The organism is Streptacidiphilus sp. MAP12-33, assembly GCF_041261265.1.
Lineage (GTDB): Bacteria > Actinomycetota > Actinomycetes > Streptomycetales > Streptomycetaceae > Streptacidiphilus.
The window spans coordinates 1-55,729 of sequence record NZ_JBGCCA010000003.1 but is presented as its reverse complement, the minus strand read 5'-3'; the positions used below and the strand labels follow the sequence as shown (position 1 = coordinate 55,729).

Below are 55,729 nucleotides of genomic sequence, written 5' to 3'. Positions count from 1 at the left end.
CCGGGATCTTGCCGGCAATGGTCATGCCGTCCCCGACCAGCTTCTGCTTGACCTGGTCGATCACCGGCGCCAGGTCGATCACCACGGAGTTCTGCGTCAGCTGGACCGCTCCGCCGCCCTGACCGGTCAGCGCCTTGTCGACGACGGTGTGGATGCGGCGGTTGGCGTTCGTCCAGAACGTCTGGAACCACGCGCTGGAGACCACCGACTTGGTCTCCTTCTGCACGAAGCTGGTGATCGCGTTGTCGATCGGGCCGCTGAGCTTGCCCAGCGACTTGTCCAGCAGCGGCCGGTCCGTCGGCGCGACCTGTTGCAGCAGGCTGTTGATGTCCAGGTGCTGCGAGACGGCCTGCGCGGTGCGGGACGCGATCGCGTCCTGGACGTGGGAGTTGGCGGTCAGCGGGGCGACCATGGCGACGTAGCGGTTGGTGTCGCCGATGATGCTCGACGCCCAGGACGCCACGATGGACAACGGCGCGAGGATGCAGGCGATGGTGATCAGCAGGCCGGACAGCGCGGACTTCCAGCGCTGCTTCGGCGCCTGGAGCTCGGCCACCTGGGCGCGCAGCCGCCGGAGCTCGGCCGCGTCCGGCGCGCCCTCGCCGGGCTCGCCCTCGTCCGACACGCCTGCGTCCGACACGCCTGCCCCTTCCCGACGACCCGACCGGCCCGGCCCACGAGCGGCCGGTCCGACCAGTCAACGGCAGGCGATCACCGTCCGCGAACGGAAGGCCCCCCGTTCGGCGGAACCACTTCGCGGACCTGGGAGAATCAAGGCATGGTCGACCGCATCATTGCCGCCTGTGACGGCGCCGCCAAAGGCAACCCCGGCCCCGCCGGCTGGGCCTATGTCATCGCCGACTCCACCGGCACCCCGCAGCGCTGGCGCGCGGGCGCACTCGGACACAGCACCAACAACATCGGCGAGCTGACCGCGTTGGAGCAGCTCCTGGAGGCGACGGACCCCGCCGCCCCGCTGGAGGTCAGGCTGGACTCCACCTACACCCGCGACGCGGTGACGAAGTGGCTGGCCAACTGGAAGCGCAACGGATGGCGCACGGCGGGCGGCAAGCCCGTCGCCAACCAGGAACTGATCCAGCACATCGACGCGCTGCTGAGCGACCGCGACGTCACCTTCGTCTACGTCGCCGCGCACCAGGTGGACGGCGATCCCCTGAACGCCATCGCGGACAAGGCCGCCAGCGACGCGGCCCGGCTCCAGCAGGACGCCTCCGGCTCGGCCGCGGACCTCCCCGTCCCGGACCCGGTCACCCCGGCCGGGCGAGCGAAGGCCGCCAAGCCGGCCCGAGCGAGTGGCAGCACCTCCCGCCCGAGCGGCGGCCCCGGCCGCACCCTCGCCGCCCGCTACGCGGGCACCTGCCCCTGCTCGCGCCCGTACGCCAAGGGCGACAAGATCACCAAGGTGGGCAGCAGCTGGGGCCACCCGGAGTGTGCGGCCGCGTTCTGACGGCGGGACCCGCCGGAGGCGAACTCCGGCGGGTCCCCTCACGTCGAGTCAGGGCCTCGGCCAGTGGCTCCAGGACGGCCGGGGTGTAGGGCGGCGTGAGGTAGACGATGGCCAGGTCCGCCCCCTCTTCGGCGAAGGCCCGTGCCGTGGCGGCGGTTTCGGCCGGGTCGCCGGTGTGGCGCAGTTGGCAGGAGAGCCGGATAGTGGCCGGGTCCCGCCCGATGTCCGCGCAGTGGGCGTGCAGCACGTCCCGGGCGCGACGGAAGCCCTCGATCGGGCCCAGGTCGTAGTTCCAGTGCTGGGCGTAGCGCGCCGCCGTACGCAACGTGCGCTTCTCGCCGTTGCCGCCCACGCAGAGCGGCGGGTGCGGGCGTTGGAGCGGCTTCGGCTCGCAGCGCGCGTCGGTGAGCCGGTAGTGCGCTCCCTCGAACGTCGTGGTCGGCTGCGGCGAGAGCAGCGCGGTGAGGACCCGGCAGGCCTCCTCGAAGCGGTCGCTGCGCTCCCCTGGCGTGCCCAGGCGTATGCCGTAGGCGTCGGACTCCTCCGCGTTCCAGCCCGCGCCGACGCCGAGTTCGAGACGGCCGCCGGAGAGGACGTCCACGGTGGCCGCCATGTTGGCCAGCACCGCCGGGTGCCGGTAGTGGACGCCCGTGACCAGCGTGCCGAGCCGCAGCCGGCTCGTCGCCTGGGCCAGAGCCGCCAGTGCGGTCCAGCACTCCAGACGGGGCGTCGCCGGGTCGGCGCCGTGGGTGGCGTGGAAGTGGTCGGAGAGCCACCCCGATTCGAAGACCTCGATCGCGTCGGCGGCCCGCCACAGGGCGAGGAGGTCGGGCCAGCTGGTGCTCTGGGGTGAGGTCTTGAAGGCGAAGCGCATGCCACCCCACCTACCCACCCTCACCCGTCACCTCACCCGTCACCCAGCGTGTGACGTCCCGGGCGTCAGCCGATGAGCAGGGCCAGGGACCCGTCGCGCTCCACCAGCGGGCGGACCTGGGAGAGGTCGGCGATCATCACGTCGGCCTTCAACTCCTCCGGCGCGTGGCTGGTGGCGAGGGCGAGCGTGTGCATCCCGGCCGCGCGGCCCGCCTCGAGACCCGCCGGGGTGTCCTCGACCACCAGGCAGCGCGCGGGGGTGACTTTGAGGCGTTCCGCGGCCGTGAGGAACGCCTCCGGGTCCGGGTGGCCGCGGCGGACGTCCTCGGCGCCGACCAGCATCGGCACCGTCAGGCCGAGCGTGGAGAAGCGTCGCAGGGCCAGAGCCCTGGAGGTCGCGGTGACGACCGCCCAGCGGTCGCGGGGCAGCGCGGAGAGCAGGTCCTCGGCGCCGGGGAGCAGCCTGCTGTTGACCGCGTCGGCCAGCTCCAGCTGCTGGACCCGGGCGGCGGCCTCGGCCACCTCGCGTTCGGGGAGGAGTTCGCCGATCACTTCGTGGACACGGCGGCCCAGGTAGCCCACCTTGTCGAGCTGCTCCGGAGGCAGCCCGACCTCCTGTGCCCACTGGGCCCAGGAACGGCGCACCGAGCCCACCGAGTCGATCAGTGTGCCGTCGTTGTCGAAGAGGACGGCGTCGACGGTGAGCACGGCGGGTGCGAAGGAGTGTGCGGCCACGGAAGGGGGACGTCCTTCCTCTCGGGGAACGGCCCTGTTCCATCGCAGAGCCTCGTACCCCTCCAGCCTCCCCGGCCGCACCGCTACATCCAAGAGGCAAAGGTCCCGCAAGGGCCAAAGGTCCCCTTGATCCCCGGAGCGCACGCCAGCCCGGGGGCGGCGCGGACCCGGCGTGTCAGCCGTGGCCGTACATCAGCGAGCCGGGGGTGGTGAGCACCTCGCCCGTCTCCAGCCAGGTCTTGAGACCCGAAAGTATCATCGGCCAGCCGCCGTACAGCTGCTCGTTGGCACCCTCGCGCAGTTGGTCGTGGGTGACGGTGAGCCGGCAGGAATCCCCGACGGGCTCGATCTGCCAGGTGACCCGGGACGTGCCCTCGGCCTTGGCCTCATCGCTCCACAGCGCCGTCATGCTCTGCACCAAACGGCGCGGCGGATCGACCTCCAGGGTGACGCCCTCCCCCAGCGGAGCGGGCGCGCCAGGCGCGGACATCGTGAAGGGTGCGCCGGGCTCGAGCTCCCCGATCATGCCCGCCCCGAAGTTGTACTTGGCGCGGATCGCGGGATCGATGATCGCCTGCCAGAGCCGCTCCGGGGTGGTGCGGATGTAGATCTCGAAGATCTTCTCCATGGTGGACTCCAGATCGCGTTTGAGCCCGGTGAGCGCTGCCGCCCAGGGCTCGGCGTACTTGCTGACCCAGCGGTCGTGGACCAACCGGATCGGGACGGGGTTCAGAAAGTGCAGCTTCTCCCGGCCCTGTCGTCGGGTGACGACCAGGCCCGCCTCTTCCAACTGCTTGAGGTGCTTCATCACGGCGAAGCGACTCGTCTCGAACCTTGACTCCAACGCACTCAGCGTCTGGCCGTCCTGCTCGTACAGCGCGTCGAGAAGAGCACGCCGGGTCGGGTCGGCCAGAGCCTTGAAGACCTCGTCCACGCGACCAAAAATAGGTGACCCTTTGGTCACATGTCAAGCTGTCCCTTAATTTCACGCCAGAGCACCTTGTGACCAGCGGCGATATCAGGGCAGCATGTGCCCAACCTCCCCTTTCGCCCTGCGAGGTCGCCCTGATCCCCGCCCCGCACTCCGCAGAGGAGGACGTCCTCGACGTCGCTCCTCCCGCCGCCCCCTCCCAGGGGGCGGAAGCCGCGGCTCCGCGACGCCGCCCCACCGTCGCCGCCGTGGCCTGGCTGGTCGCCCTCGCCCTGGCCGGCGCCACCGGCGCGGCCTCCCCCTCCCAGGATCTCGGCACCTCCAGAACCGCCCCCGCCGACCGGGGCGACGACCGCGTCGGCGCGATCTTCAGCGGTGGGCTGAGCGGGACGCACTACTGCTCCGCCAGCGTGATCGACAGTCCGCGCGGCAACATGATCGTCACCGCCGCGCACTGCCTGAGCGGCGACGACGGGGACAAGGTCTTCGTCCCCGGCTACCGCGACGGCACGGCGCCGCACGGCGTCTGGCAGATCACCCGCACCGTCGAGGACCCCGCGTGGACCGCCGGCGGCGACCCCGACGTCGACGTCGCCTTCGCCCTGGTCGCCCCGCTCGGCGGCCGCAGCCTGCAGCAGACGCTGGGCGCGAACCGGCTCGCCGTCGACGAGGGCTTCGACCACGTCGTCACGATCACCGGCTACCCGGGCGCGACGGAACTCCCGATCACCTGCTCGGACCTGGTGGACCGATTCAGTTCGACGCAGATGCGGATCGACTGCACGGGATACAGCGACGGCACCAGCGGCAGCCCGTGGCTGATCCCCGGCCAGGGCGGTCCGACCCACGACGAGGGCACGGTCATCGGCGTCATCGGCGGCTTCGAGACCGGCGGGTACACCGACGACGTCTCCTACAGCAGCTACTTCGGCGACCGCGTCGGCGACCTCTACCGCGCGGCGGTGGCCCAGGACGCGATGCGCTGAGAGCTTGGGGGCGGTGCAGCCGCCCGAAGGGGCGCGAGGCTCAGCTGATCAGCGGCTCCGCCGCGGGGCGCGAGAGACCACTGACGAGCGGATCGCCCAGCACGTTCGGGGCTCCATCTCCTTGGGTGGCTTGTCGCGCCCACGCAGGGGGCACCTCGGGGGCACGTCCCGGCCGAAGACCGGGGGAGGAGCCGCACAACGGCTGAGTCCCGCGCCCCTGGACCGTGCAACGTCCCGAGGAGCCGGGCCGGACCGCTCGAGTCGCCGGTCCGCCGGGGGGCCAGCAGGATGGTGCGGGAACCGGGAGCTCCCAGGAGGCCACGTGTCCGAGACCGCCGATCAGGCCGCCGCGCTCGCGCGGACCTCACCGAACGGGTCGGTGACAGGGACGGGACCCTGGGCACAGGCGCGCTCCGTGCGGCGGATGGAGCCGACCGCGCAGGCCCAGCTGGGGCCGCTCGGACTGGCCGGCTTCATCGTGGTGACGTTCATCGCCACCGGGATCGACGCGGGCGTGCTGCCCGAACGCGCGGCGCCGGTCCTCGCGCCGGTGGGCTTCTTCATCGGCGGGCTTGCCCAGCTCCTCGCCGGACTGTTCCAGACACAGCGCGGCGACACCTGGCACGCGACGGTGTTCGGCTCCTTCGGGCTGTTCTGGTGCGCGAAGGCCGTGATGCTGAAGTGGGTGCTGCCCGGCATGGACCCGTCCGCGCGCGGAGCCGCGTCGGGGGTGTTCACCCTGCCGTGGGTCTTCGTCGTCTTCGTGCTGTGGCTGGCCAGCTGGCGCATCCACGTCGCCCTGCTCGGGACCTTCAGCTGCGTGCTCGTCGTCTTCGTGGCGATGGCCGTCGCCGGCTTCACGGACAGCACGACATGGAACCGTGTGGCCGGCTGGAGCGGCCTGCTCGCCGCCGCCGGGGCGCTGTACCTGCTGGCCGGTCAGGTGATGGCGAGTACGTGGGGGCGCCCGGTCCTGCCGATGGGGCAGCTGCGCCCGCCGGATCCTGCGGACTGACTCAGGGCCGGCTCAGGGCCGACACAGGGCCGACACAGGACTGAGCCGGCCTCAACCGCCGCTGCCGGGATACCACGCGAGCGCGTGTGCCTCGGCGAGCGTGTCACGGACCTGGTTGCGGTAGCGGACCGCCTGCTGGGGATCGGTTTCGGCCAGGGCCGCCGCCGCGAGCGCCGCCGCGGAGGTGGACCAGGCCAGCAGTCTGACCGCGTCCTGCGCCGACGCGTCGAGCAGCCGATCGTCGGGCAGTTCCGCCGCGTGCCTGGCCAGCAGGGTCGAGAGCACCCGCAGATGGGTACGCGTCACGGCCGGAGGCGGAAGGGGTTCGTTCGCATGACGTCCCACGTCGGCGACTCCAGGAAGAGGCGAGGGTTCGTAGACCCATCATGGCGCAATTGCCACTGACATGTACTCGCATTCCTTCAAGAAATCCGCACACCTTCCGCATCGCTTGATCACTTGTGCCCCAGGCGACGCACCGCGCGGCACGACGCGAGCACCGTCGACACCAACCCACCACTCCCCTAGGCTCCGAACCGTCAAACCCGTCGTGAACAGGGAGCCCTCGCCCATGTCCGTCGAGCTCGATCCGGGTCTCTCCCACCGTCGCGGCGCGGCCGAACCGCCGCTGCCCGAGGTGACCGTCTCCGCCGACCTCGCGCGCACCGCACGCGCCTTCCCCGAGCACGACGCGCTGGTCGAACGCGCCACCGGCCGCCGCTGGAGCTACGCGGCGTTCGACGCCGCCGTCGACGATCTGGCGCGCGGACTGCTCGCCGCCGGCGTGGAGGTCGGGGACCGGGTCGGCATCTGGTCGCCCAACTGCGCGGAGTGGGTGCTGACGCAGTACGCGGCGGCACGCGCCGGGGCGATCCTGGTCAACCTCAACCCCGCCTACCGGCAGCACGAGATCGCCTATGCGCTCCAGCAGTCCGGCACCAGGCTGCTGGTGTCGGCCGCCCGCGTGAAGACCAGCGACTACGTCGCCCTCGTGCAGGCCGTACGCGAGGACTGCCCCGCGTTGGAGCGCGTGGTCTTCATCGGCACCCCCGACTGGGACGCACTGGTCGAGGGCGGCTCGGCCGTTCCGCTCGGCGCGCTGCGGGAGCGGGAGGCGGGCCTTCGCCCCGACGACGCGGCCAACATCCAGTACACCTCCGGCACCACCGGTCGTCCCAAGGGCGCGACGCTGTCGCACCGCAACATCCTGGGCAACGGGTTCCAGGTCGCCGAGGTGCAGGGCTGGACCGAGCACGACCGGGTCTGCGTGCCCGTCCCCTTCTACCACTGCTTCGGCATGGTGATGGCCAACCTCGGGGCCACCTCGCACGGATCGTGCATCGTCGTGCCGGGCGCCTTGTTCGACCCGGTCGAGGCGCTGGATGCCGTCGTCGCCGAGCGCTGCACGGTGCTCTACGGGGTGCCGACGATGTTCATCGCCGAACTCGCCCAGCTGGAGGCGCATCCGGGCCGCTGGGATCTGGCCACGCTGCGCACCGGCGTGATGGCGGGCTCCCCCTGCCCGGTGGAGGTGATGAAGCGGGTGATGGCCGAGATGGGCATGGCCGAGGTGACGATCGCCTACGGCATGACCGAGACCTCGCCCGTCTCCACCCAGACCCGCCCCGACGACTCGCTGGCGCACCGCGTGGCGACCGTCGGCCGGGTCCACCCGCACGTCGAGGTCAAGGTCGCCGACCCGGAGTCCGGCGCCACCGTACCGGTCGGCACCCCCGGCGAGCTGTGCACCCGCGGCTACTCGGTGATGATCGGTTACTGGAACGAGCCGGAGCGCACGGCGGAGGCCGTGGACGCGGACGGCTGGATGCACACCGGCGACCTGGCCGAGATGGCCGCCGACGGATACGTCTCGATCGTCGGCCGGATCAAGGACATGGTGATCCGCGGCGGCGAGAACGTCTACCCGCGCGAGGTCGAGGAGTTCCTCTACACCCACCCGGACGTCGAGGACGTCCAGGTCGTCGGGGTTCCCGACGAGCGCTACGGCGAGGAGCTGATGGCCTGGGTCAAGCTTCGCCCGGGCGCGCCCGAGCTGACCATGGAACAGCTGCGCGCGTTCTGCGCGGGCCAGTTGGCGCACTACAAGGTCCCCCGCTACCTGCACCTGGTCGACGCGTTCCCGATGACCGTCACCGGCAAGGTGCGCAAGGTGGAGATGCGGGAGGAAAGCCGCAAGCTGCTGGGGCTCTAGCTGACCGGGTCCGGTGCAGCGCCGCGTTAATCCCTGCGGGATCCACGCGGTGCTGCACTAGTGTTCGGGGCCATGACCTCGAAGACGAACGATCATCCCGACTGGGTCGCGCCCTACCTGGCCAAGCTCGGTGTCGACGCCCCGGAGTCCCTCGGTGCTCCGTCGCTCGACACCCTGCGCAGGCTGCACCGCGCACACGTCGAGACCATCGCCTTCGAGAACGTCGACATCCAGCTCGGACGCCCGCAGGGCATCGGGCCGGCCGAGTCCATCGCCCGCATCGTGGCCGGCCGGGGCGGCTACTGCTTCAACCTGAACAACGCCTTCAGCGAGCTGCTGACCGTCCTCGGGTACGACGTCACGATGCATCGCGGCCAGATCAACGGCTCGGCCGCGACCGCCAAGGCGACCGCCGACGAATACGTCACGCACATGGCCCTCACCGTCGTCATCGACGGCGAACGCTGGTCGGTCGACGTCGGTCTGGCCAACTCGCACCACGAGCCCATCCCGCTCCAGGAGGGTGTCCACGTCCAGGGTCCGTTCCGTTTCGAACTGCGGCCGCTGCCGGAGATCGGCCCGGACGCCTGGCGGTTCCTCACCGATCCGGAGCAGACGACCTTCCACAGCATGGACTTCACCCTGGCGCCGGCCACGTGGGAGGACTTCCGCAGTTGCCACGAGGATTTCGCGACGTCGCCGAAGTCCCCCTACGTCATGTGGTTCGAGCTCTTCCGCCGCGACGCGGAGTGCGCCGAGTTCGTGCTGGACGACGAGTACACGCGCGACGAGGGAGCCGGACGGCGCACGACACGCATCGTCGACTCCGCCGAGGAGCTGTTCAAGCTCGCAACGGACGTGTTCCACCTGGACCTGTCGGCCATCGACGACGCCGACCGCGCTGCCCTGTGGGACCGTATCCAGCGCGCGGGGGCGGAGTGGCGGGCCAAGCAGCAGTCGGCCGAGAAGTAGCCTGCCCCGGCCGGGATCGAGGTGCGCCGCACTAGCGTGCGCGCTGGACCAGGGCCGCGCCGAGGAGCACGATCACCGCGCCCACCAGGGTGTTCCAGTGCAGCGCCTCGCCCAGCAGCGTGACACCCGCGACGGTGGCGACCAACGGGGTGAGGTAGGTGACGGTCTGCGCGGTGGTCGGGCCGACCTCGGCCACCAGGCCGTACTGGAGCAGGAACGCCAGACCCGTCCCGAGCACCCCCAGGGCGAGCACGGAGAGCGTCGGCGCGAGCGCGAAACCGGCCGGGAGGTGTGTGGCGAACACCGTGACGATGCCCAGCTGGGCGGTGCCCAGGAGGAGTTGTCCGGTGGTCAGGGTCAGGTGCGACTCGGGCCGGCCGGCCAGCGTGCGGCGGACCCAGATCCAGCCCACCGGGTAGCTGAGGGAGGCGGCCAGCGCCAGTACCGCGCCCAGCGGGTCGACCCCGTGGAACCCCTGCCAGGCACCCAGCACCGTCAGCACGCCGAGGAATCCGAGACCGAGCCCGGCGACCCGCCGTCGGCTCGGCCGGTCCTCGGACAGCGCCACGACCGAGAGCAGCATCCCCCACAGCGGCGAGGTCGCGTTGCAGATGCCCGCCAACTGCGAGGGGATGCGCTGCTCGGAGTAGGCGAACAGGGCGAAGGGCAACGCGTTCAGCAGGAACGCCGCGACGGCCAGCCGCACCCACAGGCCCACCCCGCGCGGCAGCGGCTGGCGGCGGGCGACCAGCACCACCAGCAGCACCGCCGAACCCGCCGCCAGCCGCCCGAACGTGACCTGCAGGGGCGCGAAACCCCGGTTTCCGACCTTCATGAACAGGAAGCTGAAGCCCCAGATCAGCGAGAGCGCCGCGAACTTGACCCGCCAGTCGACACCCCGGCGGCGCGGCGCCGCGGCGGAGGCGCGCGGGTCGGTGTCGTGAGTCGTGCGAGCGCGGGCAGGAGCGGAAGCGGGCGTGGCAGGCATGGATCCACCCTCGCTCACCAGCACGGCTAAGCACAATCGAGATTTCTTTCCAGCTACCGCGTAGTGTTGCTTATATGTTGAACCTGGAGCGTCTACGCGTCCTCGACGCCGTGGCCCGGCACGGCTCGATCACCGGCGCCGCCGAGGGTCTGCACATCACCACCTCGGCGATCTCCCAGCAGCTGGCCAAACTGGAGCGGGAGGCCGGCCAGCCCCTGCTGGCCAAGCACGGGCGCGGCATCCAGCTGACCGACGCCGGGCGGCTGCTCGCCGAGCACGCCGCCGGGATCCTGTCGCAGGTCGAACGCGCCCGCTCCGATCTGGAGGCCCAGCGCGGCGAGGTCGTCGGCGAGCTGCGCATCGGCGCCTTCCCGACCGCCGTGCGCGGCCTGCTGCCCGAGGCCGTCACCTCCCTGCGCCGTGACCATCCGCAGCTGCGGGTGCGCGTACAGGAGAGCGAACCCGAGGGCTGCGTGCGCCGGCTCGTCCGCGGCGACCTGGATCTGGGCATCGTCGTCGACTGGTACAACAGGCCGTTCGCGCTCCCGCCCGGACTGCTGAAGGCCCCGCTGATGTCCGACACGGTCGACCTGGCCGTCCCCTCGGACCATCCGCTGGCCGACCGGACCGAGGTGGGGCTCGAGGACTTCGCCGCGGACGACTGGGTCAGCTGGCGCGAGGGCGAGTTCTGCTACGACTGGCTGGTCTTCACGATGCGCGCCAAGGGCATCGAGCCGCGCATGGTCCACCACGCGGAGGAGCACGAGACGCAACTGGCCCTGGTCTCCGCCGGTCTGGGTGTCGCTGTGCTCCCCCGGCTGGGCCGCGGGCCGGCCCCCGCGAACGTCCGGCTGCTGCCCGTCCGCCGATCGATCCAGCGGCACCTGTACGCCACCTGGCGTGCCGACGCGGACCGCCGACCGGCGATCCGCGCGGCCCTGACCGCGCTGACCTCGGCGGCGTCAGCGGTGTAGCGGGTCGCGCGGGACGGTCCACCGGGGAGGGGCCCTACCGCTGGTCGCCGACCACCTCCAGCAGGTGGGCGACCAGCGGGCTGCGGTCGTCCCGGCGCCACGCCACGGCCACGCGGGTGCGGGCGTCGGCGGGCGTGGTCCGGCGGTAGGCGACGCCGTCCAGTCGGATCCGGCGAATGCTCGCCGGGGCCAGCGTGACACCGAGCCCGGCCTGGACGAGCGCACACATCGTCTGCCACTCCACGGCACGCTGGGCGATCCGCGGCGTGAAGCCGGCCTCGGCGCACAGGCCGACGATCCGGTCGTGCAGCTGCGGCCCGACCTCGCGCGGCAGCAGCACGAAGGGCTCGTCCGCCAGCGCGGCCAGCGGGACCGTGCGCCCCGCCGCGAGCCGATGGCCGGCGGGCAGGACCGCGACGAACGGCTCGCGCAGGACAGTCAGGAAGCCCAGGTCCGTCGCGTCGTCCGGAGGCTCGCGCAGCAGGCCGATGTCGGTCACACCGTCGCGCAGGGCGGCCAGTTGCGGAGCGCTGGTCATCTCGCGGATGTCCAGTGCCACGTCCGGGAAGCGCTCGCGGTAGGTCCGCAGCAGGGCGGGCAGGACCGTCAGCGCGAGCGAGGCGGCGAAACCGATCCGCAGCACGCCCCGCTCCCCGGCCCCGACGCTGCGGGCCGCCCGCAGCCCCGCGTCGAGCCCCGCCAGCGCGCGCCGCGCGGCGGGCAGGAGTTCCCGCCCGACCGGCGTGAGCGCGACACCGCCCGGCCCTCGTTCGAACAGCGGGTGGCCGACCCGCTCCTCCAGTCGCCGGATCTGCTGGCTCAGCGGTGGCTGGGCGATGCCCAACCGGTCGGCCGCGCGGCCGAAGTGGAGCTCCTCGGCGAGCACGGTGAAGGCGTGCAGTTGCAGGAGCGGGAGTTCGGGGCGGGTCATACGCCCAGTGATATCACCCGATGACAGATCCGCTATTGGACGTATCAGACCAGCTCACCTAGCGTTCCGGCCATGACACAGCGATCGATCGAGCGGCGTGCGATCCTCAGCGGCTCGACCTTCGAGGAGCAGATCGGCTACGCCCGCGCCGTCGTCGACGGCGACCGGGTGCACGTCTCCGGGACGACCGGCTACGACTACGCCACCATGACCATCTCCGACGACGTGGTGGAGCAGGCGGAGCAGTGCCTGCGCAACATCGAGGCGGCGCTGACCGAGGCCGGCTGCACCTTCGCCGACGTCGTGCGCGTGCGCTACCTGCTCCCGGACCGCGCCGACTTCGAGCCCTGCTGGCCGACGCTTCGCCGACACTTCGGCACGGTGCGTCCGGCCGCCACCATGATGGTCTGCGGTCTGGCCGACGAGCGGATGCGGATCGAGATCGAGGTGGAGGCACGGCGGCGCTGACCGGTCAGCCGCCCTCGGCCACCGCCCGGTCGTACAGGGCGAGGACGTCGTCGTCGAAGTACGGGCTGTAGGAGATGTCGGGAGTGTCCCCGCCCTGCTGGTAGCCGCCGATCACGCCGATGACCGTGCCGGTGCGGGTGGTGCGGTCGAACGCGGTCAGCCACGGGCTGCCGCTGGTCCCGCCCGGGAACGAGGGGCAGGAGATCTTCATCTGGTACTGGCTCTGCTGCGTGGTGGAGTTGAAGCAGGCGATCGGCTCACCCGCGTTGGCCGGATAGCCCGTCAGCGCGACGGTCCGGCCGAACCCCAGGTTGACGCCGAGCTTGTTGCCGCCGAGCACCGACTGGATGGTCTTTCCGTTCACCGTGCCCAGCACCAGGAAGGCGACGTCCAGGTCGGGGTCGGTCGAGTCGATCCAGCGCTGGTCGACGACGATGCTGCGGATCGGCCATTCGCCCTGCGGCTCGGCGCCGTCACGGTAGCCGGGCACGAACACGATGTCGGTGTTGTAGCTCCCGCCCTTGCCGCCGTGGACGCAGTGGGCGGCGGTCACGACGACACTCTGCCCCTGGCTCTGCACGACGCTGCCGGTGCAGAAGTGGTCACCCTTGCCGCTGTGCGCGAAGATCGCGCCCACCCGGGCCGTGACCTGGTTGGACGGCGCGGTCCCGGTCTGGCCTCCGTGATCGGACACCGCCCGGCTCAGCCGCTCCTGCGCCCAGGCCGAGGGCGACGCGACGGAGCGGACGACGGTGTTGCCCACGCTCCCGCTCGCGCTCACCGTTGCGGCCCCGGCGGCGCCGGAGGCGGCGCCACTCGAACCCACCACGGACGGCGTTCCCGACGCGGCGGTGCTGCCGCTGCCGCAGGCCGCCATCAGCCCCGCGACGAGCGCGACCGCGGCAGCGCCCGTCCATCTGACCCTGGCCGCCGAGCGCCACCCCGGCATCCGTCCCTGCCGTCGTCCCTGCCCACCCATGCGCCGCGCCCCTCCGTCTGATCGCTCGGCCACCGCTCGGTTCGCCTCCGCTCCATCCTGGTGCGCGACCCAGGCACCCGCCCGGCGGCGCGCCGGTCACCGGCGCGCCGCCGGGCGGGGGTCAGCCCGCGGGGCGGCGGGTCGCGCGGCGGCGCGTGGGCGGGGGTCAGCCCGCCGGGCGGTGGGTCGCGCGGCGGCGCGTCGGGCGGGCGAGGGCGGCGATGGAGGCAGCCAGGACCGCCAGGCCGATGCAGGAGGGCAGCGGCAGCCGCTCTCCCAGGACCACCACCCCGAGGACCGCCGCGACGGCCGGCTCCGCCAGGGTCAGCGTCGTGGCCACCTGGGCACCGGTCCGCCGCAGCCCGCGGCCGAAGAGACGGTAGGCGAGGAAGGTGGTGACCACGCCCAGGTACAGCGCGACAGCCGCTCCACGCGGTGAGGCCACCCAGTGGACGCCGGTGGCCACGAGCACCGGCACGGCCAGTACCGCCGCCCCGCCGAACATCGCGCCGAGCACCGCGTCGGAACCGTGCCCGCGCGCGATGAGACTGCCGCCGACCAGCGCGTAGACGGCGTAGGAGAGACCGGCGACCAGCGCGAACCCGACGCCGAGCAGGTCGACCGGCACCGCGCCCGCGCCGAGGTCCGGACCGAGGACCAGCAGCGTGCAGCCCGCCACGGCCCCGGCCGTGGCCAGGCACCAGCGGACGGTCGGCCGCGCCTGCCCGGTCAGCCAGGCGAGCAGCCCCGTGAAGACGGGCGCGCTGCCCAGTGCGACGACCGTGGCCACCGCGACACCCGCCCGGGCGACGGCGGGATAGAAGGTGACGGGATACCCCACGACACCCAGCGCGCCGAGCAGGCACAACCATCGCTCGGAGCGGTCACAACGGCGGGGCAGGGTGGGGGCGTCGCGCCGGGTCAGCAGGAGCAGCAGCCCGCCGAGCACGAGCCCGGCCGCTCCGACGGAGATCGGGCGCGCGCCGGCCGGGGCGAACGAGGCGGTGGTGCCCGTGCTGCCCCACAGCACGGACGCGAGAAGGATCGGCGCGGGTCCGCTCAGCAGGCGCGGACCGGCGGGGGCCGGCGCCGAGAGGGACGGGGAGAGCGAGGTGGAGGTGCGGTTCGGCACAGTCGTGAACTTCCGTCGTCGAGAACCGTTTCAGGGAATCGGGTTCGCAACGGGCGCACGCCACAGGTCCCGGGCACGGCCCGGGACGCTGCTACGGGATCAGGCTGGTCGGACTGTCAGCGGGTGCGCCCGTTCAGGCGCACAGCGGGGGCAGGACGACGTGCCAGTAGGTGTTCACTCGTCCGAGCGTACCCGAGCGGATCCACTGGACGGCTAGGCCGGATAGCCGCGAGTCTGGGAAGCCTTCACGGCGGCCCAGACCTCGCTGCCCTCGTGGAGCCCGAGGTCGGCGACGGCGGCCGGGGTGAGGTCGGCCGTGAGGCGCAGCGGACCGACGAGGTCGAGACGGACCTGGTCGCCGTGGCGTTCCATGCCGTTGACGGTGACGGGCCACTGGTTGCGCGCGCTGGTGTCCGGGCGCGAGCGGTGGATGGTGACGGCGGAGGGCGGGAAGGCCGCGAAGGCAGGACCGTCGGTGGCGTCCGCCACGGTCAGGGTCAGGTCGCCCTCCAGGGTCACCTCGTGACCCCGGGCGCTGCCGCGGAAGAGGTTGAGGCCGACCAGGCGCGCGATGTAGTCGCTGCGCGGGTGGCGGGCGATGTCGGCGGGCGCGCCCTGCTGGACGGCGCGGCCGTGCTCCAGGACGACCAGACGGTCCGCCAGCACCATGGCGTCGAGCGGGTCGTGGGTGACCAGAACGGCGACGGCGTCGAACGCGGCCAGGTGACGACGGAGCGTGGTGCGCACCTCGAGACGGGTGCGGGCGTCCAGTGCGGCCATGGGTTCGTCGAGCAGCAGCAGGCGTGGCCGGGGCGCGAGGGCACGGGCGAGGGCGACGCGCTGCGCCTGCCCGCCGGAGAGGGCGCGGGGGCGCGAACGGGCCAGGTCGGCGAGGCCGACCCGGTCGAGCCACTCGTGGGCGTGCGCGCGGGCCTCCGTCTTGGACTGCCCGTGCGCGCGGAGACCGAAGGCCACGTTGTCGAGCGCGGACAGGTGCGGGAAGAGGAGGTAGTCCTGGAACACGACACCGACGGGACGCCGCTCGGCGGGCACCCGCACGCGCGCGGCGGGGTCCTCCAGGAGGGTGCCGTCCAGCCGCAGGTGACCACCGGTCAGGGGGGCGAGCCCGGCCAGCGCGCGCAGTGCGGTGGTCTTGCCTGCCCCGTTCGGCCCGAGCAGCGCGACGACCTCGCCGGACGCGACGCCGAGCGCCAGGTCCAGCGAGAAGGCGCCCCGGTCGACGACCAGCCGTGCGTCGAGCGCCGCGGCGTCACCGACGCCCGCGACGCCCCCGATGCCCCCGACGCCAGGAGCGGAGCCCTCCACGGGTAGGGAACCCGACGCGGGCACCCCCTCGCGCCCGGTCCCCTCCGACCCTCCCGGCCGGTCCGCCGCACGACCGGAAGCGCCGCCGGAAGTGCCGCCGGGCGCGCGGTCGGGGCTGTGCGGGTCGGGGCTGTGCGGGTCGGGCGCGGGGACCGGGTGTTGCGGGGTGGTCATGCCTGGGCTCCTGTCGTCCATCGGCCGCGCAGCGCGAGGAGGACCGCGAGGGAGACCGCGAGGAGGACCAGGCTGAGCGCGACGGCCGCGTCCGGGCTGTCCTGGAGGGAGAGGTACACGGCGAGCGGCAGCGTCTGCGTGGTGCCGGGGAAGTTGCCGGCAAAGGTGATCGTCGCGCCGAACTCGCCGAGCGCGCGGGCCCAGGCGAGGACCGCGCCCGCGCCCACCCCGGGCGCGATGAGCGGGAGGGTGACCCGGCGGAAGACCTGGAACCGCGAGGCTCCCAGGGTCAGTGCCGCCTCCTCGTAACGGGTGTCCGCGCCGCGCAGCGCGCCCTCGACGCTCAGGACGAGGAACGGCATGGCGACGAACGCCTCGGCGACCACCACGCCCGCCGTGGTGAACGGGAGGGTGACGCCGAACCAGTCGTCGAGCCAGCGGCCGACGATGCCGTTGCGGCCGAGCACCAGGAGCAGCGCGACACCGCCGACGACGGGCGGCATCACCAGCGGCAGGGTGACCAGGGTGCGGGCGAGCCGCCGGCCGGGGAACTCGGTCCGGGCCAGCAGCCAGGCGAGCGGGACGCCGAGCACGAGCGAGACGGCGGTCGCGGCCGTCGCGGTGGTGAGCGAGAGGCGCAGTGCGGGCCAGACCGTGTCGCCGCTGAGCAGTTGCGGCATCGCCCGCCAGGGCGCCCGCACGAGCAGGCCCACGAACGGCAGCACCAGGAAGACCAGGCCGACCACGGCCGGAGCGACCAGCGCCCACGGTCGACCGCCCACGCCCGCTCCGGGGCGGGCCCCACGGTTCCCGCGCCCCTGCCGCCCACCGCGTTCGCGGCGGGCGGGAGGGGGTGCCGTGACCGGCGCGGACGACTGCTCGTCCCCGCCGGTCACCGCGTCTCGCTCGTCCGTCACGGCGTCAGGGTGCCATGAAACCGGCAGCGGTGAGGACCTGCTCACCCTGCGGCGACGCCACGAACGCGGCGAAGGCCTGCGCGGCGGCGGCGTTGCTGCTGCCCTTGAGGGCGACCACCGGGTAGGTGGTGACGGCCTTGGCGGCCTCGGGGAAGTTGACACCGGTGACCTTGCCGGCGGCGCCCTGGACGTCCGTCTTGTAGACGAGCGCGGCGTCGACCTCGCCGAGCTCGACCTTGTTCAGCGCGGAGGTGACGTCCTGCTCCAGCGTGACCGGGGTGAGCTTCACGCCGGCGGCGGCGAGCGCCTTGACGGCCGCGGCGCCGCAGGGGACGGTCTTGGCGCAGAGCGCGACCTTGATGCCGGAGGCGGTCAGGCCGGAGAGGGTGGTCAGGTGCTTGGGGTTGCCGTTGGCGACGGCGATCTCGAGCTCGTTCTTGGCGAAGTCGACCGGCGTGCCGGCCGCGTCGCCCTTGCTCACCACGGTGTTCATCGTGGTCGTGCTGGCGGCGGCGAAGACGTCGGCGGGGGCGCCGGAGACGATGGACGCGGCGAGGGTGTCGCTGCCACCGAAGTTGAAGGTGACGGTGGTACCCGGGTGGGCGGCCTCGAACTCCTTGCCGAGCTCGGTGAAGGTCTTCTTCAGCGAGGCTGCGGCGAAGACCGTCACCTTGCCGCTGATGGCGGCGCCGGACGCCGCGCCGGAGGCGGCGGAGGACGAGGAGGCAGAGGCCGAGGCACCGGACGAGCCGGTGGAGGAGGACGAACTACAGGCGGCCAGGCCGAGCAGGGCCAGCGCGGCCGTGCCGGCGACGGCGGCGCGACGCAGGCGCGGCGCGATCGTGGTGTGCGAGGTGCTCATGTGGAAACCCCCAGTGGTCTCGGGTCGGGCGCGGTCCGCACGGGGCCTCCCGTGCGGGCCACGCGTCGGGGCGGTCGAACGGATCAGGTCCGTTCGACGACAACGTTGGTCGACTTGATCACAGCCACGGCCGGCACGCCGGGCTCCAGACCGAGCTCCTCCGCGGACTCCCGGCTGATCAGGGAGACCACGCGGAACGGGCCGGCCTGGATCTCCACCTGCGCGGCGACGTCACCGAGGATCACCTCGGTGACGATGCCGCGGAACCGGTTGCGCGCCGAGGACGGGATTCCCTCCTCGGCGTTGCCCGACCGGGCGAGTTCGCGGGCGAAGGCGGCGAGATCGGGGCCGGGCACGATGCGGTGGCCGTGCTCGTCCCGCTGGGCATGGAGCCTCCCCGCGTCGACCCAGCGGCGCATGGTGTCCGCGCTGACTCCGAGCAGAGCGGCCGCCTCGCCGATCCGATAGCTGTTCACGTGTCGATCATCCTGTCGCACCTGCTGCCCCTTCGTCACTCGTAGCATGGCACAAGCGACCCGTGGAGCGAACTTCCTCTCGCATGTGCGGGCATCCAGACGTCATCCACTGTTCACATGATGAAAGGGTCGGCCCGGACGGCGCCGCCATCGATAAGGTCTTGGTACGGACTTTCGACGCTGGGGGCGGCATGGCGGACGGCTGCAGAACGGACGACGACGCGAGCGAGGACCCGGCGGGCGCACCGCGCCTGCGACGGGCCCGGATCTCGGTCGCCGCCGTCTTCGCGATCCACGGCGCGGCGTCGGGCAGCTTCGCGACCCGGATCCCCTGGATCAAGGATCACCTGCACCTGTCCGCGGGCCAACTGGGTCTGGCCCTGGTCGCACCCGCGATCGGCTCCTTCCTGTCCATGCCGCTCGCCGGACGGATCCTGCACGCGCTCGGCCACCGGGCGGGCAACCGACTGCTGATCACCCTCTTCGCCGCCGCGCTCGCCCTGCCCGCCCTCGCACCGAACCTCCCCCTGCTGGTCCTGGCCCTGTTCGCCTACGGCGCCTGCGCCGGCGTCGCCGACGTGGCCATGAACGCGCAGGCGGTCGAGGTCGAGGCGCGACTGGGGCGCTCGGTCATGTCGGGGCTGCACGGCATGTGGAGCGTCGGCGGGCTGCTCGGCTCCGCGGTCGGCGTGGCCGCGACCGCGGCCGCCGTGCCCGGCCCGGCGCATCTGGCCGTGGTCGCGGCCGCCTTGGTGGTTCTGGCCCTGCCGGCCTGCCAGGGACTGCTGGACGTGCGGCCCGAGCCGGAGGAGGAGGCGCCGCCCCGGTTCACCCTGCCGCCGCGCTCGGCTCTGGCGATCGGCCTGGTCGGCTTCTGCGCCGTGTTCGCCGAGGGCGCGGGTGGCGACTGGAGCGGCGTCTACCTGCGCACGGTCGCGAACGCGGCGCCCGCCGTCGCCGCCGCGAGCTACACGGCCTTCGCCTGCACCATGGCGATCGCCCGACTGTCGGGGGACGCAGCCGTCCGGCGCTTCGGTGCCGTGCCCACCACCCGCGTCAGCGGCGCCCTGGCGGCGGCCGGGGGCGTGCTGGTGGTGACCGCGACCAGCGCCGTGCAGGCGATCGGGGGCTTCGCGCTGCTCGGCATCGGCATCGCGGTGGTCGTCCCGCTCTGCTTCGCGGCGGCCGGTCACAGCGGGGACAACCCGAGCCGGTCGATCGCGGGTGTCGCGACGATCACCTACACCTCGGGGCTGGTGGCTCCGGCCACGGTGGGCGCGATCGCCGAGGCGACGTCACTGCGCGTCAGCTTCGTCGTGGTCACGGCGCTGACCCTGGGCCTGATCGCCGGCGCACGACTGCTGGCTCCCCGACTCGGCCGGGCCGCACCGGTTGTCGCCACGCGGGAGTCGAGCCCCATTGAGTCGAATATCTGATCGATTTCGAATATGCCGCTTTCTGGCTCATCCGACAAATCCATGGCCGGAAAACGTCCGGGCCCGCAATCATAGGCGCATGAGTTCCATCGGACCCTCGCAGCCGAGCGACCGTCAGATCGTCATTCCCACCAAGGACGAGCGGACCGATCCGCCCTACCTGCAGGGCGAGCGGGCCATGCTGGAAAGCTTCCTCGACTTGCACCGGGAGACGCTGGCGGTCAAATGCGCGGGCCTCGACGCGGCGCAGTTGCGCCGGCGCTCGGTGCCGCCGTCGACGCTCTCGCTGCTCGGGCTGGTCCGCCACATGGCGGACGTGGAACGCTACTGGTTCCGGGTCGTCCTCGACGGCCAGGAGGCACCGGCGCACCACTGGACCGAGGCCTCGCCGGACGGCGACTTCGACGAGGTCGACGCGGCCGACCCGGAGGCCGCGGTGGCGCTGTGGCGTCAGGAGGTCGCACTGGCCAGGGAACTGGCCGCCCCGCGCGGTCTGAACGACGGCGGGACACGGCGTGGCGAGCAGGTTCCGCTGCGCTGGATCTACGTGCACATGATCGAGGAGTACGCGCGCCACAACGGTCACGCGGACCTCCTGCGCGAGCGGATCGACGGAACCACCGGAGAGTAGGCAACACCGGCACGACGGACGCGCGACCCGAACGAAGGACGCCGAGCCCGAAATGTGCCCCTCAGGGCGCACGCGAAACCCGGCACACCTCGAAGTCAGCAGATCCGGGGAACCATAAATCGTACTTCTGTTCGAGTGGAACCAGCTGAATCCGTATTACGTCCGAATGAATCGTCAGAACGGTTGACACGGACGGCGCGGCGAGGCGTCCGGACGGGTGCCTTGTCGGTGATCAATGCGATACTCGGACAGCATCGTGGGAAACCACGTCAGCAAGAACCCGCTCTCGTCCCGGTGGAACGCCGGCGGCGCGAGCATCACACGGGGCAGCAGGACGGATGGGGAGGTTGGGCATGGGAGCAGCACTGCGTGACGACTACCGCGGGTGGCTGTCGCCGTCGGGACGGTACCCGGTGGCGGTCCCGGACTACGAGGAGCCGTGGGACTCCCCGGAGCCCGACGCGGCACCGTTGTCCCCGCGCATCACCCAGGTGCGTCCGACCGGGTTCGACTCGGCGCGTGAGATCGGCGAGCACGTGCGCGTCGGCACCCCCGTCATCATGGACCTCACCCAGATGGCGGACCCGGACGCCAAGCGTCTGATCGACTTCGCCTCCGGCCTGGTCTTCGGCACCCGCGGCACGATGGAGCGGATCGCCCGCCGGGTCTTCCTGCTCGCGCCGCCGGAGATCGAGGTCATGGTCATCGACAACGCCTCGGACGACTCGGGCTTCTACAACCAGAGCTGATCCGGCGTCGGGTCCTCCTTGCCGGGGGCCCGACGCCACGCACCGCCGGCACCGTGCCCCCGTCGCGGCCCGGCGGTGCGGCGCATGACGGCCCTGCCGGGCCCCTACCCCGGGTCCCGCCCCGGCGCCGTTTCGGCTTCTGTCAGTGCGCCCGCTTAGGCTGCTGGTCGAAGGGGCGGAACGGCCGTCCCCGAGGTCGGGGAGCTGGTGAGGCCATGTTCGCGCTGCACGCGATCTGGCGCGCCGACCACCGCCTCGCGCTCTGGGCCGAGGACGCCGCGCGTCCGTCCGCACCGCCGGACGCGGAGGCCGGGCTGCATCCTTTCGCCTGCCCGCCGGCCGCGCTGCGAGCGCTGCTGTCCGCCGTGGGGCCCGGGCTCGCCTGGCTCACCGAGCAGGCCGCCGAGGACGACACCCGTCTGCTGCTGCCCACCGCCGAGGGCACGCCGCTGCCCTCGCCCGAGATCGCCTTCCCCTCCGCCCACGAGCGGCGCGGCGCGGCGCGTCTGACGCCGTGGCGGGTCCCGTCGCTGCTGTTCACGCGAGGGCAGGCGGCACAGCTGCTCGGTGCCCTGCACTCCCCCGAGCGCCAGGCCGTCCACCCCGACCTCCCGGGTCTCGGCCCGGTCGAGGCCGCCTACGGCTCCTCGCTGCGCTGGCTCACCGCCCTCCACGACCTCGCCTGGCGCCTCACCGCCCGCGGCCGCGTCCTTCCGGGGATCAGCCTTCCAGGGATCAGCCTTCCGGGTATCGGCCTTCCAGGTGTCAGCCTCCCGGACAGCAGCCTCCCGACCGACGCCCGCCCCGGCGATGGGGCGCGTCGGGATGCGCTGGCCGAGCGTGGGGCGGGGCCCGGGCGCGCGCAGGCGCGGTGGTGGGCGGCGCCGGGGGTGGCCGAGGGTGAGGAGCTGGCCGGGTTGGTGGCCGCGTGTCCGCCCGTGTGCCGGGCGGAGGCCGGGGCGCGGCGCTCGTCCGCCGCGCTGGCGGAGGAGCTGCTCGGGGTGCTCGTGGACGAGGAGGCGCGGGCACGGCTCGCCGGGGTGCCGTCGCCGGCCGCCTCGGAGCCGGTCGAGCCCGACGCGCTCCTCCTCGCCGCGCTCTGTGCCGAGGACGGCGCGCTGCCGGGCCCGTCGGAGCGCTGGCGCGGGCTCTCCGCGCGCCTGCGCGCCTGGCGCGCACCGAGCGAGGGGGCGTCAGCGGGGCGGCTGCGCCTGGGCTTCCGGCTGGTGGAGCCGCTCGGCCAGGCAGAGGAGGACGAGGATCGCTGGTGGCTGGAGCTGCTGCTCTCCGCCGCCGACGAACCCTCGCACGTGGTCACGGGCGAGGATCTGTGGGCCGGGCGGGCCGGGGCGGTCGTGCTCGCGGAGTCCGTACCGGCGCCGGAGGGCGCGTTCGTCCTGGAGGTGCGCCGCGCCGCGCGCACCCATCCCCTGCTGGCCGACCTCGCCGACGAGGCCCGCCCGCAGGGCCGCTGGCTGGACCGCGCCGAGGCACTGACGTTCCTGCGCGAGGCCGCGCCCCGGCTCGCCGGGGCCGGCTTCGAGGTGCTGCTGCCGTCGTGGTGGCGCGAGCCGCCGTCGCTCGGCCTGCTGCTGGCGGCGCGTCCGGCGCAGGCGGGCGTCGTGGAGCAGGAGAGCACGGTCGGCCGGGAGGAGCTGCTCGCCTTCCAGTGGCAGCTGGCGCTCGGCGGGGAGCCGCTGACGGCCGAGGAGCTGACGCTGCTCACCGCCGCCAAGGACACCCTCGTGCAGCTGCGCGGCCGTTGGCTGGTGGCGGATCCTGACCGCCTGGCGGCGGCCGCCGCCTTCCTCTCTCGTGAGGGATCGGGCGAGATGGCCGTCTCCGAGGTGCTCGGCCTGATGCTGGACGCGCGGGAACCGGCGGGGCTGCCGGTCCTGGCGGTCGAGGTGGAGGGGCGTCTGCGCGGGCTCATCGCCCGGCTCTCCGACGCGACCTCGCCCCGGGTACAGCCCGGCGAGCCGGCGCCCGCCGGCCCTACCGGCCCTACCTCCGCCGGGCTCGGGCCCGCCGACGCGCGGGGGCTGCCCGGAGAGCCTGCGCTCGGGCAGCCGGACGAGGCGTCGGGGCCGGGCACGCCCGTCACCAGCCCGTCCGGCCCCACCGGCCCGGCCGGTTCCGGGCCTTCCGATCCGTCCGGGCCTCCCGCTCCGCCCGCCTACGAACCCGTGCCTCTCCCGCCGGGCTTCCGGGCCGAGCTGCGCCCCTACCAGCACGACGGTGTCGCCTGGCTGGCCGAGCTCGCCCGCCTCGGCCTCGGTGGGGTGCTGGCCGACGACATGGGCCTGGGCAAGACCGTCCAGACCCTCGCCCTCCTGGCCGCCGAGTACGCGGGCACCGGCACAGCCGGCGCGCCCGCCGCACCGGGCGCGCCCACGCTCGTCGTCGTCCCGATGTCGCTGCTCGGCAACTGGGAGCGTGAGTGCGCGCGCTTCGCGCCGATGCTGCGGGTGCACGTCCACCACGGCGCGCGGCGCGGCGGTACGGCGCGGGTGCGCGAGGCGGCGCTCGCCGCCGACGTCGTGCTCACCACCTACGGTTTGGCGGCGCGCGACTTCCAGGCGCTGCGCTCGCTCTCCTGGCACCGCATCGTCGCGGACGAGGCCCAGCACCTCAAGAACGCGGCGACCCTCCAGTCGCGCGCGGTGCGGGCGCTGCCCGCGACGCACCGGATCGCCCTGACCGGCACGCCGGTCGAGAACCGGCTGGCCGATCTCCACTCCCTGCTGGACTTCGTCAATCCGGGGCTGTTCGGCACCGCCGAGCAGTTCAAGGAACGCTACGCGGTGGCCATCGAACGCAACGCGAGCGAACGGGCCACCGCGCTGCTGCGGCGCCGCACCGAGCCGTTCGTGCTGCGCCGGGTCAAGACCGATCCGGCGATCGCGGCGGAGCTTCCGCGCAAGCAGGAGATGACGGTGCTGTGCAATCTGACGGTGGAGCAGGCCGCGCTCTACCGCGCCGTCGTCACCCGGCTGCTGCAACGCATCAAGGGCATGGGCTACACCCGTGATCTGGAGCGGCGCGGCTCCGTGCTGGCCGCGCTGACCCGGCTGAAACAGGTCTGCGACCATCCGGCGCTCTTCACCGGCGAGGGCGCGCGCGGCGCGGCGGTGCGCATGGAGGGGCGTTCCGGCAAGGTGGCGCTGCTGGAGGAGATCCTGGAGGGAGCACTCTCCGAGGGCGACAGCACGCTCTGCTTCACCCAGTACGCGCAGTTCGGCCGGCTGCTCCAGCCCTACCTGCGGCGGCGCCTGGGCTGCCGCGTGCGGTTCCTGCACGGGGGCGTGCCCGAGCCCGAGCGGCGGGTCCTGGTGGATTCGTTCCAGGAGGACGAGGAGCCGGGCGTCTTCCTGCTCTCGCTCAGGGCGGGCGGCACCGGACTGAACCTCACGGCCGCCAACCAGGTGGTGCATCTGGACCGTTGGTGGAACCCGGCGGTCGAGGAGCAGGCCACCGACCGCGCCTACCGGATCGGGCAGCGCCGCGATGTGCAGGTGCGGCGGCTGGTCAGCGTCGGCACGGTGGAGGAGCGGGTCGACGAACTGCTCACCGCCAAGCGGATGCTGGCCGACGCGGTGATCGGTGGCGGCCTCCCGGCGGACGCCGGGGTGCTGGAGGTGCTGACGGCCCTGTCGCCCGACGCCCTCGCGGACGTGCTGGCACTGGCTGAGGAGGCGGTGAGCGAGCTGTGAACGTTCCCGCCTCTGCGGCTTCTGGGGCGTGGCCGGCGTGGTCCGACCGGTTCCTGGCGCGCGTCGAGTCGCTGGGCGTGGGCCTGTTCGCCGACCAGATGCGTGAGTCGGGCGGCTCGGCGCAGGTCCGCGAGCTGTCGGTGGCGCCGGGCTCGGCGCGGGCCCGTGTCGGCGGGGTGGACGCGTGGGCGGATCTGACGGTCTTCGACGCCGACGAGTGGCACCGGGCGGAGGAGGCGCTCGCGGCGGTGCGCCACCGCCTGCTCGCCGACGAGCTCCCGCCGGACACGGACGCACTGCTGGCCCAGGTCGGCCTGCCCCTGCTGCCCGCGCGGGCGACGGAGCTGACCCTCGACTGCGCCTGCGGCCGCACCGGCGGCCCGGACAGCCCGGCCGGCGGCGTGTGCCGCCATGTCGCGGCCCTGCTCGGCGCGTTGGCGATCGCCTTCGACCACGACCCGTTCCTGCTGCTGCGCTGGCGCGGCCGCGACCGGGTCCGGCTCCTCGCGCATCTGCGGCGAGCCCCGTCGCCCTCCGGTCCGGAGCCGCTCACCCCGACCCCGGCGGGGTTCTGGTCCGAGCCGGCGCCGTATCCGGTGCCGGGCCGCGACGACCTGCCCCCGGCCCCCGCCCTCGACGACCTGGGTCCGACCGGCCTGACCCTCCACGGCCGCCCCCTCGACCGCTCCCTGCGCCGGCTCTACCGGGTGATGACAGAGGAGTGAGCCTGCGTCCCCCGGCTCGCGTGGGCCGGCGGGGGGCTCACGAAGGAACACGTCGGCTCACGTCGGATCCGGGCGGCTTCCGGCGGCGGCCGCGCCGAGCAGCGTCTCGGCCGCGTCCGTCCGGGCATAGAGGACGGACCGGCCCGCCCGGTGGGCGCTGACCAGGCCGGCCTGACGCAGCGCGGTGAGGTGCTGGGAGACCCCACCCGGGGAGAGCCCTGTCCGGGCCGCGAGATCCGTGGTGGAGGCGGGGCTGTGCAGTTCCGTCAGCAGCAGCGCGCGGGACCGGCCGAGGACGGCGGCGAGCGCGTCCGTCCCGGCGACCGGCGGAGGTTGCAGCAGGGTGCCCAGGCCGCGCGCGGCGTAGGCGAGCTGCGGCGGGTCCGGCGGGGTGAACCGCACGGCGAGGCGCGGTCCTTTGAAGGCCGACGGGATCAGCAGCAGGCCCGTACCCGCCGTCTCCCGGTCGACGCCCAGCGGCCGTAGGGCCAGGCGCAGCTCGCCCCGGTCCCACCGCAGCGACGGGTGCAGCTCGTCCAGGGCGCGCACAGCGCCGTGTTCGGCCACTTGCCGTGCGCGGTGGTGGATGTCGGCCTCGAGAACGGCGCGCACGCGCGCCCAGTAGGGGGCCAGGGCGAGGTCCCAGTAGGCCTCGATCTCCGCGGCGATGCTCGGTAGTCGGGCCGCAGGGTTCGCATGGAGTGCGCGCAGGCGGGGCCCGAGCCGCTCGCCCTTGCTCTCGAAGACGTCCAGCTCGTTCCGGACCCGGGCGGCGGGCGTGGCGACGACGACGGCGAGCTCCTCGGCGAGCGTCGGCGCGGGCCGGGTCGGGGCCGGGTTCAGGAAGTCGGGGACGTAGCCGGATCTCGGCGGGATCAGCTCGGCGAGCCAGCCACGGTCGAGCCCGGCCGCCACGGCGTGCGGCCACACCTGGTCGATCCAGCGCCGGTGCAAGGGGTATCCGGGCCCGCCCCGGAGCACCCGGAAACTCGTACCGACCTCCCACATGGGCGAGATCGCGAAGCGCATCTGCAGCAGGTCCTGCGCCGAGAAGGCCGGCTCGCCCAACGTGTCCCCCCGTTGCCCCGTTGCCGCTACTGCCGCCGTCGTCCCTGAGGATTCGGGCTCAGCTGAATCAGTGGCTGTCACCGTACCGGCGGACGACGATTCCCGGCATGATCACACAGACGAACCCGCTCCCCGCAACGGCGGCGGGGACCTGGACGCTGGGCGACCTGCCCGTCCGCCGGATCGGACTCGGCACGATGCGGCTGGCGCAGACAGGCGCGGCCTTCCACCCGGATGCCGCGCCGCGCGACCGCGACCAGGCGATCGGGGTGCTGCGCCGGGCGGTGGAGCTCGGCGTCAACCACGTCGACACCGCCGCCTTCTACTTCTCCGCGACGCGCAGCGCCAACGAACTGATCAACCGTGCGCTCTCGCCCTACCGCGACGACTTGGTCATCGTCACGAAGGTCGGGCCGGGCCGCGATCTCGCGGGGGCCTGGCTGCCCCACGCCACCCCCGCCCAACTGCGCGGGCAGGTCGAGGAGAACCTGCGTCAGCTCGGCCGCGACCACCTGGACGTCGTCAACCTGCGGGTCCTCGGCGACGCCCCGGTCGCCGAACGCTTCGGCGCGCTCGCGGAGCTGCGGGAACGGGGGCTGATCCGCCACCTGGGGCTGTCCAACATCCGCGCGCACCAGTTGGCCGAGGCCCGGGCGATCGCCCCCGTGGTCTGCGTGCAGAACCCGTTCGGCCTCGGTGCGGCGACGCCGGAGCAGGAGGAGCTGCTGCGGGCCTGCGGCGAACAGGGCGTGGCGTTCGTCCCGTTCTACTCGATCGCGGGAAGCGGACGCGACAAGGGCGCGGGCCTGCCCGAGCCCGAGGCGCTCCGGGCCCTCGCGGAGAGCCGCGGCGTCAGCACGGCTCAGCTGCGCATCGCCTGGACACTCCACCAGGGCCCGCACGTCCTCGCGATTCCCGGCACCGGCGATCCGGCCCACCTGGAGGCCAACGTCGCGGCGGCCGGACTGCGCCTCTCCGGCGACGAGCTGGCCGTGCTGGACTGCCTCCACCGAGCGGTCGCGTCGTGAGCGCGGCGGGCACCGGCACCGTCACCGGCCTGTCTCGGTATCCGGTGAAGTCGATGCTGGGCGAGTCGCTCACCCGGGTCACCGTGGACGCGCGCGGCCTGGACGGCGACCGGCGATGGGCCGTCCTGGACGCGGAGTCGGGCAAGGTCGCCAGCGCCAAGCAGCCACGTCTGTGGCGTGGCCTCCTCGCCTACCGGGCGTCGCTCGACGAGGCGGGCGAGGTGCGCGTGCGCATTCCGAAGCTCTCGGACCTCGCCGCCGGGGATCCGGCGCTCGACGCGGAGCTGTCCGAGGCGCTGGGCCGGAAGGTGGCACTGACCGACACGCCACCCGTCGGCGCGATCCTGGACCGGGCGCGGCCCGAGCAGGTGCTGCGCGCGGGGGTGACGGCCGAGGTGGAGGCGGACGTGGTGGCGTTCGGCTCCGCCGCGCCGCCCGGCTGCTTCTTCGACTTCGCGCCGGTCCACCTCGTCACGGTCGCGACGCTCGACCGGATCGCCGCGCTCAGTGCGCGTGCCCGGGTCGAGGTGGCGCGCTACCGCCCGAACATCGTGCTCGACACGTCGGAGGCGGCCTTCGCCGAGCACGGCTGGATCGGCGGAGAGCTGCGGATCGGGCCGGAACTGGTGCTGCGGGTCATCGCGTCCACTCCGCGCTGCGCCGTGCCGACCCTCGCGCACGGTCCGCTCCCCAGGGACCTCGACGCGCTGCGCGTCCCGGCCGCCCACCACCGCGTGCCCGCGCTGCCCGGGCGGGCCGCCGAGCCCTGCGTCGGCGTCTACGCGCAGGTGGTGCGGCCCGGTCGGATCGGGGTCGGCGACGAGGCCGTGCTGCCACAGCCGGATATCAAGTGAGACAAATCTGTCTCACTTGATATATCCTTGCTCCATGGCCACCGATCGCGACTCCATCCTTCTCGCCGCCGGCGGGCTGCTCTCGCGGCAGCCCGCGGCCGCGATGGACGAGATCGCCCGCGCCGCCGGGATCAGCCGGGCGACGCTGCACCGGCTCTTCCCGGGCCGTGAACGGCTGCTCCACGAGATCGGCACGTACGCGCTGTCGCGGATGGAGGCGGCCCTGGACGCCGCGGCCCTCGACGAGGGGGATCCCATCGACGCCGTGCGCCGCCTGGCGGACGCGATCATCCCCCACGCGGAACTGGTCGCCTTCCTCTCCGGCGAGGCCCGGCTCTTCGAGGACGACACCATCACCGCGTCCTGGGACCGGATCGACGCACGGGTCGCCGCGCTCTTCCTGCGCGGCCAGCAGTCGGGCGCGTTCAGAATCGAGCTGCCGGCCGCATGGCTGAGCGAGGCCTTCTTCGACCTCCTCGCCGGCGTCGGCTGGGCCGTCCAGGACGGACGCCTGGCCCTCCGCGACGGCACCCGGGCCCTGACCGAGCTCTTCCTCGGCGGCGCGGTCCGCCGCGACTGACCGGCTCCCCCGGCCCCCGCCTCCGCCCGCCGCACCGCCTGCCACTTCGAACCACCCAAGACCGAGAGTTCTTCTCATGACCACGGACATGACCGTGCCGCAGACCACCTCCGCCTACCGATATAACCGCCCGGGTGCGCCCTCCGGCAGCTCGCGCACCCGCTGGACCGCGCTCGCGGTCCTCGTCCTGGCCGTGCTCCTGGTGGCGGTCGACGCCACCGTGCTCGTGCTCGCGCTGCCGTTCATCAGCGAGAGCCTGTCCCCGTCCGCGCCGCAGCTGCTGTGGATCGGCGACAGCTACTCCTTCGTCATCGCCGGTCTGCTGGTGAGCATGGGCTCGCTGAGCGATCGTGTCGGCCGCCGCCGCGTGCTGCTGATCGGCGCCGCGGCCTTCGGTGCCGCGTCGCTGCTGGCCGCCTACGCGCCGAGCGCCGGCTGGCTGATCGCCGCGCGTGCCCTGCTGGGTGTCGCCGGCGCGACGATCATGCCGTCCACCCTGTCGCTGATCCGCACCCTCTTCCCCGACAACCGTGAGCGTGCCCGCGCCATCGGCATCTGGGGTGCCGCCGCGACCGCCGGTGCCGCGGGTGGCCCGCTGCTCGGCGGCGTGCTGCTGGAGCACTTCTGGTGGGGCTCCGTCTTCCTGATCAACGTCCCGCTGGTGCTGGTGCTGCTGGTGCTCGGCGCCCGCCTGCTGCCCGAGTCGCGCGACCCGAAGCCGGGCGCCTGGGACCTGCCGAGTGTGGGCATGTCCCTGGTCGGCATCATCGGCGCCGTCTACGCCGTCAAGGAGGCCGCGGTCGACGGCCTGGGCCGGGTCGACGTGTGGCTCGCCGGTGTCCTCGGCGTCACCTGCCTGATCGTGTTCTGGCGCCGCCAGCTGCGCCTGCCGATGCCGCTGCTGGACGTCCGGCTCTTCGCGAACCGCCGCTTCACCGCGGCCGTCCTGGCCGCGCTGATCGCGCTGATCGGGCTGTCCGGCGTCGTCTTCTTCCTCTCCCAGTACTTCCAGCTGGTCCGCGGCTACTCGCCGCTGGTCGCCGGTCTCGCCGACATGCCGGCCTTCGCCGGCTCCACGCTCGGCGCGCTGCTCGCCGCCTGGATCGCCAGGCGCGCCGGCCACCGCCGTACGCTCGCCGGCGCTCTGCTGGCCATGGGCCTCGGTATCGGGGTGCTGGGCTGGCTCGACGCCTCCACCTCGTACCTGGTGATCGGTGTCGCCTTCGCGGCGATCGGCATGGTCGAGGGCGTCGTCTACGCCCTGTCGACGACGATGGTCCTCGACGCGGCCCCCGCGACCAAGGCCGGCGCGGCCTCGGCCGTCTCCGAGACCGCGTACGAGCTGGGCACCGCGCTCGGCATCGCCCTCGTCGGCACGGTGACCACGGCCATCTACCGCTCCGGCCTGCCGGCCGGTACTCCGGACGCGGCCCGCGACTCGCTCGGCGGCGCGGTCCAGGACGCGCACGCCCTCCCGTCCGGCCCGGGCGCCACGCTGCTGCGCGCCGCGCAGGACTCCTTCGTCCACGGCCTCAACGTGGCCGCGCTGCTGTCCGGGGGCCTTCTGGTCGCCGCAGCGGCCCTGGTCTGGATCCTCCTCGGTCGCAGCCGTGGCCGCGACGGCGCCACGGAGCGCGACGACGAGCGCACCAGCGCCGAGCACTGACGCCCGGCCGCACGGCCGCACCGGGCGGCGCGCCGCGAGCGGCCGCCGAGCTCAGGGCGCCACGGGCGGTCCGGACGGGACTGCGCCCGGCGCTGTGACCGGACGCCACGCCCGGGACCGCACCGGACCGAGGCCGTCGCCGGCCACCACCGCGAGCAGAACGCGGCGAGCGGTCCGGGCCTATCGGAGGCCCGCCCAGGTCGTGATCCGCGCGCGGAGGGAGTGGGCGTCCAGGCCGTGGGCGGCGATGTGGTCCGCCATCGTGCCGTAGTGCCGCAGCTCCTCACGGGCGACGCCGAGGCCGAGGATCCGGTGCGGACGGTCCGCCAGCGCCTCGGCGACGAACGGGGTCGACGTCCCGGCCAGGTAGGGCTCGACCACGACCACGTCGGCGGCGGCGCGATCGGCCAGCGCGGCGCGCAGCGCCGCCGAGTCGAAGGGGCGGACGGTGGACGCGTACAGCACGGTCGCGTCCACGCCGTCCAACGCCGCCAGGACCTCGTCCAGCACCGGTCCGACCGCGACGACGACGGGACCACGCCGCCCCTCACGGACGGTCAGGAACCGTCCGGGCGTGATCGGCCGGGCAACGGCGTTGCTCTGCAGGGACAGCCGCACGTAGACGAGGCCCTCACCGCCCGCCGCGTCGCGCAGCAGCCGCTCCGCCTCGTCCGCGTGGCCGGGGACATGGACGGTCCAGCCGGGCAGCGTGTCCAGCAGGGCGACGTCCGCCGGGGACATGTGGGTGCGCCCGCCCGCGGGCCAGTCGTAGGAGCCGAGGGCACTGACCAGCACCGCGCCGACACCCTGGTGGCCGAGGTCCAGCTTGACCTGCTCGAAGGGCCGCTCGACCAGGAAGCTGGCGAAGGTGTGCGCGATCGGGCGCATCCCCGCCAGCGCGAGGCCGCCCGTCGCACCGATCAGCAACTGCTCGCGGATCCCGACGTTGACCACCCGGTCGGGGTGCGCCGCCGCCGCGGCGTCGAAGCCGGAAGCGGAGATGTCCGCGAGCACGACCGCGAGACGCGGGTCCTCGTCGAGCAGGGCGGTGGTGGTGGAGATGAAACGCTCGCGCATCATGGCAGGGATCCGTCCGTGGGAAGGGCTGAGGTGGGAGGGGTGTCCGGGTCAGTTCTTGGGCTCGACGACGGCGACGACCGCGTGCGGCCGGCCGGGGTGCGGCTGAGTGAACGCCTCGAACAGCGCGTCGTGATCGCGGCCGTCGACGGTGACGGCGGACCAGCCGTTCGCGGTGAAGCGGGAGGCGATGCCGCCGGGCCAGCCGTGCGTCGCGGACTGGTTGTCGATCACGACCGTGTGCAGGCGGCCCAGTCCGGTCGATCCGGCGTAGGCGAGGGCCTCGTGGTTGCTGCCCTCGTCCAGCTCGGCGTCCCCGATCAGCACCCAGACGGCGGGGTCGAGCAGACCCTGCGCCCGCAGACCCAGCGCGGTGCCGACACCGAGCGGCAGGCCGTGCCCGAGCGAGCCGCTGCCGATCTCCACGCCGGGCACGAGGGTGCGGTCGGGGTGGTGGCCGAGCGGCGAGTCGTAGTGGCCGAAGCTGTCCAGCAGGTCCGGCGCGATGAAGCCCTTGGCGGCGAGGACGGCGTAGTAGGCCATCGGGCCATGGCCCTTGGAGAGCAGGAACCGGTCCCGGTCCTGGTCCTCGGCGGTCCCGGGGGTGACCCGCAGCACCCGGTCGTAGAGGACCCAGAGGGCGTCCAGCGTGGAACTCGCCGCCGGGCCGTGCTTCTCGGCGCCGGTCATCCGGCGCATCAGGCCCGCGAGTTCGGAGTAGGTGGTGGTGTCGGCGTCGGCCGTGGTCAGCGTCATGGGAAGAGCGTGCAACTTCAAGCGCACTTGAAGTCAAGCGGCTCCGACCGGCCCACTCACCCGCCCCGGGCGAACAGGACGCGGTCGAGCAGGTGACCGGCAGCGGGGGCGCATGCGGTATACCGGCTCACGTCGCCCCAGCGTCGACCGCCGCATCCCCACCCCCGAACCGGAGCCGTGCATGTCCCCGCTGAAGGACCGACTGACGATCGGTGAACTCGCCGCGCGCAGCGGCCTGGCCACCTCCGCCCTCCGCTACTACGAGGAGCTCGGGCTGATCTCCTCCGAGCGCACCGCCGGCGGCCAGCGCCGCTACCACCGGGCGATGCTGCGACGGGTCGCCTTCGTCCGGGCCGCGCAGCGGGTCGGGCTCTCCCTCGACGAGGCCGGGCAGGCGCTGGCCCGCCTGCCGGTGGACCACGCACCCAACGCCACGGAGTGGGCGCCGGTGGCGCGCGCCTGGCAGCGCCGGATCGACGAGCAGATCGCCGAACTCCAGCTGCTGCGGCGCAAGCTCGGTGGCTGCGTGGGCTGCGGCTGCCTCTCGCTCAAGCGCTGCGCGCTCTACAACCCCGACGACACCGCCGCCTCCCACGGCCCGGGCGCGCGCTGGCTCCTCGGCGACACCCCTCCCGAGCCGTCCGCACCCGGGCCCGGCTCCGGCTCCGGCTCCGGCTCCTGACACGTTGTTGCCACCCCCGTGTGCCGGGCGGCAGGATGAGCCCGCCCGCGACGGGCAGGCACACGGACAGGGAGGCACGGCCGGTGGATCCGCACCGCACAGCCCAGGCGGAGGTCGGCCGCGAGCAGACGGTCGTGGTCCGACCCGCCGAGGTGCGGGACATCCCCGCTCTCGTCCGGCTGCGCCTGGCCAACGCCGAGCAGCACATCGCGTTGGCGCCCGGGACCTACCGGATGCCCGACGCCGAGGCGGTCCGGCGGCATTTCGAGGCGCGCCTCTCCGCCGGTCAGGGGGAGGCCGCCGAGGCGCTGATCTCGGTCGCGGAGCTGGACGCCGAGGTGGTGGGGATGGCGGAGCTCGTCCTGCTGCCCGAGCCGCCGGAGCACCAGATCCTGGTGCCGCGGGCAGCCGCAGAGATCCACACCGTCGTCCTGGAAGGCCGACGCGGTCGCGGCGTGGGCAGCGCGCTCGTGCGCGCGACCGAGCGGCTCGCCGCAGAGCGCGGCGTCGTGCAGTTGTACGCGGGCATCTTCGCCGCGAACACGGACGGCATCGGCTTCTACTCCGCCTGCGGATTCGGCCCGCGGGGCGTCGTGCTCAGCAAGGCCCTCGGCGGACAACCCCGACCGCACTGAGGGCAGGCCCGCGATGGATCAGAGGGCCTGGCGCGTGACCGTCGCGCCGGGGCCGGGGCGGTGCAGGTAGTGCTCCGTGCCAAGGCCCGCCTCGCGCAGGGCCGGGTCGGTGAGGAGGGAGACGCTCGCGCCGCGCGCGAACTCCGAGGCGTGGCACTGGAGCGCGACCCACTTGGTGTCCAGCCAGGGGCGGACGTCGAGGGAGGCCGCGACACGCTCGTCGGGGGTCGACGGGACGTTCTCGGGCTGGAACCCCGCCGCCGCGGCGCGCTGCGCGAGGGAGGTGGGGACCGTGACCAGCCACAGCGCGGAGGCCGCCCAGGCCGGGCCCGCGTCGGGCAGGAGGAAGGGGACGGCCGCCGCCTCGATCGCGGCCAGGGTCGCGCGGTGGACGCGGATGTGGTCGAGGTGGCCGGAGACCCCCGCCGGGTCGTAGGTGACCACCGATGTCGGGCGCAGCGTCCGGATCTGCGCGACCAGGTGGGCCACCACCTCGTCGAACGGCGCGGCGCACAGGGAGCCCGGGCCGGAGCCGGCACGGCCGGAGTCCCGGTAGGGCAGCATCGCCGACGTGGTGACGCCGAGGACCTGCAACGCCCGCGTCCACTCCTTGGTGCGGGTGCCGCGCGCGGCGGCGGAGCTGCCGTCGGCGAGTTCGCCGTCCGTGCAGGTGACGACGGCGGTGGCGCGCCCGGCGGCAGCCTCACGGGCGAGCAGGCCGCCCGTCCACAGGGACTCGTCGTCCGGGTGGGCGTGGACGGTCAGCAGGCTGTGGCGCGGCTCCATCGGTGGTTCGCTCCCCTTGTCGGCGCCTTCGGTGCGAACGATCCTGCCACGGCCCGGTGCGAGAAACGCGAAGGCCCCCGCTCCGGAGAGCGGGGGCCCGACCGAGGCACGAGAGGCAGGGAACGTCAGGAGACGTTCAGCGCCGTGTCGTCGAGGACGAAGCTGGTCTGGTACTCGCTGTCCTCGCTGCCGGTGAACTTGAGGGTGACGGTCTGCCCGGCGTAGGGGGACAGGTCGAAGGAGTGCTGGCTGTAGCCGGAGGCCGCGTTGAGGTTGGAGTAGGTCGCGAGCGTGGCCAGGACCGTGCCGGAGCCGTTCAGCACCTGGACCTTGAGGGTGTCGTAGGCCGTGGTGGTGCTGGTCTCGGCGGTGTCGACGTGCAGCCAGAAGGAGAAGTTCGCGCCGCAGCCGGCCGGGATCGCCACCGACTGGGCGAGCGTGTCGGTGTGCGCGCTGCCGTAGCCGTCCAGCCAGGCGTCCCAACTACCGGAGTGGGTGGACTCGGAGGTCGTGTCGTTGTTGAGGACGCCGGACGAGCCGGTCCAGGGGGACAGCGCGCCGGTCTCGAACCCGGGGTTGCCCAGCAACTGGCCGGGGTTGGCGCAGCCGCCGCCTGCGGACGAGGTGACGGTCCAGGTGAAGGAGGTCGAGCCCGAGACGCCGGTGCCGTCCGTCGCGGTCACGGTGACGGTGGAGCTGCCCGCGGTGGTCGGCGTGCCGGAGATCAGGCCGGACGAGGAGAGCGACAGGCCCGCCGGGAGGCCGGTCGCGCTGTAGGTCAGCGAGCCGCCGGCGGAGTCGGTGCCGGAGATCTGCAGGCTCGCCGCGGTGCCGACCGTGCCGGTCTGGTTGCCGGGGTTGGTGACGGTGACGGCGCCCGTGGCGGAGGAGCCGAAGTCGGCGTCGAAGGCCTGCTCCAGGCCGGAGACGACGCCGGAGTCCGCGACGATCAGGCCCAGTTCGCGGTTGTGGTTGAGCGAGTTGTCGGAGAAGTTCTCCGATCCGGCGAAGGCCTTGGCGGTCGAGGTGCCGTAGTCGGCGACGATGGCCTTGGCGTGGATGTAGTAACCGGTGGAGCTGGTGTAGGTCTTGACCTTGCCGCCGGCCGCCGTCACCTGGTTCAGCTGGGTGGTGTAGCTGTTGTTCTCGTTCTCCGCGACCACGCGCACCGTGACGCCGCGCTGCTCGTCGGCGACGATCGCGTTGACCAGGGCGGTGTCGCCGAACTCCTCCTCCTCGACGTCCAGGCTGTGCTGGGCGCCGTTGACCAGGCCCAGCAGCTGGGTCTGCGAGTCGGTGGGCGACCAGACCAGGTCGGTGCCGTCGGCGGGGGTGATCGCGGTGTGGGCGTAGTCGGCGTTGAAGACCGCCTCGATCGCGCTGACATCCGACGCGGTCGTGTCGAAGACGCCGTAGTCGCGCGAGGTCGCGTAGTAGGTGGTGTCGAAGTTGCCGGTGGAGATGTAGGACTCGGCACCGTCGACGGTGATGGTCTTCTGGTGCGTGTACGTGAACGACGTGGAGGAGTAGTTGACCCCGACCCCGCCGGCTTGCAGGGCGCTGTAGGCCGCGCTGTTGACGGAGCTGTGGTTCGGGTCGATGAGGACGCGGACCGTGACGCCGGCCTTCTCCTTGGCGACCAGGTCGCCCACGAGCGTGGTGTCGCGCAGTTCGTAGATCGTCACGTCGATCGACTTCGTCGCGGAGTTGACGAAGTTGTAGATCGCGCTCTCACCCTGGTCGGGCAGAACCACCAGCGAGTAGTTGCCGGCGGCGTGGGCGGTCACGGCACCCGGCAGGATCGCTGCCGTGGCGACCGTGGCCGCGGCCGTGAGGGTCCGGATGAGTCTGCGGCGTACGGGGCTCAAGTCGGGCTCCTGATGCGATGGTTCGGCTGACGGTCAGCCGCTGGGGAGGGCGGTGCGCGGGAGCGGAACATGCTGCGCAACGCGCGTAGCGCCCCCACAGTAGGGGCCCGTCGGGTACATGCCAGGGTGCGAGAAGTGAAGGGATGCTGAACGGCTGGGGGCGCAATGATCATGCCGTTTTCCCTCTGGACTTGTTGGGTTCTGTGCGGCATTGTTACCCGCCGGTATCCCCGCGCCGCGTGCATCCCGCACGCACCCTCCAGGGAGTGACGACCCGTCAGTCCGCACCGAACCTCCGCGGCGTCCCCGACGCCCTGCTCTGCCGACCGCTGAGCTGACGCAGAGCGCCGCCGAGGGGAGTTGTGCCGATCGCGGCAGTCTCGCGCGATCACGCGCTAGGATCACACGATCATCACAACTCCCCCACAGGAGAAGCCTTGTTCCGTCGTTCGATAGCCGTCGCCGCGACCGCCGCCGCGCTCGTCCTCGCCCCGGCGGCGGCCGCTTCGGCCCAGTCCCCGCTGCCCACCACCAACAGCGCGCACCGCTGCGTCTCGCACACCACCGGCCTGTGCGGCTGGACCCACCACCAGCGGCCCGCGAACCGCTACGAGACGGCCCAGTGCCGGGACCTGTCGGTGTCCTACAGCGCCCACTCCTCCGGCACCTGCTCGCACCACCACGGCGTCCGGTACTGGTTCAAGTAGTCCAGGACCGCGTGCGCTAGAGGTGCTTGGACGCCTCGCGGATCGACAACGGTGAGAGCCGGTTGCCCTCGGCCGCCAGGAACGACCGGACGGCGTCCGGGTCGGTGGCGGCGTAGGTGCGCAGGGCCCAGCCGATGGCCTTGCGGACGAAGAAGTCGCGGTGGCCCGACTGTGTGCGGCAGTAGGCGAACAGCCTTTCCGCATCGGTGTTCTCACGGTAGGTCAGCTGGTGCAGCAGGGCCGTGCGGGCGAGCCAGAGGTTCGACGCGGTGATCCACGCGTCCATCTCGGCGACCAGCCGGGCGTCCGCCGCGACGAGCCGGCCGACGACGTGCGCGGCGAGGTGGTCGACCGTGTCCCACCAGGAGCGGGTGACGATCAGGTGCGCCGCGACCGGCAGGAACGAGGCGTCGCAGACCTTGATGTGACGCCGCAGGTGGTCGACGGCGAAGTACTGGTACTCCCGCTCCGGCAGCCGCCACGCCTGGAGTGCGACGGAGGCACAGACGTCCTGGTCGGGCTTGACTGCTCCGGCCAGGACGGTGCGCGACAGCACCCGCCGCTCGGGTGTCGGCAGACCGAGGAAGGCAAACTGGTCGCGCAGGTAGGCGGACTGCCGCACTGCCTGCTCCGCGTCGGCTCCGCTCGGGTACACCTCGCGGAGCCGGCGGACGATCCGCTCCCCCTCCGGGCTCGGGGGGCACGGGGGTTCGGTGACGTGCTCCGGGTCTACCAGCATCCCTCGACGGTAGTCGCCCACTGGTCGATCAGGTTGCGTGCGGAGGTCGTGTTGAAGCCGCCCTCCTCCAGGAAGGCGAACGCCTTCCAGCGGCCGTCCTGCTGGTTGCGGGTCACCCCGGCCAGCGCGATGGCGCCGGTCAGCGTGCCGGTCTTGGCATCGATCTTCCCGGCGGCGCACTTGGTCGGCGCCGTCGTGAACCGGCCCCAGGCGGGGCCGAGGGTGCCGTCCACCCCGGCGACGGGGAAGCCGACCAGAACGGGCTTCAGGACCGACTGGTAACGCGGGTCGACCGTCAGCGCGGCCATGGAGGCCAGCGCCCGCGCAGTCATCTTGTCCGAGCGGGAGAGGCCGCTGCCGTCGTAGAGCTGCACGCCCGTCAGCGGCACGTGGTAGCGGGCGACGGTGGCCAGCACGGCCCGGGTGGCGCCCTGCCAGTCGGCGGGCTGGTGGACGGCGAGCGCGGTGAGGCGCGCGAAGCCCTCGGCGTTGTCGTTGACGCTGTCCTTCAGCATCCGCTCCACCTCGGAGGCGAGCGACTCCGAGACGTGCGAGACCAGCTGCGTCGCCGTGCTCGGCGCCTTGGCGCGCTTCAGCACGCCCGACTGCACGCCGATGCCGTGCGTGGCCAGCCGGGAACGGAAGACGTTGCCCGCGTACAGGGCGCTGTCGACGTTCTCGTGGCCGAACACCTGCAGCGCGCTGATCGAGGAGACCTCGCCGGGGACGTAGCCGGGCTGCCAGCCCGGCGAGGTCGGCTGGACGTGCGGGAAGAGCGAGTCGTCGACGTAGAGCGTCACGCTGGTGTGACGCTGCTTCTTGAGCGCGGTGGCCGCCGCGTCGGCGAGGGCGTTGACGTCGTCGCCGGTCAGGTGCTGGTCGGCGCCGCCGACCAGGTACAGGTTGCGCCCCTTCAGCACGACGCGGGTGCGCTCGGTGTGGTTCGGGCCCAGGACCGTGAGCGCGGCGATCGCCGTGGCGATCTTGGTGGTGGAGGCGGGCATCAGTTGCGCCCCCGCACCCGAGGACCACACGACGCGCCCACTGGCCGCGTCCAGCACCTCACCGGAGGCCTGTCCCGTCAGCGGGTGGAAGCGAGTGCCGAGGTAGTGAGCGATCCGCTGGTCACCGGCGGTGGCGTCGGTGGCCAGCGCGGTCCCCGCGCCCAGGCTGAGCGCGGAGACGCCGACGAGCGCGACCACGCAGGCGCGGCGAAGAGCGGGACGGCCCAGCGCGGAGCGGCGCAGGCCGGAGCGGACGGTGCGACGAGGCCGAGGCATGTCTCCCCCATGCCCGGTCGCGCCTCACGCGCCGGGCGGCAATGGACGGCTGATCTTGTTCCGACAGACCGCCCGATTCTGACAGCACCGGCGCGCGGACGGTAGTTCACCACTCCGGGGCGAATGGGGGTAAACCCACCCGCCCCACCCGCCTCACCTGCGACAACGGCTTTCCGTAACGAGTGCGTTACTCGAACTCGGTCCCGCCCTTGCGCGTCAGGTAGGCCGGGTTGATCACCTTGACGATGGCGCGGCTGCTGCCGAGCTCCGCGCTCGGCCGCTCGGTCCGCGGGCGGACCACGACGCCCTCGCGGATGTGCAGGCCCCGCCCGGAAAGGGTCTCGCGTCCCTCGGCGAGCGCCAGCACGGTCGGGTGCGAGAACGGCCCGCTGTACAGGCGCGGCGCCAGCGGGAGCTCGCCCGCCAGCCACTCCTCCGGGTCGAGCCAGCGGACCACGCCGGTGCCGTCGTCGTAGGAGAGGTCGAACACCACGAACCCGAGCTCGCCCCGCCGCACGTCCGCGCCGTAAGTGAGGTCCTGGACGCCCTGGCCGTAGACCTCGCCGAAGATGCCGACCCGGCTCGCGCCGAGCCGCTCGGCCAGCCGAGCGGCGACCGCCGGCAGGCCGAAGGCGCGCGCCGCGCGCCAGTACACGTTCCGGCCGTCCTCCTTGAGCGCCAGGTGCGCCGCGCCGACGCCCTTGGAGGAGACCTGGACCCGGCCGTCCGCGGCGGCGAGCCAGGTGAACAGGCAGCAGGTGCCGTGCACCTTCTCCGTGACGACCACCTCCTCGCCCTCGGCGAAGACGTCCGGGTAGCGGCGCAGGTTCTCGATGTCCACCCACGGCAGCAGGTCCGGCGCGGGCTCGGCGTCGCCCGACATGCTCGTCGGGACCGGCGGCACCCACTTGGTGATGCCCAGCTCGTTGGCGAAGTCGGTCCCGTCCGCGTGCGCGGTGGCGAGGTCTGCCGCCGCGACGGCGCGGGGCCGGCAGACGATGCCCTGGGACAGCTCCCCGCGCAACCGGATCGCCTTGACCCGGTTCTGCTCCGCTCCCGCGAGCCGCCCGGTCAACCCCAGCTCGTCGATCAGCCCGGAGGGGAGCACCGCCTGCTCCGGGATGTAGACGGCGTACTCGCCGCTCCGGTACGCCCCCTTGGCCACGACGGCCCGGAACAGGCCGACCTGGGCCAGTTCCAGCGCGTCGGCGCCGGGGTGGGGGTGGATCGTCAGCGGCTCTGCGGTGACTCGGAGGCTGGACACAACGACGGCTCCTCAGCCGGAGGGGGGTGGGGTGTCGCCCGCGACAGCGGGGCGAGCACCAGTCTCCCGATCGGGCGAGGAGCCGTCAGCTGGTTTTCTGCGCCGTCAGTCGGCGATGTCCTTGCGGGTCACGCCGAGGTAGCCGACGAAGGCGACGATCAGCACACCGAGCACGAGACTGACCGGGCCGGTGCCCCACTCCAGGCCACCATGGCTCTTGGCGACGCCCATCCAGTCCGCGAAGGACGCGCCCAGCGGGCGGGTGATGATGTAGGCGAACCAGAAGGCGAAGATCGGGTTGAGGCCGAACTTCCAGTGGCCGATCGTCGGGATCGCGATGACCACGGCGAACAGCACCCCGGAGGAGAAGTAGCCCCAGCCGAGCGTCTGCGCGGTCAGGTCACCGGTCGCCGTGCCGAGCGCGAAGGTGGTGAGCACCGTCGCCCAGTAGAACAACTCGCGGCGGCGGGTGGTGATGCTGTGGATCGAAAGCGTCTTCTCCGAGCGGTACCAGAGCCCGAGAACGGCGGCGAGGACGACGCAGAAGACCGTCGTGGTGACGGAGAAGGGGATCCCGAACTGCTTGTGCGGCACGTCGGCGACCATGGTGCCGAACACGCTCACCATGACGACCGCGAACCAGTAGATCGCGGCGTTGTAGCGCTTGGCGAACAGCTGCACGGCGAGCGCCGCGGCGAAGACGAGACCCGCCACCGGCACGACCAGGTACGGATTGAACGTGTTCGCGAAGTAGTCGGAGGTGGTCTCACCCATGCCGGTGGTGAGCACCTTGATGACCCAGAACAGGACGGTGACTTCCGGAACCTTGCTCAACGCCTGGCGGGCGTGCGCCCCACCGTGCCGGGTCTGCAGCAGTTGATCTCTCGCCATAGCCGCAGAGCCTTTCACACCGAGATGTCGTGGCCGCACCGTGGGGGCGCAGGGCCGAAAATCTCACCGAGTTATGGAATCGCTCATATCGGAACAGACCATGAAGAATCAGGAAGCCTCGATCCGGCGCACGATCTCCTCGCACAGCTCATGGGTGCGCAGTGCGTCCCGGGCGTCGAGCGTCTTGCCGGAGCGGATCGCCTCCAGGAAGGCGTGCACGACCTGCTCGATCCCGCGCTGGCGGGCGACCGGCACCCAGTCACCGCGACGGGTGACGGTCTGGCCTCCGTCGTGGTCGACGACCTCGGCGAGGTTCAGCACGGCGCGCTTGGTGTCACCGCCGGAGACCTCCAGGACCTCCTCGGTCGACCCACTGGCCCGGTTCATGATCCCGAGCGCGGTGAAGCCCTCACCGGCCAGGGTCAGCACCAGGTGCTCCACCAGCCCGTCCACGCGCCGCACCCGCACGTCGACGTGCTCGATCTCGCCGGGGACGAGGAACCGCAGGGTGTCGACGACGTGCACGAAGTCGTCGAACACGAGCGTGCGCGGCGCCTCCGGCAGGCGCACCCGGTTTTTCTGCAGCACCACCAGGTCGCGTGGCGCCGCCTTCGCCTGCACGTAGCCGGGCGCATACCGGCGGTTGAACCCCACCATGAGCGAACGCCCGCGCTCCTCGGCGAGCTCGACGAGGCGTCGCGCGCCGTCCAGGGTGTAGTCGAGGGGCTTGTCGACGTAGACGTCGACCCCCGCCCGCAGCAAGCGCTCCACGATCGGCACGTGCTGATCCGTGGCGGCGTGCACGAAGGCCGCCCGGATGCCGCCGTCGACCAACGCGTCCAGGTCCGTGTACCGCCGCTCGGGCGCCACCCGGTACGCCTCCCCCAGGCGATCCAGCTTCGCCCGGTCCCGCGTCATCAACCGCAGGTCCAGCCCCGGCAGCGCGCCCAGCACCGGCAGGTACGCCTTCTGCGCGATGTCCCCCAGCCCGATCACCCCCACCGGCAGCAGGGCATCGAACGAGAAGGTGCCGGACATGGTCACTCCAGGGTGGATCGATGATCACCAACGCACCCAAGGTAACCGCCCGCGACCAGGCATCTCCAGCGGAAGCGCTCGCGCGGCGCGCGATTGCGGGAGCGTGGGAACTCGCCGATGGACGGATGTGGCGCCAGTCGCATCTCTCGGCGGGTGCAACCTCGGCACTGAGCGGCTGGCTCCTCGGCGGCAGACGCCGCCGAGGAGCCAGGTCCAACATCGGTCGGTTCCGTGTCCTGAACCCTCCGGGCCGTCAGGCGGAGGCGCTGACTCTGCTCTGTCGGGGTCCGCTCGCCTCCTGCGACGACGACTGCCCCTACTGCCCCGTCGCCAAGCGGCGCGACAGCCGGACGGAACTGACCGCCGACCGCGAGGCGCTGGAGCGCTTCGCCGGCTGGGTGCGGGCGGAGAGCGGCACCCGGCTCTCACTGCTGTTCACCCCGTGGGGCGAGGGTCTGGTCCGTTCCTGGTACCGGCGCACCCTGGCCGAGCTCAGCCGGCTCCCGCAGGTGCACCGGGTGGCGATCCAGACCAACCTCAGCCATCGCACGGACTGGGTCGCGCAGGCCTGCCCCGAGACGCTCGCCCTGTGGCCGACCTACCACCCCGGCCAGGTCGGCCACGACCGGTTCCTGGCCACGTGCCGGGAGCTGGACGGCCACGGCGTCCGCTACAGCGTCGGCGTGGTCGGCGATCCGGCACACCTGGACGCGGCCCGGGACAGCGCCGGCCACATCCTCGTCCCGATCCCGATCCAGCCCGTCACCCGGACACCCGCCCAAGCCGGGACGCACCCGGTCTCCGGGCGAGAGCGCCAGGACGCCGGTACAGCCTGAAACCGGTGGCGCGAGCGGCAGGGTTCCGAGATCATCCAGCCGTGTCTGCAGGAGAGCCAGGACGTTACCGAGCCGGTCAGACCGCCCTGCTCGCCAAGGCGGCGGAAGCCGAGCCGCTGGTCGGGCACTGGCGTCAGCGGTTCGACCCCTCTGCCGCGGCTGGGGTTCCCGCCCACGTGACAGTGCTCTTCCCGTTCCTCGACGCCGATCTCGTCAGTGCCTCGGTCATCGGTGATCTCACGGCGCTGATCGCCGGGCACAGCCCCCTCACCGTCCGGTTCGACGGGTGCGGCCGCTTCCCCGACGTGCTCTACCTGGCGCCGGACCCGACCGGGCCGCTCCGCGCGTTGACCGAGTCCGTGGCCGCGCGATGGCCGGAGGCGCCGCCCTACGGAGGACAGTTCGCCGAGGTGGTCCCGCACCTGACCGTCGCCCACGGGCAGCCGTCCGGAGTCTTCGACGAGGTGGAGGCGGAACTGGCCGACCGGCTGCCCGTGTCTGCGACGATCTCGTCGGTGAGCCTGTACGTGAGCGACGGTCAACGCTGGAGGTGTCACACGGAGTTTCCGATGCTCGGCGCTTCGGGCACCACCTCGGTCTCGGCGTCGAACCGGTCGATCGGCTCCTGCGCAAGGTCGGGGAGCCCGATGTGGGGCCAAACGCTGACGGCCGTGCGTCCTTCCGCCCAACGGTTCACGACGTAGGTCCCAACTGCCGCCCAAGTGGCTCGCAGCACACTGGGTGCAAGCGATCCCGACGGCGGAGGAGTGATTCCCGTGCACGACCAGACCAGCTGCGGCGGACACCACAGCGACTGCCACTACGTCATCGGGCGCGGCATGCGCTGCACCTGTCCCAGCGGCCAACTGCCGGAGACGGACTGACCTTCGGGGCACAGGTCGGGCGCGGCCCGGTGCGCCGAAATCCGGCTGACACCGACTCGTCCGTGCGACAGGATGGCCGCTTGTCGTACCGGCGAGTGAAAGGCAGACCGCATGCCGCACCCTGTACCGCGACCGATGCCCGAGGCGACGGGGACGCTCACCGCCGAGGTGGTGGTGGACCTGGCCGTCCCCGTCGGGCCGGTGATCTCGCCGGACGGCCGACTGGTCGCCTACGGCGTGGTCGCGCGGAGCGGCAGGGACGGACGGCCACCGCACAGCTCTGTCTGGGTCGCCCCCGCCGATGGCGGTGCGGCCCCGCGCGAGCTGACCGGCGGCACAGCGCACAGCGGGGTACCGAGGTGGGCGCCGGACTCTGCCGCGCTGTTCCTCCTCTCCGACTGCGAGGAGCGGGGCGTCGCCCAGGTGCAGCGGATCCTTCTGGACGGCAGCGAGGACGTCGCCGGCATCGGCAAGGCGGAGTCGCTGACGCGTTGGCGCGGGGGCGTCTCCGGCTACTACCCGCTCGCCGACGGCCGGACCGTCGCGTTGCTCGCCGAGGACGAGCCCACCGCGGAGGACGAGCGTCGCGAGGCCGAGGGTGACGACGCCAAGGTCTGGGGCCGGCACCTCCCGGTCACCCGGCTGCGCCTGCTCGACCTGGAGACCGGCGTGGTCCGCACTGTGGACGGCCTGGGGGACCGCCATGTCGTGGAGCTGACGCAGCGTCCGGACGGCGGACCGCTGGCCGTGATGAGCTGGGAGACCCCCGAGCTCGATCCCGGCCTCACGACGACGCGGCTGCATCTGGTCGTCCCGGAGTCGGGAGCCGTGCAGGACCTGGGCCCGGTCGGGGTCGAGGCCCAGTCCCCGGTCTGGTGGAACCACGACGGCACCTGGCATCTGGCCCATCTGGCGGTGGTTCCCGGGCAGTCGGCCGGCGCGCTCGCCGTTCTCGACACCGTCGCGCAGGCGACCGGTACGGGCGTGGAACAGCGCGATCTCACGGTCGGCCTGTCCGTCTGCCCCACCGAGCTGGTGCAGGTCGCCGACGGGCCGCCGCTCGCGCTGTTCGCGGACGGGTTGGACACCGCGCTGTACCGTCTGGATCCGCGGTCGCTGCGGTTCCAGCGGCTGTCCTGCGCGCCCGGCTCGCTCTGCGGGCTGACCGCGAGTCGCTCCGGAGAGAGCCTGGCCGTGCTGGCGAGCACCGCGGCGGAGCCCAGGAACGTCCACGCGGGACCCACGGGCGGACCACTGCTCCGGCTCAGCGACAACAGTCCCGAGCTGCGCGCGATCCGCTGGGGTACCCAGGAACGGCTCGGCTACCGGGCCTGCGACGGGCTCGCGTTGGACGGGCTGCTGATCCTGCCCGTCGGCCGGACCCGCGACGACGGTCCGTTCCCGCTCGTCACCCTGATCCACGGCGGTCCGTACTTCCGCCATGCCGACGAGTTCGCCCTCACCGTGGTCGACTGCGGCCACTGGCTGGCGGCCGCCGGATACGCCGTGTTCCTGGCCAACCCCCGGGGCGGCTCGGGCCACGGCCGGGAGTTCGCCGCCATGGTGCCGGGCGCGGTGGGCGGCGACGAGTGGACCGACATCCTCGCCGGGATCGACCTGCTGGTCGCCGAGAAGGTCGCCGATCCCGAACGGCTGGGCATCTCCGGCTGGAGCCACGGCGGTTTCATGGCGGCCTGGGCCGTCGGCCGGACCGACCGGTTCAAGGCCGCTGTGATGGGCGCCGGCATCAGCGACTGGGGTATGCAGGCCGGGACCGGCGACTGGGGAATCCTCGACGCGGCGCTCGGCGGCAGCACCGGCTGGAACGGGCCGGGACCGCATCTCCACGACCGGAACAGTCCGATCTCCTACGTGTCCCGGATCAGCACGCCGGTGCTGATCCTGCACGGCGAGGAGGACACCAATGTCCCTCTCGGCCAGGCGCTCCACTTCCACCGCGCCCTGCGCCACTTCGGCGTCGAGCACGAGTTCGTCGTCTACCCGAGGGAGGGCCACGGGCTTGACGAGCGCGCCCACCAGCTCGACGCGCTGCGGCGCGTCCGCGACTGGTTCGATCGCCAACTGAATCGGTGAGCGCCACCGGCACCACCGCGCAGCAGCGCGCCCCCGCACCTGCACCCGCCGCGACCGGTGAGCTCGCCAGGACGGGTGGGGGCGGCGACCTCGGCCACGGCGCGGCCGGTCCGGGCGCGATCCTTCCCGGCGGCGCGCTGACCTACGTGCCGCAGCGCCGGGTCACGGGCGACTGAACCGGTTCCCCATGGCATCGAGCAGCCAGTCCGCGAGGTACTGGGCGAAGGAGCCGCGGACCAGCAGGCGGTAGGACGGAGCCGCGTCCAGCTGGTCCAGGACGACCTGGACCTTGGAGACGGTGGTCTGCGCGCACTGCCCCGGGCCGAGGGCACGAGGGTGGAGGTCGAGGGAGCAGCCCTGCTCCAGCAGGGTGCGGGCCGATGGGCCGGAGAGTTCCAGGGTGGTCCGGTTGGCGGAGACGTCGACGACCGAGCCCGGGTCGGCGCCGAGCGCCTGGCGCAGCGACCGTTCGACCGACGTCGCGGCGCCGTCGGGGCCGACGACCAGCCACTCGTCCGGGCCGAGCCAGAGGACCCGCAGGGCGCCGGTCACGGCGACCTGTCCCGGGATCATCGGGAGGGGCGTGCCCAGGACCTTGCCCGCGCGGGCGGCCGCGGCACCCGCGGGGTCGAGGCGGAGGTTCAGCTGGGCGAGGTAGGGGACCTCGCCCAGCCGCACGCCGCCCGGGCCGGGGACGGACCGCTCCGCGAACTGCTCGGCGAGATGGCCGAGCGGACTGCGCCGCAGGTGGGAGAGGCGGGCAAGGCTGTCAGCCGTCACGGCGGGCTCCCTTCGGGTCGAAGAGGACGGGTTCGGCGATGGTCGCCGCGACCGTGCGGCCGTCCGCTAGCGGCGCCAGCACCCTCTCGCCGATCCGGTCGCGGCCGCCCCGCACCAGGGCGAGAGCGAAGGTTCGGCCCAGGGCGGCGCTGCGATAGCTGGAGGTGACGTGCCCGAGCGAGTCGACGGGGACCGTCGCCAGGTCGGCGCCGGGTGCCACCAACTGCGCTCCCTCCGGCAGCAGTTCGGTGCGGTCGTCGGGCAGGAGGCCGACGAGGTGCTTGCGGTCCGGGCGGGAGGTGTCGGCGCGCGCGAAGGAGCGCTTGCCGACGAAGTCCTTGTGCCGGGCGACGATCCACGCCATGCCGAGGTCCTGCGGGGTGACCGTGCCGTCGGTGTCCTGGCCGACGATGGGGTAGCCCTTCTCGGCGCGCAGCACGTGCATGGTCTCGGTGCCGTAGGGAGTGATCCCGGCGTGTGCGCCGTAGGCGACCACGGCCTCCCAGACGGCGAGACCGTACCAGCCGGCGACGTTGACCTCGTAGGCGAGCTCGCCGGAGAACGAGATCCGGCAGATCCGCGCCGGGACGCCGTTGGCCAGCTCTGCGTGACGGGCCGTCATGAACGGGAAAGCATCGTTGGACACGTCCAGCCCCGGCGCCAGCGCCGCGAGCACCTCGCGGGAGCGGGGGCCGACCACGGCCACCGTGGACCACTGCTCGGTGACCGAGGTGAGGCGGACCCGCAGCTCGGGCCACTCGGTCTGGAGCCACTCCTCCATCCAGTCCAGCACCGCCGCCGCGTTGCCGGTGGTCGTGGTGAGGTAGTAGTGCTCGGGCGCGAGCCGCACGGTGACGCCGTCGTCGAGGACCATCCCGTCGGCCCGGCACATGACGCCGTAACGCGCGGAGCCCACCGGCAGTTTGGCGAAGCCGTTGGTGTAGAGGCGATCGAGGAACACGCCCGCGTCGGGGCCGATCACGTCGATCTTGCCGAGCGTGGAGGCGTCCATCACCGCGACGCCCTCGCGGGCCGCCCGGCACTCGCGCAGCACCGCCGCGTCCATGTCCTCCCCGGGGCGGGGATAGTAGCGCGGACGCCGCCACTGCCCGACGTTCTCGAAGACCGCCCCGCGCCGGACGTGCCAGGGGTGGGCGGGGGTGGTGCGCACGGGGTCGAAGAGCGGTCCGCGCTCGCGGCCGGCGAGCAGCGCGAAGGAGACCGGGACGTAGGGGCCGCGGTAGGTGGTGGTGCCGACCTCGCCCGGCGAACGGGCCCCCAGCAGGTGGGCGATGACGCCGATCGCGGCGACGCCGCAGGACTTGCCCTGGTCGTGGGCGGTGCCGATGGTGGTGTACCGCTTGACGTGCTCGACCGAACGCATGCCGGCGCGGATCGCGCGGTGCACGTCGGCGACGGTCGCGTCGCGCTGGGAGTCGACGAAGTGGTCACGCCAGGTCGACGGGTCACCGCTCTCGCCGGGGACGAGCCAGACGGGTCGCGGCGGCGCGGACGGCTCGTCGCCCGAGCACGGTGGCGCGGCGGGCGCGGTGCCGGGGAATCCGGCGGCGGTGGCCGCCTCGGCCCCGGCGGTGAGGCCCTCGGCGAGGCACCCGGCGAGGTCGTAGCGGCCGGCGCAGGCACCAGCGGCGCGGACGTCCTGGGCGGCCTGGTCCGGGACGAAGGCGGCGAGGGTCTCGTCGTACCGGACGGTACCGCGCGCCATGCTCCACAGGTGGACGGCCGGACTCCAGCCGCCCGAGACGGCGAGCAGGTCGCACGCCACCACCCGGACCGGGCCCGTGAGTTGTGCATCATCGGTGAGGGCGGAGATCCGCACGGCGGTGAGGCACGCCTCACCCTCGGTGCCGACCACGGCCGATCCGGCCAGCACCTCGATCCCGGCGGCGCGCGCGGCCTCCACCAGCGCGACGGGCGGTGCGGGCCGGGTGTCCACCAGCGCGGGGACCCCGGCGCCCGCCGCGGCCAGCTCCAGCGCGGTGGTGTAGGCGCTGTCGCCGGTGGTGAACACCACCGCGCGACGGCCGGGCAGGACGGCGTAGCGGTTGAGGTAGGAGCGGACGGCGGCGGCCGACATGACGCCTGGCCGGTCGTTGCCCGCGAAGACCAACGGCCGCTCGTGCGCGCCGGTGGCGAGCACGACCTGGCGGGCGCGCAGGTGCCACAACCGGCCTCCGCCGCCCGGCCGGTCCGGACGGCGCTCGGCGACCAGAACGTAGTTCTGGTCGTGGTGGCCGATGGCGGTGGCCCGGGTCAGCACGCGCGTCTCGGGCTGCGCGTCCAGCTCCGCGCACACGTCGGCCACCCACGCGCAGGCGGGTCGCCCCTCGATCTCGTCACGTGCGCCGAGCAGGGCGCCGCCGAGCTCGGGCTGGTCGTCGACGAGCACCACCCGGGCGCCGGAGCGCCCGGCGGCGAGGGCCGCGGCGAGTCCGGCCGGGCCCGCTCCGACGACGAGGACGTCGGTGTGCAGATAGGTCTTGTCGAACACCGCCTCGTCCGGCGCCTCGTCGAGCCGTCCGCGCCCCTGGAGGCCGGTGGCCGCCAGCCCGTCACAGAGCTCGACGGTGGTGGCGAGCTGCATCGGCTCGGAGTGCGGGCGCTCCAGCTGCACGAGCGCGTGCGGGTCGTCGACGCCGGCGGTGACGATCCCGCGCGGACGCTCTCGGTAGAGGCTCGGTCCGACGGCGAGGACGCCGCCCGCGAGCAGCGCGGAGGCGAGGGTGTCGCCGGGCAGTCCGGTGTACTCGACGCCGTCGAAGGTGAAGCGCAGCGGCGTGGAGCGGTCCACGCGGCCGCCGGTGGGCAGACGGTTGCTCATGCGGTCACCTCTTCTGCCGAGTTAGACGTCCGGGCCGCCGACGGACGGGGTTGGCCGGCCGGATAGACGGCGGAGATGTCGTGCGTGACGGTGTGCCGGACGACGTTGAACCAGCGGCGGCAGCCCGCGGTGTGCACCCACCGCTCCGCGAACTCGCCCTTGGGGTTGGCCCGGACGAAGAGGTAGTCGCCCCACTCGGCGTCGCTCAGCGCCTCGGGGTCGGCCGGGTGGGCGACATGGGCCTGCCCGCCGTAGTGGAACTCGGTCTCGTCGCGCTCCCCGCACCAGGGACAGGCGATGAGCAGCATGCGTCCTCCTGGAGGCCGTCAGAGTCTGTCAGTGGGCGACGGCGGCGGCGCCGTGCTCGTCGATGAGTGCGCCGGTGGTGAACCGCTCCAGCGCGAACGGCGCGGCCAGCGGGTGGGGACGGCCGTGCGCGATCGTGTCCGCGTAGACCTGGCCGGAGGCGGGTGTCGCCTTGAAACCGCCGGTCCCCCAGCCGCAGTTGACGTAGAGGTTCGCGACCGGCGTCGGCCCGATGATGGGCGAGGCGTCCGGCGTGACGTCGACGATGCCGCCCCAGGTCCGCAGCACGTGGGCGCGCGCGAAGATCGGGAACAGCTCCAGCGCGGCGGCCATCTGGTGCTCGATCTGGTGGAACGAGCCACGCTGGCCGTAGCCGTTGTAGGAGTCGATGCCCGCGCCCATGACCAGCTCGCCCTTGTGCGCCTGGCTCACGTAGACGTGCACGTGGTTGGACATCACGACGGTCGGGTGCACGGGATCCAGCAGTTCGGAGACGAGCGCCTGGAGCGGGTGGCTCTGCAGCGGCAGGCGCAGGCCGACCAGGTCGGTGAGGGTGCTGGTGTGTCCGGCGGCGGCGAGCGCGACCCTCCCGGCGGCGATCCGGCCGCGCGTGGTCTCGACGCCGACCACCGCGCCCGCGGCGTTCCGGACGAACCCGGTGACCTCGCAGTTCTGGATCAGGTCCACGCCGTACGCGTCGGCCTTGCGGGCCAGGGCCCAGGCGACATGGTCGTGCTTGGCGATGCCGGCGCGGGGCTGGAGGGTCGCACCGAGCACGGGATAGCGCACGTCGGGAGAGGTGTTGACGATGGGGCAGAAGGCGCGGACCTCGTCCGGGTCGAGCCACTCGGCGTCGACGCCGCCGAGCCGGTTGGCGCCCACCCGGCGCATGCCCTCGCGGACGTCCTGGAGGGTGTGGGCGAGGTTGAGCACGCCGCGCTGGCTGAAGAGGAAGTCGTAGTCCAGCTCCTGCGGCAGGCCCTCCCAGAGCCCCAGGGCGTGCTCGTAGATCGCGGCGCTCTCCTCGCACAGGTAGTTGGAGCGGATGATCGTGGTGTTCCGGGCCATGTTCCCGCCGGCCAGCCAACCGCGTTCCAGGACGGCGACGTTGCTGATGCCGTGGTCGCGGGCCAGGTAGTAGGCGGTGGCCAGGCCGTGGCCGCCCGCGCCCACCACGACGACGTCGTAGGACGGCTTGGGATCGGGGGTGCGCCACAGCCAGTCGGGGTGCTCCGGCAGCTGGTCGGGCATCGGCGGATTCCTCCCTGACGTACCTGACGTGAGACGTGCGGAGGCGGACGTGCGAAGGGGGTGAACTTGTTTCAGATTACGCACGGTGTTGCGTAACCCACAACAGTGCGGCGGAGATTGTTCCGCGACGGGCTCTCTTGACGGTCCACCGGAGCAGCCGGAGACTGTTGCGCCATACGGATCACGTTTCACTTGGTGGAACATCTCCTTCTGTCACGGTTGCCGAGAGATACGGCAGGAACCCCATGACCCTGCAGAACTACGACTTCGTCATCGTCGGTGGAGGATCGGCGGGTTGTGCGCTCGCCGCGCGGCTCAGCGCGGACCCGGGCAACCGGGTGCTGGTCCTGGAAGCGGGCCGTCCCGACTATCCCTGGGACGTCTTCATCCACATGCCGGCGGCGCTCACCTTCCCCATCGGGAGCCGCTTCTACGACTGGAAGTACGAGTCCGAGCCGGAGCCGTTCATGAACGGCCGGCGCATCTACCACGCCCGCGGCAAGGTGCTCGGCGGGTCCAGCAGCATCAACGGCATGATCTTCCAGCGCGGCAACCCGCTCGACTACGAGCGCTGGGGCGCCGATCCGGGGATGAAGAGCTGGGACTACGCCCACTGCCTCCCCTACTTCAGGAAGATGGAGAACTGCCTCGCCGATCCCGGCACCGGCTGGCGCGGCCACGACGGCCCGCTGACCATGGAGCGCGGGCCCGCCACCAACCCCCTCTTCGGCGCCTTCTTCGAGGCGGTGCAGCAGGCCGGCTACCCGCTGACGGACGACGTCAACGGCTACCGGCAGGAGGGCTTCGCCCCGTTCGACCGCAATCTGCGCCGGGGACGGCGGCTGAGTGCCGCGCGCGCCTACGTGCATCCGGTGAAGGGACGGCCCAATCTGGAGGTGCGGACGCGGGCCCTGGTGACCCGGGTCCTGTTCGAGGGCGCACGCGCGGTCGGCGTGGAGTACAGCCCGCGCGGCGGCACACCGCAGCAGGTGCGGGCCGGGCGGGTGATCCTCTGCGGAGGATCGATCAACTCCCCGCAGCTGCTCCAGCTCTCGGGCGTCGGCAACGCGGACGAGCTCGCCGCCCTGGGCATCGAGCCGGTGCACCACCTGCCGGGCGTCGGCGAGAACCTCCAGGACCACCTGGAGGTCTACGTCCAACACGCCTGCAAGCAGCCGGTGTCCGTGCAGCCACAGCTCAAGATGTGGCGGCGGCCGTTCATCGGCGCCCAGTGGCTGTTCCTGCGCAGCGGGCCGGGCGCCACCAACCACTTCGAGGGCGGCGGGTTCGTCCGCAGCAACGAGGAGGTGGACTATCCCAACCTGATGTTCCACTTCCTCCCGATCGCCGTCCGCTACGACGGCTCGGCGCCTGCGGGCGGGCACGGGTACCAGGTCCACATCGGGCCGATGTACTCGGACGCCCGCGGGTCGGTGAAGCTCAAGTCCCGCGATCCGCGCGAACACCCGGCGCTGCGCTTCAACTACCTCTCGACGGAGCAGGACCGCCGCGAGTGGGTGGAGGCGATCAGAGTCACCCGCTCGATCCTGGGCCAGGACGCGTTCGCCCCGTTCAGCGACGGCGAGATCTCCCCCGGCCCCTCGGTGGAGACCGACGAGCAGATCCTCGACTGGGTCGCCCGCGACGGCGAGACCGCCCTGCACCCGTCCTGCACCTGCAAGATGGGCACGGACGAGATGTCCGTGGTCGACCCGGCCACCATGCAGGTCCACGGCCTGGAGGGCCTGCACGTGGTGGACGCCTCGGCGATGCCGTACGTGACCAACGGCAACATCTACGCCCCGGTCATGATGCTCGCGGAGAAGTCCGCGGACCTGATCCTGGGGAACACCCCACTGGAGGCCGACCACACGGAGTTCTACCGCCACCGAGCGGTCGGCTGACGAGTCGTCACGGACGACCCCGGGCACGGCTCCGCGCTCCCCTCCCCTCGGGAGACGCGCAGCCGTGCCGTCGGCCGGAGTGATCGGCTACGCTCCGGCCATGACCCAGCAGACGCGTTGCACGTACTGCGGCGCCCAGGACCTCGAGCCCGGCTTCCTGGACGACCCCCGCGGGTCCGGGGCCACCAAGTGGATCGCCGGGAGGCTCGAACGTGGACCCCTCGGCGGCGCCAGGCGCCTGGGCCGCCTCCGCCGCGAGGTCCACGCGCTGCGCTGCACGACCTGCGGCCATCTGGAGCTCTTCGCGCTGCGGGAGTAAACCGGTTTCGGCCGCGCCGGGTCTCGACCAGACTGGCCGCATGAATCGCCGCGACGAGATCCTGCGCCTGCTGCCTCCGCCGGCCAGGGAGGTCCCGCCCGCCGACTGGAGCGCGGTGGCCACCCATCTCGGCACGGACCTCCCGACCGCCTACACCTGGTTCGTCGAGACCTACGGCACCGGCAGTCTCGGCGCCGACGGGGTCGAGTGGATGACGTTCCTCCACCCCAACCAGGAACTGGCCGCCAGTGACCTGGTCGGCTGGATGGAGCGCGGGCAGAGGTTCCTGCAGCACCGCAAGGAATACGGGTACGACCCCTATCCGGGCTTCCCGGAGCCGGGCTTCCTGGCAGCCTTCGCCACCTCGCCGGCAGGTTACGAGTTCTACCTCAGGGTCGACCCGGACTCCGACCCCGACGCGTGGACGGTCGTCTGGCACGACTACGCGCTCGACGACGACAGGCGGTGGACCGAGTTCCCGCAGGGCTTCGAGGGTTTCCTGTACGACCTCATCCGCGGCAGGATCCCGGAGAGGATCACCAGCGAGAGCGGCGGCTACACCGAGTACCTCCCCCAGGAGCCCGGCACCTCGCACCACTACGTGCCGAGCCCGGACCCGGGTCCGGACGCACCCACCGATCCGCGGACCGCGCGCTGACACGCCGAGGCGGCCGCAGCCCCGCCGCGCGAGCCGACTCGTAGGGTGGTCAGGCAGGAGGTGGTGATGGGACATCGCATCGATCAGCGCCCCGAGCTGCTGACCGAGCTGTGGCGCACCTGGGCGGAGCGTGGGGTGGCGCTGGTGCCGTCGGAGTGGGACGTGGCGACTCGGCTGCCCGGTTGGTCGGTGCAAGCCCTGTACGCCCACGTGGCGCCCGATCCGGCGATGTTCGCCGGGCTGCGTGCGGCCGTGGCGGAGGGGCCCGCGACAGTCCGCAGCGGGGCCGAGATCCTGCGGATCTTCAACCGGCCCGGTGGGGTGGCCCACGCTGCGGCGGGGGCGGTGGCCGCGCAGGCTCGCACGGCCGCCGACGAGCTGACGCCGCAGGAACTGATCCTGCGGTTCGCCGAGTCGGGCCCGGCGGCCGTCGCCGAGCTCTCGGAGCTCCCGCCGGACACGCCTTTCGCCCACCCGGCCGGGACCGTCACGCTCCACGCGCTGCGGGAGGTCGCGGTGATGGAGGCGACGGTCCACCTGCTCGACCTGATCGCGGCTGTCGGCGGCCCGCCGCCACCCACCGCGGCGCTGCGGGTGACCCGGGACGTGCTGGCGGACGTGCTGGACCCGACCGCCTTCATCGAGGCGGCTGCCGGGCGGACCCAGGACGCGGTGCTCCCGGTGATCAGGTAGCCCTGGTGCTCACAGGTCGGGGTACAGCGGGTGCTTCGCGGCCAGTGTGCTGACGCGGGCGGACAGCTCGGCGGCCTTGGCCTCGTCGCTGTGCCAGTCTTCAAGCGTCGGCTTGAGGGCTTCGGCGATGACGTCGGCGACCTCGCGGAAGTCCTCGGCCGTGAAGCCGCGGGTGGCGAGCGCCGGGGTGCCGATGCGCAGGCCGGAGGTGACCATCGGCGGGCGGGGGTCGAACGGGACGGCGTTGCGGTTGACCGTGATGCCGATCCCGTGGAGGCGGTCCTCGGCCTGCTGGCCGTCGAGCTCGCTGTTGCGCAGGTCGACCAGGACGAGGTGGACGTCGGTGCCGCCGGACAGGACGGAGACGCCGGCGTCGGTGAGGTCGGCCTGGGTCAGGCGCTCGGCGAGGATCTTGGCGCCTTCCAGGGTGCGGCGCTGGCGGTCCTTGAACTCGTCGGTGGCGGCGACCTTGAAGGCGACGGCCTTGGCGGCGATGACGTGCTCGAGGGGGCCGCCCTGCTGGCCGGGGAAGACCGCGGAGTTGATCTTCTTGGCGAGCTCGGCCTTGGA

At 72.8% G+C, this 55,729-nt stretch carries 53 protein-coding genes and 2 pseudogenes (1 of these 55 cut by a window edge); 27 read left to right on the top strand and 28 right to left on the bottom strand.

The window, feature by feature from the left end:
- A protein-coding gene (locus ABH931_RS04690; protein ID WP_370110161.1) for a hypothetical protein crosses the window boundary here: on the bottom strand, positions 1 to 640 show its 5' end (the start). Its footprint begins 674 nt before the window's first position; 640 of the gene's 1,314 nt are visible here — the first part of the coding sequence; it begins with the start codon at positions 638 to 640; its stop codon lies beyond the left edge, outside the window.
- A gap of 138 nt (positions 641 to 778) precedes the next feature.
- On the opposite strand from ABH931_RS04690, the gene ABH931_RS04685 reads away from it, so the two are divergent.
- Positions 779 to 1,468 carry a ribonuclease H gene (locus ABH931_RS04685; RefSeq protein ID WP_370110159.1) on the top strand — a complete coding sequence of 230 codons (690 nt, stop codon included), beginning with the start codon at positions 779 to 781 and terminating at the stop codon, positions 1,466 to 1,468.
- Here the strand turns inward: ABH931_RS04685 and ABH931_RS04680 are convergent.
- The 3 genes from ABH931_RS04680 to ABH931_RS04670 form a co-directional block, all read right to left on the bottom strand.
- Complete coding sequence (locus tag ABH931_RS04680) at positions 1,416 to 2,342, bottom strand: TIGR03560 family F420-dependent LLM class oxidoreductase (RefSeq protein WP_370110158.1); 927 nt, start codon at positions 2,340 to 2,342, stop codon at positions 1,416 to 1,418. The genes ABH931_RS04685 and ABH931_RS04680 overlap by 53 nt on opposite strands.
- A gap of 65 nt (positions 2,343 to 2,407) precedes the next feature.
- On the bottom strand, positions 2,408 to 3,076 hold the full coding sequence (locus ABH931_RS04675; protein WP_370110156.1) for an HAD-IA family hydrolase: 669 nt from the start codon (positions 3,074 to 3,076) through the stop codon (positions 2,408 to 2,410).
- A gap of 175 nt (positions 3,077 to 3,251) precedes the next feature.
- Positions 3,252 to 4,010 carry an ArsR/SmtB family transcription factor gene (locus ABH931_RS04670; protein ID WP_370110154.1) on the bottom strand — a complete coding sequence of 253 codons (759 nt, stop codon included), beginning with the start codon at positions 4,008 to 4,010 and terminating at the stop codon, positions 3,252 to 3,254.
- 245 nt (positions 4,011 to 4,255) lie between these two features.
- Between ABH931_RS04670 and ABH931_RS04665 the strand changes: the two genes are divergently transcribed.
- Together ABH931_RS04665 and ABH931_RS04660 are read left to right on the top strand one after the other, a co-directional pair.
- Positions 4,256 to 4,993 (top strand): serine protease, encoded by a 738-nt coding sequence (locus ABH931_RS04665; RefSeq protein ID WP_370110152.1) that lies wholly within the window; start codon positions 4,256 to 4,258, stop codon positions 4,991 to 4,993.
- Positions 4,994 to 5,315: 322 nt separating this feature from the next.
- Positions 5,316 to 6,008: an acetate uptake transporter gene (locus ABH931_RS04660; protein WP_370110150.1), complete on the top strand. Its 693-nt coding sequence runs from the start codon at positions 5,316 to 5,318 to the stop codon at positions 6,006 to 6,008.
- 51 nt (positions 6,009 to 6,059) lie between these two features.
- Here ABH931_RS04660 and ABH931_RS04655 read toward each other — a convergent pair whose 3' ends face one another.
- On the bottom strand, positions 6,060 to 6,314 hold the full coding sequence (locus ABH931_RS04655; protein ID WP_370110148.1) for a hypothetical protein: 255 nt from the start codon (positions 6,312 to 6,314) through the stop codon (positions 6,060 to 6,062).
- A gap of 265 nt (positions 6,315 to 6,579) precedes the next feature.
- On the opposite strand from ABH931_RS04655, the gene ABH931_RS04650 reads away from it, so the two are divergent.
- Positions 6,580 to 8,220: an AMP-binding protein gene (locus ABH931_RS04650; protein WP_370110146.1), complete on the top strand. Its 1,641-nt coding sequence runs from the start codon at positions 6,580 to 6,582 to the stop codon at positions 8,218 to 8,220.
- 72 nt (positions 8,221 to 8,292) lie between these two features.
- Positions 8,293 to 9,192 (top strand): arylamine N-acetyltransferase, encoded by a 900-nt coding sequence (locus ABH931_RS04645; RefSeq protein ID WP_370110144.1) that lies wholly within the window; start codon positions 8,293 to 8,295, stop codon positions 9,190 to 9,192.
- A gap of 31 nt (positions 9,193 to 9,223) precedes the next feature.
- Here the strand turns inward: ABH931_RS04645 and ABH931_RS04640 are convergent, their stop codons facing one another.
- On the bottom strand, positions 9,224 to 10,180 hold the full coding sequence (locus ABH931_RS04640; protein ID WP_370110142.1) for a DMT family transporter: 957 nt from the start codon (positions 10,178 to 10,180) through the stop codon (positions 9,224 to 9,226).
- 74 nt (positions 10,181 to 10,254) lie between these two features.
- On the opposite strand from ABH931_RS04640, the gene ABH931_RS04635 reads away from it, so the two are divergent.
- Positions 10,255 to 11,154, top strand: a complete 900-nt coding sequence (locus ABH931_RS04635; RefSeq protein WP_370110140.1) for a LysR family transcriptional regulator — start codon at positions 10,255 to 10,257, stop codon at positions 11,152 to 11,154.
- Positions 11,155 to 11,188: 34 nt separating this feature from the next.
- Here the strand turns inward: ABH931_RS04635 and ABH931_RS04630 are convergent, their stop codons facing one another.
- Positions 11,189 to 12,085, bottom strand: coding sequence for a LysR family transcriptional regulator (locus ABH931_RS04630; protein WP_370110138.1), 897 nt, complete (start codon positions 12,083 to 12,085; stop codon positions 11,189 to 11,191).
- A gap of 72 nt (positions 12,086 to 12,157) precedes the next feature.
- Here ABH931_RS04630 and ABH931_RS04625 point away from each other — a divergent pair, with 72 nt between their 5' ends.
- Entirely contained in the window at positions 12,158 to 12,553 is a 396-nt protein-coding gene (locus ABH931_RS04625; protein ID WP_370110137.1) for a RidA family protein, read from the top strand.
- 4 nt (positions 12,554 to 12,557) lie between these two features.
- Here ABH931_RS04625 and ABH931_RS04620 read toward each other — a convergent pair whose 3' ends face one another.
- The 6 genes from ABH931_RS04620 to ABH931_RS04595 all read right to left on the bottom strand — a co-directional run bounded on the left by ABH931_RS04620 (position 12,558) and on the right by ABH931_RS04595 (position 18,419).
- The gene (locus ABH931_RS04620) at positions 12,558 to 13,532 is read right to left on the bottom strand and encodes a serine protease (protein ID WP_370110136.1); all 975 of its coding nucleotides are present in this window, start codon (positions 13,530 to 13,532) and stop codon (positions 12,558 to 12,560) included.
- A gap of 166 nt (positions 13,533 to 13,698) precedes the next feature.
- Positions 13,699 to 14,664: a DMT family transporter gene (locus ABH931_RS04615; RefSeq protein WP_370110134.1), complete on the bottom strand. Its 966-nt coding sequence runs from the start codon at positions 14,662 to 14,664 to the stop codon at positions 13,699 to 13,701.
- Between the two features lie 213 nt (positions 14,665 to 14,877).
- A complete protein-coding gene (locus ABH931_RS04610; RefSeq protein ID WP_370110132.1) occupies positions 14,878 to 16,164 on the bottom strand; it encodes an ABC transporter ATP-binding protein in 1,287 nt (428 codons plus the stop codon).
- Entirely contained in the window at positions 16,161 to 17,060 is a 900-nt protein-coding gene (modB, locus tag ABH931_RS04605; protein WP_370110577.1) for a molybdate ABC transporter permease subunit, read from the bottom strand. The genes ABH931_RS04610 and modB overlap by 4 nt, the downstream gene beginning before the upstream one ends.
- A gap of 25 nt (positions 17,061 to 17,085) precedes the next feature.
- A complete protein-coding gene (gene modA, locus ABH931_RS04600; RefSeq protein WP_370110130.1) occupies positions 17,086 to 17,943 on the bottom strand; it encodes a molybdate ABC transporter substrate-binding protein in 858 nt (285 codons plus the stop codon).
- 83 nt (positions 17,944 to 18,026) lie between these two features.
- Positions 18,027 to 18,419 carry a molybdopterin-binding protein gene (locus tag ABH931_RS04595; RefSeq protein ID WP_370110128.1) on the bottom strand — a complete coding sequence of 131 codons (393 nt, stop codon included), beginning with the start codon at positions 18,417 to 18,419 and terminating at the stop codon, positions 18,027 to 18,029.
- Positions 18,420 to 18,610: 191 nt separating this feature from the next.
- Here ABH931_RS04595 and ABH931_RS04590 point away from each other — a divergent pair, with 191 nt between their 5' ends.
- The 5 genes from ABH931_RS04590 to ABH931_RS04570 all read left to right on the top strand — a co-directional run bounded on the left by ABH931_RS04590 (position 18,611) and on the right by ABH931_RS04570 (position 25,673).
- Complete coding sequence (locus tag ABH931_RS04590) at positions 18,611 to 19,855, top strand: MFS transporter (RefSeq protein WP_370110126.1); 1,245 nt, start codon at positions 18,611 to 18,613, stop codon at positions 19,853 to 19,855.
- 79 nt (positions 19,856 to 19,934) lie between these two features.
- Positions 19,935 to 20,486 carry a DinB family protein gene (locus ABH931_RS04585; protein WP_370110124.1) on the top strand — a complete coding sequence of 184 codons (552 nt, stop codon included), beginning with the start codon at positions 19,935 to 19,937 and terminating at the stop codon, positions 20,484 to 20,486.
- Between the two features lie 353 nt (positions 20,487 to 20,839).
- Positions 20,840 to 21,235, top strand: a complete 396-nt coding sequence (locus ABH931_RS04580; RefSeq protein ID WP_370110122.1) for a cell division protein SepF — start codon at positions 20,840 to 20,842, stop codon at positions 21,233 to 21,235.
- Between the two features lie 215 nt (positions 21,236 to 21,450).
- On the top strand, positions 21,451 to 24,948 hold the full coding sequence (locus ABH931_RS04575) for an SNF2-related protein (RefSeq protein WP_370110120.1): 3,498 nt from the start codon (positions 21,451 to 21,453) through the stop codon (positions 24,946 to 24,948).
- A complete protein-coding gene (locus ABH931_RS04570) occupies positions 24,945 to 25,673 on the top strand; it encodes a hypothetical protein (protein WP_370110118.1) in 729 nt (242 codons plus the stop codon). The genes ABH931_RS04575 and ABH931_RS04570 overlap by 4 nt, the downstream gene beginning before the upstream one ends.
- Before the next feature lie 57 nt (positions 25,674 to 25,730).
- Here the strand turns inward: ABH931_RS04570 and ABH931_RS04565 are convergent, their stop codons facing one another.
- Positions 25,731 to 26,741, bottom strand: a complete 1,011-nt coding sequence (locus tag ABH931_RS04565; protein ID WP_370110116.1) for a DUF5937 family protein — start codon at positions 26,739 to 26,741, stop codon at positions 25,731 to 25,733.
- 107 nt (positions 26,742 to 26,848) lie between these two features.
- Here ABH931_RS04565 and ABH931_RS04560 point away from each other — a divergent pair, with 107 nt between their 5' ends.
- From ABH931_RS04560 to ABH931_RS04545, 4 genes are all read left to right on the top strand, one after another.
- Positions 26,849 to 27,769, top strand: a complete 921-nt coding sequence (locus tag ABH931_RS04560; RefSeq protein ID WP_370110114.1) for an aldo/keto reductase — start codon at positions 26,849 to 26,851, stop codon at positions 27,767 to 27,769.
- Positions 27,766 to 28,623 (top strand): MOSC domain-containing protein, encoded by an 858-nt coding sequence (locus tag ABH931_RS04555; protein WP_370110112.1) that lies wholly within the window; start codon positions 27,766 to 27,768, stop codon positions 28,621 to 28,623. Before ABH931_RS04560 ends, ABH931_RS04555 begins: the two co-directional genes overlap by 4 nt.
- 34 nt (positions 28,624 to 28,657) lie before the next feature.
- Positions 28,658 to 29,203: a TetR/AcrR family transcriptional regulator gene (locus ABH931_RS04550; protein ID WP_370110110.1), complete on the top strand. Its 546-nt coding sequence runs from the start codon at positions 28,658 to 28,660 to the stop codon at positions 29,201 to 29,203.
- A 76-nt stretch (positions 29,204 to 29,279) separates the two neighbouring features.
- Positions 29,280 to 30,869, top strand: a complete 1,590-nt coding sequence (locus ABH931_RS04545; protein WP_370110108.1) for an MFS transporter — start codon at positions 29,280 to 29,282, stop codon at positions 30,867 to 30,869.
- Positions 30,870 to 31,049: 180 nt separating this feature from the next.
- Here the strand turns inward: ABH931_RS04545 and ABH931_RS04540 are convergent, their stop codons facing one another.
- Both ABH931_RS04540 and ABH931_RS04535 read right to left on the bottom strand, forming a co-directional pair.
- A complete protein-coding gene (locus tag ABH931_RS04540; protein ID WP_370110106.1) occupies positions 31,050 to 31,949 on the bottom strand; it encodes a transketolase family protein in 900 nt (299 codons plus the stop codon).
- A gap of 48 nt (positions 31,950 to 31,997) precedes the next feature.
- A complete protein-coding gene (locus ABH931_RS04535; protein ID WP_370110104.1) occupies positions 31,998 to 32,702 on the bottom strand; it encodes a transketolase in 705 nt (234 codons plus the stop codon).
- 181 nt (positions 32,703 to 32,883) lie between these two features.
- Here ABH931_RS04535 and soxR point away from each other — a divergent pair, with 181 nt between their 5' ends.
- The gene (soxR, locus tag ABH931_RS04530) at positions 32,884 to 33,384 is read left to right on the top strand and encodes a redox-sensitive transcriptional activator SoxR (protein WP_370110102.1); all 501 of its coding nucleotides are present in this window, start codon (positions 32,884 to 32,886) and stop codon (positions 33,382 to 33,384) included.
- 83 nt (positions 33,385 to 33,467) lie between these two features.
- On the top strand, positions 33,468 to 34,019 hold the full coding sequence (locus ABH931_RS04525) for an N-acetyltransferase family protein (protein ID WP_370110100.1): 552 nt from the start codon (positions 33,468 to 33,470) through the stop codon (positions 34,017 to 34,019).
- Between the two features lie 18 nt (positions 34,020 to 34,037).
- Here ABH931_RS04525 and ABH931_RS04520 read toward each other — a convergent pair whose 3' ends face one another.
- Together ABH931_RS04520 and ABH931_RS04515 are read right to left on the bottom strand one after the other, a co-directional pair.
- Entirely contained in the window at positions 34,038 to 34,805 is a 768-nt protein-coding gene (locus ABH931_RS04520) for a PIG-L family deacetylase (protein WP_370110099.1), read from the bottom strand.
- 125 nt (positions 34,806 to 34,930) lie between these two features.
- The gene (locus ABH931_RS04515) at positions 34,931 to 36,673 is read right to left on the bottom strand and encodes a phospholipase D-like domain-containing protein (protein WP_370110097.1); all 1,743 of its coding nucleotides are present in this window, start codon (positions 36,671 to 36,673) and stop codon (positions 34,931 to 34,933) included.
- 437 nt (positions 36,674 to 37,110) lie between these two features.
- On the opposite strand from ABH931_RS04515, the gene ABH931_RS04510 reads away from it, so the two are divergent.
- Positions 37,111 to 37,380, top strand: a complete 270-nt coding sequence (locus ABH931_RS04510) for a hypothetical protein (protein WP_370110095.1) — start codon at positions 37,111 to 37,113, stop codon at positions 37,378 to 37,380.
- Between the two features lie 16 nt (positions 37,381 to 37,396).
- Here the strand turns inward: ABH931_RS04510 and ABH931_RS04505 are convergent, their stop codons facing one another.
- The 5 genes from ABH931_RS04505 to ABH931_RS04485 all read right to left on the bottom strand — a co-directional run bounded on the left by ABH931_RS04505 (position 37,397) and on the right by ABH931_RS04485 (position 42,562).
- The gene (locus tag ABH931_RS04505; protein ID WP_370110093.1) at positions 37,397 to 38,119 is read right to left on the bottom strand and encodes a DNA alkylation repair protein; all 723 of its coding nucleotides are present in this window, start codon (positions 38,117 to 38,119) and stop codon (positions 37,397 to 37,399) included.
- Positions 38,110 to 39,399 carry a D-alanyl-D-alanine carboxypeptidase/D-alanyl-D-alanine-endopeptidase gene (dacB, locus tag ABH931_RS04500; protein WP_370110091.1) on the bottom strand — a complete coding sequence of 430 codons (1,290 nt, stop codon included), beginning with the start codon at positions 39,397 to 39,399 and terminating at the stop codon, positions 38,110 to 38,112. The genes ABH931_RS04505 and dacB overlap by 10 nt, the downstream gene beginning before the upstream one ends.
- A 187-nt stretch (positions 39,400 to 39,586) precedes the next feature.
- The gene (locus tag ABH931_RS04495; protein WP_370110090.1) at positions 39,587 to 40,663 is read right to left on the bottom strand and encodes an RNA ligase (ATP); all 1,077 of its coding nucleotides are present in this window, start codon (positions 40,661 to 40,663) and stop codon (positions 39,587 to 39,589) included.
- 105 nt (positions 40,664 to 40,768) lie between these two features.
- A complete protein-coding gene (locus tag ABH931_RS04490; protein WP_370110088.1) occupies positions 40,769 to 41,554 on the bottom strand; it encodes a hypothetical protein in 786 nt (261 codons plus the stop codon).
- Between the two features lie 108 nt (positions 41,555 to 41,662).
- On the bottom strand, positions 41,663 to 42,562 hold the full coding sequence (locus tag ABH931_RS04485; RefSeq protein WP_370110576.1) for a Gfo/Idh/MocA family protein: 900 nt from the start codon (positions 42,560 to 42,562) through the stop codon (positions 41,663 to 41,665).
- A gap of 296 nt (positions 42,563 to 42,858) precedes the next feature.
- Between ABH931_RS04485 and ABH931_RS04480 the strand changes: the two are divergent.
- The 4 genes and pseudogenes from ABH931_RS04480 to ABH931_RS04465 all read left to right on the top strand — a co-directional run.
- Positions 42,859 to 43,311, top strand: a pseudogene (locus tag ABH931_RS04480) (STM4011 family radical SAM protein); the annotation flags it as partial.
- Between the two features lie 158 nt (positions 43,312 to 43,469).
- A complete protein-coding gene (locus ABH931_RS04475) occupies positions 43,470 to 44,132 on the top strand; it encodes a 2'-5' RNA ligase family protein (RefSeq protein WP_370110087.1) in 663 nt (220 codons plus the stop codon).
- A 315-nt stretch (positions 44,133 to 44,447) separates the two neighbouring features.
- Positions 44,448 to 46,406: a prolyl oligopeptidase family serine peptidase gene (locus ABH931_RS04470; protein WP_370110085.1), complete on the top strand. Its 1,959-nt coding sequence runs from the start codon at positions 44,448 to 44,450 to the stop codon at positions 46,404 to 46,406.
- Positions 46,403 to 46,582, top strand: coding sequence for a hypothetical protein (locus ABH931_RS04465; protein WP_370110083.1), 180 nt, complete (start codon positions 46,403 to 46,405; stop codon positions 46,580 to 46,582). The genes ABH931_RS04470 and ABH931_RS04465 overlap by 4 nt, the downstream gene beginning before the upstream one ends.
- Here the strand turns inward: ABH931_RS04465 and ABH931_RS04460 are convergent.
- Genes ABH931_RS04460 through ABH931_RS04445 form a run of 4 tightly spaced genes read right to left on the bottom strand, consistent with a single transcriptional unit; the run spans position 46,569 to position 51,585 of the window.
- Entirely contained in the window at positions 46,569 to 47,186 is a 618-nt protein-coding gene (locus ABH931_RS04460; RefSeq protein WP_370110082.1) for a sarcosine oxidase subunit gamma, read from the bottom strand. The two genes, ABH931_RS04465 and ABH931_RS04460, sit on opposite strands and share 14 nt — an antisense overlap.
- Positions 47,176 to 50,028 (bottom strand): 2Fe-2S iron-sulfur cluster-binding protein, encoded by a 2,853-nt coding sequence (locus ABH931_RS04455; RefSeq protein WP_370110081.1) that lies wholly within the window; start codon positions 50,026 to 50,028, stop codon positions 47,176 to 47,178. The genes ABH931_RS04460 and ABH931_RS04455 overlap by 11 nt, the downstream gene beginning before the upstream one ends.
- A complete protein-coding gene (locus tag ABH931_RS04450; protein WP_370110079.1) occupies positions 50,025 to 50,336 on the bottom strand; it encodes a sarcosine oxidase subunit delta in 312 nt (103 codons plus the stop codon). Before ABH931_RS04450 ends, ABH931_RS04455 begins: the two co-directional genes overlap by 4 nt.
- Positions 50,337 to 50,364: 28 nt before the next feature.
- Positions 50,365 to 51,585: a sarcosine oxidase subunit beta family protein gene (locus tag ABH931_RS04445; RefSeq protein ID WP_370110077.1), complete on the bottom strand. Its 1,221-nt coding sequence runs from the start codon at positions 51,583 to 51,585 to the stop codon at positions 50,365 to 50,367.
- A 245-nt stretch (positions 51,586 to 51,830) separates the two neighbouring features.
- Between ABH931_RS04445 and betA the strand changes: the two genes are divergently transcribed.
- From betA to ABH931_RS04425, 4 genes are all read left to right on the top strand, one after another.
- Positions 51,831 to 53,489 carry a choline dehydrogenase gene (gene betA, locus ABH931_RS04440; RefSeq protein ID WP_370110075.1) on the top strand — a complete coding sequence of 553 codons (1,659 nt, stop codon included), beginning with the start codon at positions 51,831 to 51,833 and terminating at the stop codon, positions 53,487 to 53,489.
- Positions 53,490 to 53,589: 100 nt separating this feature from the next.
- Complete coding sequence (locus ABH931_RS04435) at positions 53,590 to 53,808, top strand: hypothetical protein (RefSeq protein WP_370110074.1); 219 nt, start codon at positions 53,590 to 53,592, stop codon at positions 53,806 to 53,808.
- A 40-nt stretch (positions 53,809 to 53,848) separates the two neighbouring features.
- Positions 53,849 to 54,466 carry an SMI1/KNR4 family protein gene (locus ABH931_RS04430; RefSeq protein WP_370110072.1) on the top strand — a complete coding sequence of 206 codons (618 nt, stop codon included), beginning with the start codon at positions 53,849 to 53,851 and terminating at the stop codon, positions 54,464 to 54,466.
- A gap of 66 nt (positions 54,467 to 54,532) precedes the next feature.
- Positions 54,533 to 55,159: a maleylpyruvate isomerase family mycothiol-dependent enzyme gene (locus tag ABH931_RS04425; RefSeq protein WP_370110070.1), complete on the top strand. Its 627-nt coding sequence runs from the start codon at positions 54,533 to 54,535 to the stop codon at positions 55,157 to 55,159.
- A 9-nt stretch (positions 55,160 to 55,168) separates the two neighbouring features.
- Here the strand turns inward: ABH931_RS04425 and ABH931_RS04420 are convergent.
- Positions 55,169 to 55,729: pseudogene (locus ABH931_RS04420) on the bottom strand (serine hydroxymethyltransferase); the annotation flags it as partial.

What these genes read in the sequence shown, in the direction of transcription:
- ABH931_RS04685 (WP_370110159.1), top strand. Translation starts at nt 779, where the DNA reads ATGGTCGACCGCATCATTGCCGCCTGTGACGGCGCCGCCAAAGGCAAC.
- ABH931_RS04680 (WP_370110158.1), bottom strand. Translation starts at nt 2,342, where the DNA reads ATGCGCTTCGCCTTCAAGACCTCACCCCAGAGCACCAGCTGGCCCGAC.
- ABH931_RS04650 (WP_370110146.1), top strand. Translation starts at nt 6,580, where the DNA reads ATGTCCGTCGAGCTCGATCCGGGTCTCTCCCACCGTCGCGGCGCGGCC.
- ABH931_RS04645 (WP_370110144.1), top strand. Translation starts at nt 8,293, where the DNA reads ATGACCTCGAAGACGAACGATCATCCCGACTGGGTCGCGCCCTACCTG.
- ABH931_RS04640 (WP_370110142.1), bottom strand. Translation starts at nt 10,180, where the DNA reads ATGCCTGCCACGCCCGCTTCCGCTCCTGCCCGCGCTCGCACGACTCAC.
- ABH931_RS04635 (WP_370110140.1), top strand. Translation starts at nt 10,255, where the DNA reads ATGTTGAACCTGGAGCGTCTACGCGTCCTCGACGCCGTGGCCCGGCAC.
- ABH931_RS04630 (WP_370110138.1), bottom strand. Translation starts at nt 12,085, where the DNA reads ATGACCCGCCCCGAACTCCCGCTCCTGCAACTGCACGCCTTCACCGTG.
- ABH931_RS04625 (WP_370110137.1), top strand. Translation starts at nt 12,158, where the DNA reads ATGACACAGCGATCGATCGAGCGGCGTGCGATCCTCAGCGGCTCGACC.
- ABH931_RS04620 (WP_370110136.1), bottom strand. Translation starts at nt 13,532, where the DNA reads ATGGGTGGGCAGGGACGACGGCAGGGACGGATGCCGGGGTGGCGCTCG.
- ABH931_RS04610 (WP_370110132.1), bottom strand. Translation starts at nt 16,164, where the DNA reads ATGACCACCCCGCAACACCCGGTCCCCGCGCCCGACCCGCACAGCCCC.
- modA (WP_370110130.1), bottom strand. Translation starts at nt 17,943, where the DNA reads ATGAGCACCTCGCACACCACGATCGCGCCGCGCCTGCGTCGCGCCGCC.
- ABH931_RS04590 (WP_370110126.1), top strand. Translation starts at nt 18,611, where the DNA reads ATGGCGGACGGCTGCAGAACGGACGACGACGCGAGCGAGGACCCGGCG.
- ABH931_RS04585 (WP_370110124.1), top strand. Translation starts at nt 19,935, where the DNA reads ATGAGTTCCATCGGACCCTCGCAGCCGAGCGACCGTCAGATCGTCATT.
- ABH931_RS04580 (WP_370110122.1), top strand. Translation starts at nt 20,840, where the DNA reads ATGGGAGCAGCACTGCGTGACGACTACCGCGGGTGGCTGTCGCCGTCG.
- ABH931_RS04575 (WP_370110120.1), top strand. Translation starts at nt 21,451, where the DNA reads ATGTTCGCGCTGCACGCGATCTGGCGCGCCGACCACCGCCTCGCGCTC.
- ABH931_RS04560 (WP_370110114.1), top strand. Translation starts at nt 26,849, where the DNA reads ATGATCACACAGACGAACCCGCTCCCCGCAACGGCGGCGGGGACCTGG.
- ABH931_RS04550 (WP_370110110.1), top strand. Translation starts at nt 28,658, where the DNA reads ATGGCCACCGATCGCGACTCCATCCTTCTCGCCGCCGGCGGGCTGCTC.
- ABH931_RS04545 (WP_370110108.1), top strand. Translation starts at nt 29,280, where the DNA reads ATGACCACGGACATGACCGTGCCGCAGACCACCTCCGCCTACCGATAT.
- ABH931_RS04540 (WP_370110106.1), bottom strand. Translation starts at nt 31,949, where the DNA reads ATGATGCGCGAGCGTTTCATCTCCACCACCACCGCCCTGCTCGACGAG.
- ABH931_RS04535 (WP_370110104.1), bottom strand. Translation starts at nt 32,702, where the DNA reads ATGACGCTGACCACGGCCGACGCCGACACCACCACCTACTCCGAACTC.
- soxR (WP_370110102.1), top strand. Translation starts at nt 32,884, where the DNA reads ATGTCCCCGCTGAAGGACCGACTGACGATCGGTGAACTCGCCGCGCGC.
- ABH931_RS04520 (WP_370110099.1), bottom strand. Translation starts at nt 34,805, where the DNA reads ATGGAGCCGCGCCACAGCCTGCTGACCGTCCACGCCCACCCGGACGAC.
- ABH931_RS04505 (WP_370110093.1), bottom strand. Translation starts at nt 38,119, where the DNA reads ATGCTGGTAGACCCGGAGCACGTCACCGAACCCCCGTGCCCCCCGAGC.
- dacB (WP_370110091.1), bottom strand. Translation starts at nt 39,399, where the DNA reads ATGCCTCGGCCTCGTCGCACCGTCCGCTCCGGCCTGCGCCGCTCCGCG.
- ABH931_RS04490 (WP_370110088.1), bottom strand. Translation starts at nt 41,554, where the DNA reads ATGGCGAGAGATCAACTGCTGCAGACCCGGCACGGTGGGGCGCACGCC.
- ABH931_RS04470 (WP_370110085.1), top strand. Translation starts at nt 44,448, where the DNA reads ATGCCCGAGGCGACGGGGACGCTCACCGCCGAGGTGGTGGTGGACCTG.
- ABH931_RS04455 (WP_370110081.1), bottom strand. Translation starts at nt 50,028, where the DNA reads ATGAGCAACCGTCTGCCCACCGGCGGCCGCGTGGACCGCTCCACGCCG.
- ABH931_RS04450 (WP_370110079.1), bottom strand. Translation starts at nt 50,336, where the DNA reads ATGCTGCTCATCGCCTGTCCCTGGTGCGGGGAGCGCGACGAGACCGAG.
- ABH931_RS04445 (WP_370110077.1), bottom strand. Translation starts at nt 51,585, where the DNA reads ATGCCCGACCAGCTGCCGGAGCACCCCGACTGGCTGTGGCGCACCCCC.
- betA (WP_370110075.1), top strand. Translation starts at nt 51,831, where the DNA reads ATGACCCTGCAGAACTACGACTTCGTCATCGTCGGTGGAGGATCGGCG.
- ABH931_RS04435 (WP_370110074.1), top strand. Translation starts at nt 53,590, where the DNA reads ATGACCCAGCAGACGCGTTGCACGTACTGCGGCGCCCAGGACCTCGAG.
- ABH931_RS04430 (WP_370110072.1), top strand. Translation starts at nt 53,849, where the DNA reads ATGAATCGCCGCGACGAGATCCTGCGCCTGCTGCCTCCGCCGGCCAGG.
- ABH931_RS04425 (WP_370110070.1), top strand. Translation starts at nt 54,533, where the DNA reads ATGGGACATCGCATCGATCAGCGCCCCGAGCTGCTGACCGAGCTGTGG.